The organism is Phaeodactylibacter sp. (assembly GCF_040219495.1).
In the GTDB taxonomy this organism is placed as follows: domain Bacteria; phylum Bacteroidota; class Bacteroidia; order Chitinophagales; family Saprospiraceae; genus Phaeodactylibacter.
Window position 1 is genome coordinate 1 of sequence record NZ_JAVJSK010000061.1, and the last position, 57,671, is coordinate 57,671.

The window sequence follows — 57,671 nt, forward strand, 5'->3', positions numbered from 1 at the left end:
GTTAGACGAGGCACGAAAACCGGAGTTTAGCCTTAGCTAAATGAGGATTTTCGGGACGAAGTGTAAGCAAAAAAGTGTAGTTTGCAGACCGATTACTAAAGTCCCAACACGCTCTCATTGAGGAAGTCAGAGCTTGCCCCGCATTTCTGCGGGGTTCATAAAGCGTTGATTTGCAATAGTAACGAGCTCCAAACATGCTCTACAGAGTTAAAATGGCTCTTTCCTTCCTACAGCACGGACCCGGTGCATCAAGGTCTAATAACTATGGTTTTCCAGAAGCACTTTTTTTTGGACGAATAACCGCCCATAAAAAAAGCCCTCAGCATAATACTGAAGGCTTTTACTGTGAACCCGCTGGGGCTTCCCGGTTGCACCGGGACAGGCTTCTCGCCCCATCGGGTATGCTCTTTTGTTCCATACTTTGGACCATAAAAAAAGCCCTCAGTGCGATACTGAAGGCTTTTACTGTGAACCCGCTGGGGCTCGAACCCAGGACCCCTTGATTAAAAGTCAAGTGCTCTAGCCAACTGAGCTACGGGTTCTTAAATTGGCTATGTTGCGGTGCCTTTTTCGTAAGGCGTTGCAAATATAGGACAGTTTAGCGGAAAAAACAAAGGACAATTTCTATTTTTTTCTGCACTCCTATCTCCAAATATTACAGACGCTTGAAAAACAGCAGCTTGGACAGAATAGTTTCCGGGAGTACTTATTTTTTAGGCGGGCGGGCGGCCTTGAGCGCAGCCTCAAAGGTGCCGTAGTTCGTATAATCCTGAATGACAGTTTCGGCACCCAACGACCACAAGGTATCCAAATCGCCCGCCCGGCGCACACCAACGAAGTCAATTTGCATATTGCGGGTCGTCGTTACATCCCACTCCGCATCGCCCAGGTAGACGACCCGCGATAAAGGACCGCCATTCAGTACTTCAGCCGCTGCGATCGTTTCTTCCAAAATGGCCTCCCGGGTGGGCTTGCCATCTCCTCCGCTAAACAGCCGGTCTTCAATCGTGATGCCAACATGTGACAACTTGATATGCGCCGGGATTTTCCAGCCGCCCGTCCCTATCCCGATCAGACAGTCTACCTCCTGCAACTGCTCGATGGCCTGCCTGGCACCTGGCACTTCCTGAAAATGCGCCGGCTCTTGCTCTCTGGCCTGCCGAAGGGCTTCCATATATACATCCTGAAAGGTTGTGGTCTCTTCTACAGATGGTGACCGCTGAAAGTGTTGCTGAATAACCGTACCAAAAATGATATTATCGGTCACATGAGGGAACAGCCGCCAGTCAATACTGGGGAAGGGCCTGCGGTATATGCGCTCGTAAGTGTCCGCAAAAGTTTGGCTGTCCCGCTTATCAGAATGCACCAGTGTGCCATCTACATCAAATATGATCAGTTCCATCCTTTTGATTTGCGTTGCCTGTTTTACCGGGGAAATCCAGCTCCAGCTGAATGCCTGTGCTTTCCTGCTCTTTGGAGAGATTGGACACAGAGATGCCGAGCAGGCGTACCTGCCCGATTTCCTCCAGGTGTTCGTAAAGCAACTCCCTGACCGTGCGCAACAGTTCCTCCTGCTGCCGGAGCTCCCGGTTGAAGGTGCGGCTGCGGGTCAGGATTTTAAAATCCGGTGTTTTGGCTTTTAACGTCACGGTGCGGCCAAAGTTGTCGGCTTTATCCATATACTGATAAACCACCTGACAGAGGTAGGCCAGCTTCTCTTCCATTTCTGCCACCTTGGTCAGGTTTTCTTTGAAGGTCCGCTCCGCCCCGATCGACTTCCGGATGCGGTTGGGGTTGACCGGACGGTTGTCCTCTGCCCGGACGATGCGATAGTAATGCCGCCCTACCTTTCCAAACCGTTGTACCATTTCGATTTCCGAAAGGGCTTTCAGATCTTTGCCGGTGAAGATACCCATGCGGCGCATTTTAGTGGCTGTCACTTTGCCAATGCCGTGGAAAGCCTCTATCTCGAGGGCTTCTAAAAACGACAGGGCTTCTTCCGGTGGGATCACCTTCATGCCATTGGGCTTATTGATGTCGCTGGCTACCTTGGCGAGGAATTTATTGAAGGAAATCCCTGCCGAAGCCGTCAGCCCGGTCTCTGCCTGAATGCGCTGGCAAATTTCCTGAGCAATCAGGGTGGCGGACCTGGGGCCACGCAATGGCTCGGTCACATCCAGATAGGCTTCGTCCAGAGACAAGGGCTCCACCAGGTCAGTATAGGTAGAAAAAATCTCACGTATTTGCGAAGAAACTGAACGGTACACATCAAAGCGGGATTTCACAAAAGTCAAGTCCGGGCAAAGGCGCTTAGCAGTGACGCTGGGCATGGCCGAACGCACCCCGTACTTACGGGCTTCATAGCTGGCAGAAGCCACTACGCCCCTCAGGCTCGAGCCCCCTACCGCAACCGGCCGGCCTTTCAGTTCCGGCCGGTCGCGCTGTTCCACGGATGCATAAAAGGCATCCATGTCAATATGAATGATTTTGCGGCTTGACTCCATGTGCTTGCAATAATTGCCCCCGACCAGGTTTGGCGACACTAATTTAGAAGAAAAACTTCAGATTGGGCACATCGGGCTTGCAGCCTGTCGGAGATGTGCTGATGCGGCGAGAGCGAGCCAATAGTATTTGCCGTTCGCAGACTATTGAGGGCCTCTCTGACAGGCTGCTTACCTTAACATAAAAACTCCCCGACACCAACAAGGGTGCGGGGAGCGCAAAAATTGCCTGCTTAAAGCTAATCTTTAGAACGTGTTGGGACTTTTGTCTTCTAGTCGAAAACTGACAATTTTTTGTTTAAACGAAGCACGAAAACCGGAGTTTAGTCTTAGCTAAATAGCCTGTCCAGCAGTTTGCGGGAAGGGTTTTCGGGACGAAGTATAAGCAAACCGATTACTAAAGTCCCAACACGCTCTTAAGGTATCACGATTTTTGCGGGTATCCGGTTCTTATCATGCTGTACCAATAGCTGGTAAAAGCCGGAAGGGACGTCAGGCAAAGGCCACTCCAGGGTTTGCCTGCCTTGGGCAAGCTGCGTTTGGTGCTGTGCGATCAGCTGACCGTTATTACTGAAGAGCAGGAGCGACACATTGCCTGACGCTTCCATATAAATAGATACTTGTAAAGGGGAATCTTTAGGTTTGGGATTGGGGTAGACTTGCAGAGCATAGCTTTCGCCTATACCATCAGGTACAGACTGAAGGCCTTGTATTTGCAGGTCCTCCTCTTCCTGTGTGCAATGGTGCCCGGGGTTGTATTTCCCGAGACGGCGTGCCCGATCAAAGTGTTCTGCCGGAAAACAGGCAAGGGCTGGTGGGTCATAAGCCCGGCTCCCCGTCATGGCATGTAGCCCGCCGGCGATATCATCTTCAAAGCCCAGCTCGTGGTGGGTTACACCAAAAGATGCCGCATAGTGCATCACACCGTCCGGGTTCACCACATGCTGCAGCTGCAGCGCATGCCCTAGTTCGTGCAGTACCACCGACTGGAAGTCGAGCTCATTGGCTGCCGGAGTACCATCAAAAGACCAGACTACGTCATCGTCCTCGTTAAATAGTGCCCCCCGCCGAATAACCATATCGACATCAGTCAACTCCCATTCAGAGTCGCCGCATTTGGCATAACGTGAAATAGTGGCCGCAAGCACTTGTTCACCGAGTTGCGCCCGGATATCCCACTGATCATGGTCGAAGCTGATAACGTTCTGCCCGTCATTGAGGCTTCCGTTTATACTTTCGGATATTGCAGGGCAGTCACTACCGATGTAAATCGGCAACCCGATCGAGTCTTGCCAGGCGCCAGCTGCAGCATTTAGTGCAGCTATGGCCGGTTCGAATGTGGTCAAAGGCACGCCGTTGTGGCTGCCGTTACTGCTCAGGCGGAACAGGTAACCCCCGTCATCGCGGCTCTTGTGGTCAATAAGTTTGGGCTCATAAAAGTTGCCAGAGCTCATCACGTTATTGTAGGCGTAGCTGATATTGATGGATACCGGGCTGAACCCAATACCTCCGGAGCTTGTCAAAATCAAAGGGGAACCGGTGCCGGCCTTATGCGGCACCTTTATGGCGATAGCCGTAGTAGTCCAGGATACAACATGCCATGGAAAAGTAGTAACATACCCAACGCCGCCCCGGTCCGCATTTGGGAAGAAGACCGTGCCCGTCCCTTCACCGAACCCCTGCCCGTGGATGGTCACGACCTCACCGACACCCGCCGCTACCAAAGATGGCGTAATGGAGTCAATTTGAGGCATTGCAACACGGTTAATACCAGCGCTTGGGAAATTTCTGATCCGGGTGGGTACTACGCCCGTTGCAGCAGCAATTTTTTGGTAAACAGCAGTCCGGGAAGCCATCTCACCGGTAAACAAGTAAGCTTCCTCAGCGGCAGGGTCGAAAGTAACGACGGCCCCCTGCGGAAGGACCGATTGCATGAATGAACTGAAGCCACGGGGAAGTGTATAAACGGCAGGCTTCAAGACGAAGATGCCAAGATCGCCAACCTGTAGCTCGGTAGAGGGGGCAACGATCATAGCCTCATCCCCTATCACACCACCGAGTGTCACAAGCTCTATGGTACTTCGAACATCACCTTTGAAAACTTGGTAAACTTCCAGTTGATAACGTGTATAGATCATTTCCTCTGCACTCCCCCGGAAAGAGGAGGCATTCCTGACTTTGGCTTCGACAACGGTGGTTCCAGACAGCAGTAGACCTCTCAGGTCTGTATTTACTTGTGAACACTGGGTATTGCCTGGGGTGGAAATCCCTAAGATAATAAGGAGTGTGATTAAGCAGGACAGCTTTTGCATTGTTTGGGTTTTTAATGACAAAAAAACTCTCCTTAGTGTTAGTTCTTGTGCTTTCTGTGACAGTTTAACCTGTCACAATTAGTGTCTTTACAGAAGCGTATAAGAATTTAAGCCCCTCATCTGTTGTATTGAGGTGGTCACAAACATTAATAAATTGAAATTTCGTTGATTTGGATTTAGTCTTCGTGCTACTGTAAAAGTAATGGTTATCGCAAATTATATTAACACTAATCTATATGTTTTGTGACATTGATAATACAAGCTATTAGTTGTAATTTTATCATATCTATTGTTTCCTCGTATGTATTGTCATCATAAAGAGCTCTTAAAACAATCAGTTTAAGTCCTTAAGCTGCAAACAGTGTGTTTCAAACTAGTTTTCCGTCACCTGCAGTCCATAATTAAAAGCTAATCTCCTGGCTTCAACACAGGACTAAAACCGAACAAATATAACCTTAAAAATAAATAACCGCCTGTATATCAGTATATTAAAAAATAACAAAACAATAATTTTTCGAACAATCTTTCATTTATGTAGTTTTTCCCCAAGTCAATTAGATTCATATTTGTAGCGTAAAGTCACACCAAAACACTTCATCCGATGCAAAAATCTAAAGACACCGCCGAGCTACTCCAAATGTTCCCTCTATTTGAAGGCATCGCCCCGGACGAGCTCGAGTACCTTGGCGCCCGTGCAGAGTTTATAAAATTCAAAAAGCACGAAAACGTATATCAGTCCGGCGAGCGCTCTGATTGCCTGCTCTTCCTGATAAAGGGAGTAGTCAAAATCGGCCGCTACTCAGCAGATGGCCGCGAGATCATCAAGCACGTCTTACACCCTATGAGCATGTTTGGTGAGCTTTGCCTGGCAGGTGAACTGAAGCGCAAAGATTTTGCCATGGCGATTAAGAAAGACACCCAAATCCTTAAAATACAGATGATACAGCTTCAGCAGGTGATGCGCAGGGATAGCAAGCTGTCGATGCGTGTTCTCAACTTTATCGGGAACCGGTTACAAAACGTGGAACAGCGGTTAGAGTCTTTGATTTTCAAGGATGCCCGCGAACGGATTATCGAGTTCCTGAAGGACGCTGCCCGGAAGCAAGGCAAGCGCGTTGGTTACGAAACCTTAATTAAGCACGCACTGACTCAGCAGGATATTGCCAATATTACCGGCACTTCCCGGCAGACCGTTACCTCTGTCATGAACGACCTGCGCAAGTCCAATCTGATCTATTTCAACCGCCGTACGATCTTAATCAGAGATCTGGGCAAGCTGGCCTAACCCGGCTAAGGATTTAGCATCAAAGGCACGATAAGGCCGTCCGATCCCAAAATGGTATTGGGGAAAATAGGAATTGCCTCCTGCAGCACGCGGTCCAGCACAGGGTACCGGGTAGAATAATGCCCCAGCACTAAGGTACGGACATCGGCGTTACGTGCCATCATCGCGGCTTCCTGTACCGTGGAGTGCCCTGTTTCCAACGCTTGCCCGTGATGCTTTTGCAGGAAGGTCGACTCGTGGTACAACAAGTCTACACCATATATATAGGACAAAAGGCTTTCCTCGTAAGCGGTATCTGAACAAAAAGCAAAGGAACGGGACCGGGGCGGAGGCAAGGTCAGTACTTCGTTAGGCACGTTGCCGTGATCGGGCGATAGAAAGTCCGCTCCTGCTTTGATATCAGGGATGGCCGTATAAGGGATATTATAACGTTCGATCTGCTCGCCCCGCATACTCCGGGGGCGTTCCTTTTCCCGGAACAGATAACCCGTAGCGGGCACACTATGCCGCAGTGGCAGGGTGTAAACTTCTAAAGCCTTATTCTCAAAAACCACTTTATGCAACGCCGGATCTACCTCGTGAAAATGCACTGGGAAAGACAAGTGCTTAGTAAAAGCGCAAGCCTGCTCAAGAAACTGCCCGACTTTAGGAGGGCCGAACACCAATAGCGGGGCGGTCCGATGATTCAACCCCATAGAGCTTAACAGCCCTGGAAGCCCCAGCACATGATCGCCGTGATGGTGAGAAATAAAAATATGGCTCAGCTTGCCCCACTTGACGTTGAAATCACTGAAGCGTATTTGCGCCCCTTCTCCACAATCAATCATATACAGCCGCTCCTGCACATTGAGCAATTGCATCGTCGGGAATCTGCCGTAGGCAGGTACGGCTCCACTGCAGCCTAGTATATTTAGGTCAAATCGCATAGCTATTACAAAAGAAGCACAGCCAAAATAGTTCAGCTGTGCCTCTTTTTGTTATCGAAAACGACGGTTCCGGGCCTACTCCTCGTCCCCTCCTCCATTGAGCTCCCGCTCGATGTCTTCCATAAAGATGTAATCAATAGCCTCAGATACCGTGGGCACCATCGTCAATATGGTATCAAGGCGGGAAATCTCCATCAGCTTCTTGACAGCAGGTTGCTCTGCGCCAGCCAGCACGAAAGACCCCATCTTTTTCCAAAGGCGGTCTGCGGTAAGAATAGCACTGAGGCCCGAAGAATCGACATATTTAACCTCAGAGAGGTCCATGACAAGATTCTTCACATCCTTGTCGGCAAGGAGGACCAGTTCTGATTTGACATCAGGTGCGATCAGGGAGTTGAAATTTTCTTCCTGAAGGGCGAAGACGGTATACCGTTCTTCTGTTTTTATCTTATACTCCATATAGTCTTATGGTTGTCATTTAGATTGTGGGCGAATGCAAAAATATCAATTAAGCGGCAGTCTACCTAGCTTGTTCCGTATATTTTCCGGGGCACGATAAGAAAGCACTCTGATTTTGCTTAAACACTGAGCCCGTTTTGAGTGTTTTGAACACAAACAAAGATAACAGGAACCTTCTGCCAGATTAGCGGTTTATTGACCAATATCGGAAATATTGGCAGCTTTTCAAGATTGGCATTATTTTTCCTGTACAGTTTAACAACTAAAACTACAGCTTCTTTTTAAAAACCGTTTCCCAAATCAATGAGAGACAAAAATCTATTTGCCCAAATTACATTTCTCTGAAATGTTAGTGCGTTGTTAAGCTCAGGAAACAGAAGAAACTAAAAAGAGGCTTCTTTTGTATTCTTGGATAATTAGTTTTAATATTGTTTGGGTAACCCAACTGGCTAAGAGAAGAAAGAAATATGAACAATAAACGTTTTTCTCCAAAAGTAAAGCAGGTCATTTCCAGAAGTCGGGACGCGGCGATACGGCTGGGCCATGATTTCATCGGAACCGAGCACCTGTTGCTGGGCATCATGGCTGAGCAGGAAAGCCTGGCTCTAAAAGTCCTGGACTCACTGGATGTTAATCCTTCTGAGCTTCAACAAAATGTGGAAGAATCTGTGCAACGTATCCCCAGCGGCCAAACCGCCCTGAACGTTGGCAACCTGCCACTAAATAAGCAGGCGGAGAAAGTCCTCAAAGTGACTTTCCTGGAAGCTAAAATGCTCAAGAGCGATGAAATCAGCCCCGAACATCTGCTGCTTTCCATCCTCAAACATAAGGATAACCCTGCTTCCAAAATATTGAACCAGTTTGATGTGGATTACGATATCTACAAAGCTGAACTGGAATATGTCCGGCAGGAACAAGACTTCACCAGCACTTCTGAACCTTTCGCTCAGGCGCCATCCGATCAGGATGACCCCTACGAAGATGATGAAGGGCAAGGTGGTGGCCGCTACCAACAGCGTAAAGGCACCTCCAAGTCCCGTACCCCGGTACTCGATAATTTCGGGCGTGATATCACCAAACTTGCAGAAGAAGACAAGCTTGATCCGATCATCGGCCGTGAAAATGAAATCGAGCGGGTATCGCAAATTCTGAGCCGCCGTAAAAAGAACAACCCGATCCTCATCGGTGAGCCGGGTGTCGGTAAAACGGCTATTGTGGAGGGCCTCGCGCTCCGCATTATTCAAAAGAAAGTCAGCCGCACCTTGTTCAACAAGCGGATCGTGATGCTTGACCTCGCTGCCCTCGTTGCCGGTACCAAATACCGCGGTCAGTTTGAGGAGCGCATGAAGGCCATCATGAATGAGCTGGAAAAATCACGCGACGTGATCCTGTTCATTGATGAGATACACACAATTGTAGGCGCAGGTGGCGCTACCGGCTCCCTTGATGCTTCCAATATATTTAAGCCTGCGCTCGCCCGGGGTGAGCTGCAGTGCATCGGTGCCTCCACCCTGGATGAGTACCGTCAGCATATCGAAAAGGACGGCGCACTCGACCGGCGGTTCCAGAAAGTGATGGTTGACCCGCCTTCAGCAGAGGAAGCGGTGAACATCCTGGATAACATCCGGCCCAAATACGAGGAATTCCACAATGTGAATTATTCCCGGGAGGCCATCGAAGCCTGCGTGAAGCTGAGCGACCGCTACATTAGCGACCGCTTCCTTCCGGATAAGGCGATTGATGTACTGGATGAAGTGGGCGCCCGCGTGCACCTCAAGAACATTCACGTTCCGGAGCATATCGAAGAGCTGGAAAAGAAAATTGAGGAGCTCAAAGAGCAGAAAAATCAAGCGGTAAAGAATCAGCAGTACGAGAAAGCAGCAGACCTCCGTGATAAGGAGTCCAAGCTGGTGCGTCAGCTGGAATTTGCCAAAATACAATGGGAAGAAGAAGTAAAAACCAAGCGGTACCCGGTAGAAGAAGAGGATATTGCGGAAGTGGTTTCTATGATGACCGGCATTCCGGTAAGCCGGGTTGCTCAGAGTGAAAGCAAGAAGCTGGTAGGTATGGATAGCGACCTGCAGGACGTTATCGTGGGTCAAAACGAAGCCATAACCAAAATTACCCGCGCTATTCAGCGTAACCGCGTTGGACTGAAAGACCCCACCAAGCCAATTGGGTCGTTCATCTTCCTCGGGCCTACCGGTGTGGGTAAAACAGAGCTGGCAAAGTCACTCGCCCGCTACATCTTCGATTCCGAAGACGCATTGGTGCGCCTTGATATGAGCGAGTACATGGAGAAATTCTCCGTCAGCCGGCTCATTGGTGCGCCTCCGGGCTACGTAGGTTATGAAGAAGGGGGACAACTTACAGAGAAAGTCCGCCGGAAGCCTTATTCGGTCATCCTGCTGGATGAAATCGAAAAGGCACACCCTGATGTCTATAACATTTTGCTTCAGGTGCTGGATGATGGCCAACTGACCGACGGTCTGGGCCGAAAGGTAGACTTCAAAAACTCCCTGATCATCATGACTTCCAACGTTGGCGTACGCCAGCTGAAGGATTTCGGTCAGGGCGTTGGTTTTGCAACTCAGGCACGGCAGAGTGCTGCGGACGATAACGCGAAAGGCGTGATTCAGAATGCACTGAAGCGGACCTTCTCTCCGGAATTTCTGAACCGGGTGGATGATGTAGTCATCTTCAATAGCCTGAATCAGGATGATATCTCTAAGATTATTGATATTGCCCTGAAGGATCTGCACAAACGGCTCGACAATATGGGTTATACCCTTACCCTTTCTGAGGAAGCCAAGATGTTCGTTGCCGAAAAAGGTTACGACCCTCAGTTTGGTGCCCGTCCGTTGCACCGGGCTATTCAAAAGTACATTGAAGACCCGCTTGCAGAGTTTATCCTCAACTCTAATCCGGAGACAGGGGCTACGCTTGAAGCGGTCATGAATGACGATAAAGACGGTTTAAAGATAACCTTAAGTAAAGAAGTGAACACAGACGCATAACCCTGTGAGATACCAAAAGCAGCCCTTTGATGCGATTCAAATGGGCTGCTTTTATGTTTATCCGGTGCGTTCAGCCGCAAATCTGAACTTCACTGAACTTTTTTTCGATTTTTTTAATTAAATTAGTAGTGCAGGTGCTGATATGTTTTCAGTACTCCAATTATTGTTTCACAAAAAAAGAAGCTATTGGCAAAGAGATCTGGTAGAAAAGGTTTTAATACCCGAAATTCCAATAAACCCGAGTTTAGAACTAACGAACACATCCGCGTACCTGAAATCCGACTGGTAGGCGAAAATGTAGAAGAAATCGGTGAAGCGATTGGTCAGAAGCTGGAAGCAGGAACGGTCTACCCTACCCGCTCAGCGAAAGACTGGGCTCGTAAGGTCGAGCTTGATCTGGTCGAAATTTCCCCCAACGCGAAACCACCGGTGGTCAAAATCATTGACTTCAACAAATTCCTCTACGAAAAGAAGAAGAAGGAGAAGGAAATCAAAGCCAAAGCGGCCAAGACAGTGGTCAAGGAAATCCGGTTCGGCCCTAATACGGACGATCACGATTTCGACTTCAAACTCCGCCACGCCAAAGGCTTCCTTGAAGAAGGAGCCAAAGTCAAAGCCTACGTCCACTTCCGTGGTCGGACCATCGTATTTAAAGAGCGGGGGGAACTCCTTTTGCTCCGCTTCCTCAAGGAGCTCGAAGAATTTGGCTCCGCAGAAGCTCTCCCCAAGATGGAAGGCCGCCGTATGATCGTAATGATTTCGCCGAAGAAGAAAAAGAAGAAATAGGCGGCTTCAAAGCAAGCTTAGCCTGTCTTTTCATGAGAACAAAACCCTATCGCTAAACTTTTTCACAATCAATTGAAATTTGTTTAGCGATAGGGTTTATTTTTGTTACCTTTGCATTCCCTTTTTCAGGGATATTATAAGATTAAAGCAACAGCAATGCCAAAGATGAAGACTCACTCCAGTGCCAAGAAGCGTTTCAAGCGTACTGGCTCTGGCAAGATCAAGCGCTATCAGGCAAAGACTTCGCACATGATGCGCAACAAGAGCAAGAAAGCGAAGCTGCGCCTGCGTGATTCCACGACCGTTCATGAGCACAACGAAGACCGCGTGAAGCGTCTGCTTTGTATTTAAATTTATTCTTAATTTTTTAACGAGAGCGCAGGCCGAAAGCGTCGCCCATTCTGGTAGATGGACCTCTGCGTTGTACTAAAAAATCAAACTATGCCACGTTCAGTAAATGCCGTTGCTTCCCGCAAACGGCGCAAGAAGATTTTAAAAATGGCGAAGGGCTACTTCGGTGCCCGCAGCAAAGTCTATACCGTCGCTAAAAACGCGGTAGAAAAAGGTCTTACTTACGCATACCGCGACCGTAAAGCCAAAAAACGTGCATTCCGCCGTCTTTGGATTGCCCGTATCAACGCTGCTGCCCGCCAAAACGGAATTTCTTATTCCCGTTTGATCCATCAGCTATCCGAAAGTAACGTCGAGCTCAACCGAAAGGTCCTCGCTGACTTGGCTATGAACCACCCCGATGCCTTCAAGGCAGTGGTTGACTCTGCTAAGAAATAAGTACTCCAAATATTGGAGTCATGAACAGGGAAGTAACCTAAAGGGTTGCTTCCCTTTCCTGATTTTAAGACCCTACGCTCAAAAGGTACCTTTATATGATCATGCGAACGTTCCCCAACCTTGTACTTTTGATGGTTCTCCTTTGGAGCTGTGCAGCAGAAAGCGGAAATACAGACGCTGCCGAAGCTCCCACCTCTACTACCGACACCGTAGTGGTAAATCAGGATACGCTTGCCCCACAAACGCTCAGTGCAGCGGTCGATATGGATACCGCCCACTTCGAGTATCAGGATGGTACACTGCGGCTCACCTGGAAAATGCTGGCCGACGTTATTTTTACGGATGAATACAGCGAAGAAGTACAGGCTTATGTCCCTTACCCCACATTCGGTGCACAACTGGAGGCCATAGAAGGCCGGGAAGTCCTCATTGAAGGCTATATCATCCCGCTGGAGGAAACAGGGGACGAAACCATCCTGGTCCTGAGCGCCTTACCCTACAGTAGCTGTTTTTTCTGCGGTGGTGCCGGGCCTGAATCCGTTATGGACATCAAACTCCGCCCGGGAGCCAAACGAAAATTCACCACAGATGACCGCCTCACTTTCAGGGGCAAACTTCGCCTGAACGATGATGATTTGTACTTCCTGAACTATATCCTGGAAGATGCGGTGGTGCACGATTGAATACGCCAAAATCGTACCCACGTAATACCAAACAGTCCGTCGGAAAGCGACCCTCCAATAATAGTCGGCAACAGCAAAATTTGCTCGTTCCCGCTACATCACCGCATCTCCGAAAATCTGCTGAAAATTTTACTGCCTGGAGGTAACTACATTTGCAATAGCGCGTTAAATCACGTAACTTTATTAGCGTTTATTACTGTAGATTTTGTACCAGGCATGAATTAGGATCTTTTACCAGATCAAGACCTGTCCCGCCAAATAGCGGAGAACGCCCGGAGCCTCAACTTCAGAAAGGGTCCCTTTAATTCCCTTTCTTCGTTTAGCTACGAAGGCGAGGACGTGATGAAGAGCTGGTAAAAAAGGCCATTCAGGGACATGCATAATTTGCGTTAATAAACTCTAATAATTATTCTTTTTGCCCCCCTTCGAGCATCTGCGTACGCGCAAGTTCTACCTATTTTCAATGACATGATGGTCTAAAGCTTTCAACTTATCAATATACAGCCAGCTATGCTATTCACTAAAATATACAAACCCCTTCTTTTTGCCACTGCTATCGCCTTGACTATTAGCTCTTGTAAGAAAGACAACCCTATCGAGGCCCCCGCTATCGATCAGGAACTCAATGAAGCATTGCAGGATCTATCTATGACCGGCGGATTGTCTTTCTTTCAGTTACCTTCCAATACGGATTATGACCAAATCCCGCAGGACCCCGCAAACCCTCTGACCGATGCCAAAGTAACGCTCGGTGAATTCCTGTACCATGAAACAGGCATTGCCCGGACCCCTCAGGATATAGCCGGGCTGGGTACTTATTCCTGCGCTTCCTGCCATTTTGCCTCAGCTGGCTTTCAGGCGGGCAGGCATCAGGGTATAGGTGAAGGTGGCCTGGGTTTTGGCCTGAATGGGGAAGGCCGTGACAATGACGAGAACTATAACGTGCTCAATGTCGATGTGCAGCCCGTGCGCAGCCCGACTACGCTCAACTCCGCGTACCAGATTGCAATGCTCTGGAATGGGCAGTTCGGTGCCAAAGGGGTCAATACAGGTACGGAGTACGCGTGGACCGCCGGCACCCCTAAGGAAACCAATCACCTGGGCTTCCATGGTGTCGAAACACAAGCAATTGCCGGCCTGTCGGTCCACAGGTTGCTGGAAGACACTTCAGATGTCTCAGACCTCGCTAATTATAAAGAACTTTTTGATGCGGCGTTTCCTGACCTGCCTGAGTCAGAACGTTACAGCCGCGTTCCCGCCGGTCTTGCCATAGCGGCCTACGAACGCACTTTGCTGGCCAATCAGGCCCCTTTCCAACGCTGGTTGCGGGGCGAAACCGAGGCTATGAACGCCCTCCAAAAAGAAGGAGCGCTTGTGTTTTTCGGCAAAGGGGAGTGTAGCAGCTGCCACACCGGCCCTGCCCTGAACAGCATGGAGTTCCACGCTATTGGGCTGGCAGACCTCATGGATTGCCCGGAAGAAGTCCTCCTGACTTCCGTAAATGCACCTGAGCACCTGGGCCGGGGTGGCTTTACCAACCGGGCGGAAGATATGTACAAATTCAAGGTGCCTCAACTGTATAACCTTAAAGACTCTCCCTTCTACGGGCACGGTGGCACCCTGCGCTCTGTCCGCGAAGTGGTCGAGTATAAAAACGAAGCTGTCCCTCAAAAAACGGATGTCCCGGCAGGACAGCTTTCTCATGAGTTTGTCCCGCTGGGGCTTACAGCTCAGGAGATTGATGCGTTGGTGGCCTTCATTGAAGATGCCCTTTACGACCCCAACCTGAGCCGCTACGTGCCGGAAACCCTGCCTTCAGGACAGTGCTTCCCGAATGCAGACTCTATGTCGCAGGATGATCTGGGATGTAACTAAGATAGCTTGTTGGGGTTTTACGGAACTAAGAGCGTGTTGGGACTTTTGTCTTCTAGTCGAAAACTAACAATTTTTTGGTTAGACGAGGCACGAAAACAGGAGTTTAGCCTTAGCTAAATGAGGATTTTCGGGACGAAGTATAAGCAAAAAAGTGTAGTTTGCAGGCCGATTACTAAAGTCCCAACACGCTCTAAAAAGCCCGATGGAATGCTCCATCGGGCTTTCTTGTAGTTTTCGGTCTCAGGGTTAATCAAATTTGATCCACCAGCCCTCCTTTTCTGTGGCTGCCCGCGTGTATGCTACCTGGTCAATCTGCTGCCCGCTCCCGTTTCTGAGGGTTATGGTTCCGCCCGCATTCAACAGTCGTACACGCCCCAGCCCAATCCGTACAACACTCCCGGCCTGTAGCGTATAAGTGGCCAGTTGGTCAGTATTCCCGTTTTGGTCCAGGATGGTCCAGCCTCCCAGTTCAACGGACTCATCCGACAGGTTAATCAGCATAAGTTTTTCGGCACCTGCTTCCGGCCCTTTGGGATTGACCAGGGCAGCGATAATTTGTATAGCACGCTCCCCCGGTTCGGGCTCATCAGGCTTCATATCCGCAGCAGGTTGTGCCTTTCGAACCGCTTTGGCAGCATTGATCCTTCCGTAGCCAAACCACTCAGAATACCCCTGTGCGTCGTAGCTCCCCTTTCGGAGCCCAAGGACCGGGTCCGGGCTTTCGTCCGTAATTTTATCCGTGGTGGCTTTTAGGATTTCAAGGATAGCTGCCGCGGAGCGCTGCGGATTGACGGACTTGATCAGGGCAGCCACTCCTGCGGCCAGAGGGCAGGCGCTGGAAGTCCCCCCAAAGTTGCCCGTAAACCGGCTGCCCGGAGCAAAGCCCAGCCCGGTATCTTCATTATCTGTAGTCCAAATCCCCCGGCCTGGTAAACGCTCCTGCTGATTGAGCGGGTTCCAGTTATCACTGGGTGCAGCAACCGTAATACCAGTTCCCCAATTGGAGTAGGCTGATTTGCGTGCCAGGCTCGTGGAGGCGGCTACTGCCACTACATCAGGGTGAGCAGCGTAGCCATTCAGTATAGGGCCCGTGGTGGTTTTCAGCCCCTGCGTGGGGTGCCGCCAGGTAAACCCGGTATTGTCCAAGTCTTTGATCGGCGCATTGTAGTTGCCTGCCGCAAAGAAAACCAGGCACCCGCGCCCATCGGGGCCGCCACTGCGGTGCAGGCGCTCCATCTGATTGCTCAGCAGCGAACTCAGAGGCGCATAGACCGGTACCGGGCCCCAACTACAGGAAATAACATGGGCATTCCGGCCCGCATAATCGAACAAATCAAACAACAGGTTATCATCCGCGCTCAGCGGGAAGCGGATGGGCAAAAAGCTGCAACCCGGTGCAGCGCCTACAATGCCCGTCCCGTTTTCTTCTCCAATGGCGACACCAGCACAGGGCGTACCATGAAAGTCACCACTTTCGCGCTCTGGCCCCGGGTAGCTGTCCCGGCCAGCATAGTCACGGGCACCCGTCACTTTTCCGGGCCCCGACAGGTCAGGGTGCGTAAGGTCAAATCCGTCATCAATAACGGCTACCGTTACGGCCCGGTCGCCGCGGCTTACCTTCCAGGCTTCTGTACAGTCCACCCCGGCTTCGGATACCAATTCCAGCCCGCTGCGCCGCTGCAGGTGCCATTGCTCCGCAAAAAGCGGGTCCGTAGGTTCATACTGAGGGGCAAAGCGATTGATCAAATTGGGCTCGGCGTACTCCAGCCGGCCATCTTCTACCAGGGCATTGCTCACCTTCAGCGGATTGCGGCCGGCGGCGTGCGTCACTTGTACCAGACAAACCTGCTGGTTTGGGTCAAAGCTTTTCAGATAGCGTAAGCCATGGCGATGCAGAATCTCCTCTTTTTCGCCGGTGCTAAGTTGGCTAGTAAACTTCAGAATGAGCTGATCAGTAAGGTAATAACGGGTCGCGGGGTCACCTGCAGGGCAGTAGGCATGGTGGCAAATCATGGGGCAGGTGCTGTGGTTGCGCATATCCGCCATGATTTCATCCCGTTGCCCGGCATCGGTTTCCACCTTGTAGACCTTGCCAAAAACATGACTAACCTGCCGGAAGCCGGGCTGTTGGGCCAGGGCTTCCCGGCTTGGAGTGTCTGGTAGTATGGCGGTAAAAAAATGGTCCGCACGTTCCAATTTTATACGCTCCGTGCCGCGGTACAGATAATAATCGAGGGCCATAGTGTGTTTTTATTAGAATGAATGCCCATAGGGCATATGCAATAATACGTTTTTTCACTGCAGCTGATCAAAAGGTTCCTATCAAATTCCCATTAAATGAAGCAGATCCTGTCTATACTAACCACTACCCTGTTCCTGAATTGCGCTATGCTGGTCACCCCGGCCGAGCCAGCTGCTTCCTCCGCCGATCCTATGCTAAAAGCAGTCAACGACCTGCGGGCCAGGGGCTGCCGCTGCGGGTCGGCGCAAATGCCGCCCGTGCCGCCACTAAGCTGGGACGACCGCCTTACAACAGCTGCTCAGCGGCACGCCGGAGATATGGCCCGGAGGGATTTCTTCAGCCATCAGGGGTCCGATGGCAGTACCTTTAGTAAGCGCGCCAGCGATGCCGGGTACCGGTGGCGGAACATCGGTGAGAATATTGCCTATAATTACCCTGATGCAGTGACGGTAGTACAAGGCTGGCAGGAAAGCCCCGCTCATTGCAAAAATATGATGTCAGCGGACTTCCGGCAGATGGGCGCTGCTGTTTACGGTGGTTATTGGGTACAGGTGCTGGGGCAGGAGTAACCCCTCTGCTTATCGGGGCAATTGAATGTAAAAAACCGTTCCTTTTCCTGGTTCGCTATCCACACGAATGGAGCCGCCGTGCTGCTCCACAATCCTATGGCAAATCGACAATCCGAGCCCTGACCCCTCTATATCTGCATGGTTGTGCAAACGAATAAAAGGTTTAAAGATTTTGGGTAGAAATGCCTGATCCATACCTATACCATTATCGGCGACACTGAACACCCAGGTGGCCTTCTCCTGCCGGGCCTCCACCCGAATCACTGGATCCTGACCGGAGCGGTACTTCAGGCTATTTTGGATGAAATTACTAAAGAGCTGATACAAGCGGCTGTAGTCTCCTTTGATAACAGGCAATTCGGAAAATATAACCCTGCCGTTGACGGCTGTAATTTCGCTGCGAAGCCCCCGTTCCACATCTTCAATCAGGCGCTGCGTATCAACATTCTGAAATATTGCAGGCCGCTCCCTGATACTGGCATCTGTAGACAGGTCTTTAATCAGTTGCTCCATTCTGCGAACAGCCTGTAATATAAAATCTACGTACTCCTCCTGAGATTCGGACAAAGGGTCAAGGCTTCTGAGGAGCAGCTGCATGAAGCTCATAATGTTGCGCAGAGGTGTTTTCAGGTCATGAGAAACAGCATGAGTATACTGCATTAGTTCCTGGTTCACTTTTCTCATTTCAGCCTGCTGTTCTTTGAGTTGGCGGGTCAGCCCGGTGACCTCCTCCAACGCAGCCCGTTGCGCCTTTAGCGAAAACAAAAGGTTCGAACTGTTATCATTAGAAGGAAAATCTGCGAGGCTGAGCTGTAGCTCATCCATATTTTCATCAGGGTTCAGCAGTAAACTTCCCATAAAGATGAGAGTTCGGTCATCTCCTCTAAAGGTGATAAACTCCCCTTTGAGCTGAGATTTTTTATCTTTAATATCAAATATGATTACCGCGCCAATTAAATCATAAAACGCCTCATGAGACAAATCCACCTCATATGGGAAACGTAACTGCAGTACATCACTTATAGGCAGGGGGGCACCATTCCAGTTGAGGACTTTAGCCAGGCTGTTGCCAATATTGACGAGAGTGTTGTGCTCATCCAATGCAAAGAAAAAAGGGAAAAAACGATTTAAAAACTTTATGCTTGCGACCATTTCACCTCAAAACCAGATTAACAACTCCTAAAAAATCTTCTCCACCCCCCCGTGCACCGGGACCATTCCACTCATTATAGCAAAACGTCGAAGTAGATGCTCTCCGGCGACATGATATAAACCTTTACTAATCATTTTCTTACACTTTAATGTCAATAATAAACTCTTCACAGATCGATTCTTTCTCACAGGGGCCTGTATGCCTTACTTCCAAAGGTGTATCAAAATATTGCCCCAGCCCTTGAAGCATGCCGGTGACAAAGGCCTCTAACCCTTGTCGTTCGCTTCGATAATACAGCTTGAGTTGATTGTCGCTTATACACTCACATCGGAAAGAAGGAGGCCGAAGCTCCGGGAAAATGTGGCTCATGCCGGCATGCATATGGTCCAGGTTAGACAGGAAGGTATACAGGTCTTTGCCCGCGAGTTTCAACATATCACCATATCCATGTACTGCGTTGTATTCTATCCAGTGGCGTCCAAATTCCATCAGCATATCAGGTATAGATTGCCCGGTGTAACTTGCTGCCTCAGCAACCATACGGTGGGTTAGCTCATCTGGGTAAGGCTCTAGATTGACGAAGATGTCATCTTCCAGTTTTATCCTTTTACAAATCGCCTGCCAGGCAGTTTCCCCGTAACGCTGAAAAATCGCATCCTTTATTACCTTGTTTACCAGTCCATACATACACATAAAAAAAGGTAAAATATATCAGAATGCCGAAACAATCAGCTACCCGATGGTGTAGCTCTGGCAGATTAATCAGATTGGCAGCTCTCCAATTTTTGCCACCAGCACCTTCGCATGAGCTTCCATCACCTCATGAGAAAGCCCTGCTGTATGGGGGGTGAGGATTACATTTGAAGCCTGCCGCAGATATTGAAAGGGAGCGGGCAGGGTGCTCAGCTCCAGAACATTGAAAGCCTGCTCTTCGTACTCCAGTACATCGAGCGCAGCGCCCAGCACTTTACCAGATTGCAACTGCCTGACCAGGGCTGCCGTATCCAGGATTAGCCCGCGGGCAGTGTTGAGCAGATAGTGTGGCTTGGCGAAACCCGTGAGCAGCTTTTCATCAATAAAGTAGTGGTTATCTACATCGTAGGGAATGTGCACGGTAACGATGTCAGCCTCTTTTTGTAACTCAGCCAGGCTGACTTCTTCCACCCCATCATTTCCGAATCCGCGCTTGAACTTATCATAAGCGATCACCCGGCAGCCGAAACCCGACAGGCGCTGAGCCACAGCCGATCCAATATTGCCATAACCAATAATGCCAACTGTACGATGCCGCAGCTCAAAGCTTTTATTGCTCTTGCGGTCCCAAATGCCCTGCTGTATTTCCTGGTGCGCTTTATTGATATGGTTGAGCAGCCCCAGCATCATACCCATGGTTTGTTCTGCAACGGTATCCCGGCTGCCCTCCGGTGAGTTTAGCACGGCAATGCCCCGACTTTCGGCGTAAGCCACATCCACGTGCTCCAGCCCGATGCCCATGCGGGCGATGAATCGCAGATTGGGGCAAGCCTCCAGAAAAGCGCGGTCCAGGGTAAATCGGCTTCGCAGGATGAGCCCCATTGCCTTCTGCAAATCTTCCCGCAGGCTTTCAAAGGATTCCGTATAAGCAGCACGCACTTCATAGCCCGCCTTGCTAAGCTGATCAGGTAAATAAGGGTGCGGTTTGTCCAAACAGATAATCAGACCGGTCGGCATTTGTAAAAAAAGCTTTAGATTGAGTGCAAACGAAAAACATGACAAAGGTATACTTTCTACTCGTACTGATATTAGGAATCAACGCTTGCACCATGAAAGAATCGTCTGATCAGTCCTCCGCTACTGAGGCCCCTTCTTCGGCCATGCTAATGATCGGCACCTACACTCAAAAGCTGGGGCACGTGAATGGCAAAGCAGCCGGGATTTACACCCTCGCTCCAGGCAGAGACAGCCTTTTTGCCCGTGCCCACACCACTACCGGTATTGAGAACCCTTCCTACCTCACCATGGATACGGCAGCCCGGCTGCTCTACGCCGTAAGCGAACTGGTGCCCGGTGGCTCCGACAGCAGTGGCTATGTTTACAGTTATAAAATAAGCCCGGAAGGCGCCCTGACCTTCCTGAACCGGCAACCCTCTTACGGCTTTGCGCCCTGCTACGTTAGCCTTAGCCCGGACGGGAAATACGTGATGGCTGCTAACTACGTGGGCGGGACCATAGCCGTTTATCCCCGAAAGGGGGATGGAAGCCTGGGCGAATCTTCTTACCAGCAAACCTTTACGGGTTCAGGCCCTCACCCCGAGCAGGAAGCTTCTCATCCGCATTGTATTGCCCCGGCGCCCAAAGCCCCCTGGGTCTACATCGCCGACAAGGGGACAGACCGGGTCATGGGCTTCCGGCTCACCACCGACGGGCAATTGCAGCCCACGGGGCAACAATTTATTCAGGTAGCGGCGGGGGCAGGGCCCCGGCACCTGGCCTTCCACCCCACCCTCCCGACGGTTTACCTCGTCAATGAGCTCAACGGCACCGTTGATGTCTTTTCCATGGATACCACAACCGGAGCGCTCTCTGCACTGCAAACACTGAGTACGCTTCCAGACGATTACGCGGGCTTCAATGCCTGTGCGGATATTCATGTCAGTCCGGATGGTCGGCACCTCTACGCTTCCAACCGCGGCCACAATAGCCTGGTCATCTATCGTATACAAACCCAAACCGGACAGCTCGAACGCCTGGGCTGGGAGCCTACTCAGGGCGATTTCCCCCGTAACTTTATGATTACAGAAGATGGCCGTCAGGTGTTGGTCGCCAATCAAAATACGGACAATATCATCTGCTTTGAGCGAAATGAAGAGCGTGGGCTCCTGAAAACAGCGGGTGTCATTCCGTGCCCCACACCAGTATGTATTAAAGCTATAAAACTATGAAAGGCAACGTTCCTTCGAAAAAGAAAGCCATGATTGGTGTAAAAGCCCCCTTACTGGCTTACCTGAGGAAGCACAACCGCACGGCTGTGCTCCCTATGCAATACCACGATTTGCTGCGTTACGAGTCTTCCATCCCGCTTCATGATCAGGCCGGGCATGATACCCTCTGGGAAACGGTCTACTATTCCCAATCTGATTTTGAGGATGTCAATCAGGCCATGAAGCTGATCTACGCATTGTTGAAGACAGACGGAGATGTGGAAGTACTCGACCACCTGACCGTAGCGCGCATCGATTATTGCACCTTTGGCAATACCAAACCGTTCCGGGTACGCATCATCAACCGGCTCAACGACAACTACGACCACTTCTACGTCAAAAAAGCAGATGCTTCCCGTATTTACGGCCTGGAGCTCGAGGGGCTGCTGTCTCCCAACCATGTGACTTACCTCATTGACGGGGGCACCCTCATTGAAGAGCATGTGGTGGGTATTCCGGGCGACGACTTCATGAAGCGCAATCTGGAAGAGACCACCTTCAACCAAATCCGTATCGCCAAAGAGTTCATCAAGTTTAATGAACGGTGCTTTGTACGCTTATTAGGCGATATGCGTGCGTACAATTATGTGATCGCCATTACGCCTGATATAGAAGGCTCGCAGTACCGCATGCGCCCTATTGATTTTGACCAGCAATCTTACGAAGGGCGTAAAGGCTTTTACCTGCCGCAGTACTTTCGGGAGAACGACCCTATCATCTATCTCGGCATGCAACACATGACGGCAGAGACCGTTAAGCAGTATCAGATGGAAGAGCGTAGCCTGATTGCAGGGCGGGTCAAGGCTTCTCAAAAGCACTTCAAAGCCCTGATGGATGTCATGGTCAGGGACGAAATCTCGACAACGGATAAGATCATGGAGCTGGCAGAAGGGCTGGCGCACCACCATAAGAACGCACGTTTTGAAGAATGCCGTACGATGGGCGAGGTTGTGCTGACCAACATTCAGTTGCTGCTGGAAAAGGACTTCAAGCAGAGTATCCTCTTGGGAAAAAAGCACTAAAAAACCTCCCTCCTGTGAATATCAGAGGAGAGAGGCTATCCCAAAAACCGATTATATATGTCAAAAATCAAAATTTATATTGAATAATAAAAATTTCTATCCGATTTTATCAGAATTTATTTCCACATCCACCAAATCTGAATGGGCATGGAAGGGCTGAACACGGCTGAAATCAAGCGCTACGCCCGGCATCTGGCAATACCTGGATTTGGGCCGGAAGGGCAAAGACGGCTGAAGCAGAGCCGGGTGCTGGTTATTGGTGCGGGCGGGCTGGGCAGCCCGGTTTTACTGTACCTGGCTGCTGCGGGTGTTGGGCACCTGCAGGTCGTTGATTTTGATATTGTGGAAGCAAGCAATCTGCAGCGGCAGGTGCTTTTCACCGAGGCAGACCTGGGCACTCCCAAAGCTGAAGCCGCTGCCCGCCATCTTACTGCGTTAAACCCGCACATCACAATCAGCCCGGTCCTCAAACCCTTCACCCGCGAAAATGCCCGGGCGCTGGTCCGGGGCGCCGACCTGGTCATAGATGGCACCGACAACTTCCCCACCCGCTACCTGAGCAATGATGCCTGTGTGCTGGAAAGCAAGCCGTTGGTCTATGGCAGTATTTATCGTTTCGAAGGGCAGGTTTCGGTCTTCAACCTGCTCCGGGAAGATGGCAGCCGTGGCCCCAATTACCGCGACCTGTTCCCCACTCCGCCTCCACCCGAGCTCGTACCCAACTGCGCTGAGGGGGGCGTGCTCGGTGTACTGCCCGGTATTATCGGTAGCCTACAGGCCAACGAAGCCATAAAAGTGCTGGCAAAAATCGGCGAACCTCTCGACGGAAAGCTATACCTGTTTGATGCGGCGACACTCTTTTCCCGTACCATCTCCATTGCCAAAAGCCCTGAACTGAAAATTGAAGGGCTAATAGACTACGAGCAGTTTTGTAACCCCGTACGCTCTGAGCCCATCCCCGTATTAACGGTACAAGAGCTGGATACATGGCGCCGAAATGGGCGAGCCCACCAACTGATTGATGTACGTGAGCCTTACGAATTCGAGATCGCTAACCTCGGCGGGCAACTGATCCCCTTATCGGTACTAGCCGGCCAAAAAGATGAATTGGCAAAAGACCGCCCGGTAGTCATTCACTGTCGTAGTGGGCAGCGGTCTGCCCGTGCGGTGCAGCAACTGCAAGAAGCAGGCCTTCATAATTTGTACAATCTGGAAGGTGGAATCCTAGCCTGGGCCGAGCAGATTGATCCGGCGCTTCCCACTTATTGATTAATCGTTGGTTTTAAGCTGATATTGTAGCCGTACCGCACCGTTGCCGTAAGACTGCACAGACTGAAGCGTAACTTCAGTCTCCGGGATACCGCCCGGGAACAAACGTATGCCTTCGCCCAGAAAAATCGGCATTACAAAAAGCGTGAACGTATCTACCAGCCGCTCCTGCATCAGAGCTTTGATGACCTGTGCACCGCCATCACAGTAAATGTCCTTTCCCGGTTGAGTTTTAAGTTGCCGGGCCAGCTCTACCACATCCCCCTTATGGAACGTGATGCCGGGTTGATCCGGCATGTCCCGGCGGGTAACTACATAGCAATACTTGTATTGCTCGGCTGCGGGAAAGTTACCGGCGATTTTCATCACGACATCGTAGGTTCGGCGCCCAACGAGGTAAGTATCAACGGAAGCAGAAAATTCGGCATGTCCAAAGTCCTCGCCTTCATAGCGGGACAGGAAACTCAGGTCGTCATCGGGCCCGGCGATGTAGCCGTCGAGACTCGTAGCTATGAATAGTTTTATTTTTCGCATGGTTTTTTCTTGTAAAGAAAAGCCGGAAGGCTAGACTTGAATTGTATAAATGTTACCTCAACTTAGAATTTTGTGACCTAAATTGACTGGGCGTATGCCCACTAAACTGTTTAAACGTCCGGATAAAGTGAGCCTGATCAAAAAAAACGATCTGAACCCTACTTCGGTTAGGGTCGCTTCAGGGTTTTGGTTTAAATGACGCGTCGCTAAGAGATACCAGGTACCCCTCCCGTTCTGCATTGTACACCCTTTGTCCTTCAATATCAAAAACTTCACCGAAGTTAAAAATGAGCTCCGGGTGAAGTAACGGTATTGAAGACTGGTGCAGGGCGAGCCCTTCTCCCTTTCCTATCCACAAACTACTGAGGTACAACCCTAATTCAGGGGGAAGGTGAATAACCTGATGTACCATTCGCTAATCCATTAATTCCCGAACAGCACCTTCCACCTCGAGAAGCAAGTCAGGGCCGTAAGCTTTGGCAGGGGTCTGAAAGCCTGGCTTTGCCTGGCCGTTGAGCACCCGCTCTGCAATCATCACGCTGGTGATGGCAGTAAGTGCGTAGCCTTCCGGCATAATAGAGCGGGCGGTACGCGTCTCTCCTTTATCGTTCGTCACCCGGCCCCAAACCAGGCTACGGCCACTCTTGCGCTGCGCTGCAGACGGGCCAGCGGGGCCGCTTAATACCCGCTTTTTGGCGCGTGCTTTTACAAAAGGCAGGCGGAGCAACCAGCCGAAGTACTTCTGTAGTTTTACGTAGCGGTAGGTACTGGGGTGCACTGCGGTATAGGTTTCAATATTAGGAATGCCGGATGAGTAGTAGGCGGTGGATACATCGCCCCAGGGTATAGTCATGACAAAGCGCTTGAAATCATCAGCAAACTCGACAGTCATGGATTTATGCCCGATGGGCACTTTAGTGATTTTACCGTTTTGGCGAACCGCACTGCTCTCCCCCAGGTTCTCCGCCATCGTCATAGCGGTGCCTCTGGAAAACCGGGTGCCCTGAGAAGCGAAAGCCAGCTGAAGGTGGGTGGCATCCGGCAGCTGACCCTTTAAAAAGACCGCCATGCAATCCGTGGGGACGACGTCGAAGCCGGTACCAGGCATGATCATAATTTCCGCTTTAGCTGCTTTTTCGCCTAAAGCCGCCCCTGTCTCGAAAACGGGTATTTCTCCGGTGATATCCAGGTAGTGGGTGCGGCTGCGCAGGCAGGCCTCCATCATCGGCCGGGCTGTATAAATGAAAGGACCAGCGGCATGCAGGACCAGCGTACAGTCTCCAATCTGTGCGGCAATGCTTTCTGCATCATCCAGTGAAAAAATCTGATAATCCAGTCCAAGTTCTTTAGCAAGAGGCTGCACTTTGGCTTCGGTACGGCCAGCAAGAATGGGGGTTAAACCCTGCTCTATGGCCCGACGGGCAATGAGTTCGCCGGTATAGCCATTGGCTCCGTAAATCATCCATTTCTTGTCCATCGGTCAGGGTTTGGTGAAGGGGAAAGATAGTGAATTCTACTCCAAATCTGCTACCATTAAATTGCAGCCGCGCACCTCGCTGGCGTCCAACCGACCCAAGACTTCAAAACGGCCATCCGCCTGAACGCGCCCGAGGTCTTCTGTAGCGACAAAACTGATCGTATCCAGATTGGCCAGATCGATGATATTGAGGGCACCGGTACGCCCGATGCCTACTTGCGCAAAGGGGTCGGTGATTTCCCGGGTGCGCACCTGCATCGTCGGAGCAGCCTGAAAGAGCCCGTTACCAGTGGAATAGGCCTGAGACAGCAGCTCCGTCATTCCATATTCGGAGTGGACCTGGCCAACCTGAAAAGCCTGCCGGAGGTGCTGATGCAGTTCCTCCCGGGTCAGCTCACGGCGGCGGCCCTTCATCCCTCCGGTTTCCATGATGGTAATACCGGACAGGTTAACAGGATGGGCTTCCGCCAGGTCCAAAAGCGCAAAACTCACCCCAATCAGTAAGGTCGGCTGCTGGCTTTTTTGGCACTTTTGCAAAATCTGAAGCAGCTCATCGGTGTTATATAAAAAGAACCCGCTGTCTGAATGCCCGGATTGGCGGATGAAATCCTCTACCATGAAAACCAAGGAAGAGCCCCTGCGTTCTAGATAAGAAGGCAAAAGTGCCAGTACACAATAACCATTCAGGCTGCCGTAGAAGTTTTCGAAGCCTCGGCGTGCGCTTTTTTGGTAAAAGGCTCTGCTGCGCAACCGGTGTTTACTAGCTACCGAACCGGTGGTCCCACTGCTGCTGAAGACCGCTTCCGGCTCCCAGGAGCCCGTCTGAATGGCATGGGTTTTAAACAGAGAGATGGGCAGGAAGGGAATATCCGACAGCTGCCGGATATTGTCCGGCAACAGCCCAAGCAGCTTCAGGTAGCGCTCATAGAGTGGGTTTTGCGCAGCCTGATACCGGAATACATCAAGCGCCAGCGGCTCAAAGCCAGCGGCATCAACGACCTCAATGCGTTCCTTAAGGGCGATGCGGGTTTTTCTAGGATTCAACAGATAAAAAATTTTCAGATGAAAACTACAGTATTGGTATTGCTACTTGGCCTTGGGCTCGCACTATTCAGTTGCGTACAACCACCAGACTACCCGATAGAACCCGAGCTTGAGTACATTGGTTTTAATACCCTGACTTTTCCCCAGGGCGGCGCGGGCACACCCAATGATACGCTGATCCTTACCTTTGCCTTTACCGACGGCGATGGCGATATCGGTTATTCAGACAATACGATTGATATTTTCCTTACTGACAGCCGCACTGGCTTTGAAGAAATCCGGAAACTACCGGTTATCCCGGAAGAAGGCGTGGGCAACGGCATTTCCGGTGAAATCACGCTCCGGTTCCCCAACCAGCCTTCACAAATCTGTTGCCTGTATCCGGACAGCAGCCAGGGATGCGCACCCAATCCGCAGTTCCCCACCGACACCTTTTCCTACACTGTACAAATTATGGATCAGGCCGGGAACCTAAGTAATATCATACGGACTGAAACAGTCACACTACTCTGTAACTGACAGCCAGTCGATGTCTTTTTTTAGCAGGCCCAGGGTTGCGGCTTCCGGGCTGCCCGCTTCCGGCTGATGGCTGTATTCCCAATTAGCGACCGGCGGCAAGCTCATCAGTATAGATTCTGTGCGCCCATCGGTATCGAGGCCAAACTTCGTGCCCTTGTCCCAGACCAGGTTAAATTCTACGTACCGGCCACGGCGCAACGCCTGCCACTTCAGCTCCCGTTCCCCATAAGGCTTGTCCTGATTCCGTGCGATCAACTCACTGTAAGCAGGAGCAAAAAGCTCCCCCACCTCTTTGACAAAGGCAAACACAGCCTCTTTTGACAGCCCTTCGTTTTCCTCATTAAGGCGGTCAAAGAAAATGCCCCCCACGCCCCGGGTTTCTTTACGGTGCTTCAGGTAGAAATAGTCGTCCGCCCACTTTTTGAACCGGGGATAAAATTCAGGATGATGCCGGTCACACACCACTTTTAGCTGTTCGTGGAAATACCGGGCATCTGTTTTTTCAATGTAATGCGGAGTCAGGTCAATGCCTCCTCCAAACCAGTACAGCCCGTTTTCCATCTCAAAGTACCGTACATTCATGTGGATGATGGGCACTATTGGGCTGACCGGATGCTGCACGATGCTCACCCCCGTGGCCAGAAAGCGGCCGGGCTCCACCCCCAATGCCCGGGTGATCCGCTCCGGCATCTCCCCGTGTACTGCTGAGAAGTTGACGCCCCCCTTGGCAATACGTTTTCCCTGAAGAATACGGGTGCGGCCACCGCCACCGCCGGGGCGTTCCCAGGCATCCTCCTGAAACTTGCCCCCGCCGTCTGCTGCTTCAAGCTGCTGACAGATACGATCCTGCAACGACTTGAAAAATGAAATGATCTCCTGTTTACCAATAACCATAATTGATTTTCGTATTTTGGTATTCAAATTTTAAACATTGCACAAAATACATCCTTTGTTCAAGGCGTACCTGTACCTATTGTCAAGGCATTGTCAAGGCCTGTTCGGGTTAGTATTCGCGGTGGCCATAGCGCTGCCTGTTTCCGGTCAGTCCGGCATGCCTTTGGATAGTCTGCTAATGCAGCTGAAGGGGGGAGCCGATACAGCCAACCGGGGCGTCCTCCTCAATAAAATCAGTCATGCTTACCATTCATACAAATTAGACTCTGCAATTTACTACGCAAAGTTAGCAGAACAAGAAGGAATAACGCACTCAGATACCACAGTTATCGCACGGGCCCTGACGCTGCAAGGGGCTGCCGCCGCTTCTTCCGGCAACCTTCTTGAGGCCATTCAAAAAACCGAACAATCCCTAAATCTCGCGCTTTCGATCAACGATAGCATAAATATTGCCAATGCCTCCAATAATCTTGCACTGATTGATATGGATGCCGGTAATACCCAACTGGCACTCAGGCGCTTTCAGCAATCATTGAACCACACCACTAAAGATACACTTGGGCGGATTTATACGCTAAAAAACATAGCCTTGCTTTACTCCCACAGCGGAAACGAGGCCGCTTCTGAAAAGTACATGAATCAAGCCATTCAGGAAGCTCAGGCCTCAAAGGACTCAAGAATTTTGCAGATTGTCTTCTACACTAAAGGCAAGTTGGCTATGGGAGACAGTACTAAACTAGACTCTGCACTGTTCTTCTTCGAAAAGACCGTATCCATCAGCCAAAAAAATAAGGATATCACTTTTGAAGTTCAAGGGTGGATCAATATTGGTTTAGTCCACCGTAATGCGGGGCGCCAGGAACTTAGCCGGGAAGCTTTCCAAAAAGTTGTCGCGCTTTCCGAAGAAATAAGTTACCCATTCGGGATATTTTACGGTCAGATGGGAATGGCTACCTCATACCTGGATGAAAAAGCATTTGAAAAAGCTCAGGAGGCAATTCAGCAAATCCCTAAAGATTACCCTTTTTCCCTTGGTGATAAGCTAGCTTACTACGAGCTTTTAGGGCAGTACTTTCGGGAGACCGGGCGCTTCCAGCAAGCACTGGCGGCACAAGATTCTGTCTTCTTTTATAAAGACAGCCTTGCAAGTACAAAAAGGCAACAGGAGCTGAACCGGCTGGAGATAAAATACGAGGTCGAACAAAAAAACCGGGAAAATGAGATACTTGCACTGGAAAAAGAACAGGCTGAACAGCGGGTACTCAATCAACAGCGACTGGGTTTCTTCTTTTTGTTTGTACTCCTGACTTTACTGGCTACCAGCTTGTATCTACTTTGGCAGAGGCGCCGTTTCAATGTTCGCCTGAAAGAACAGGTAGCCCTTCAGACAGAAAAACTCCGGCAGGCTAATAAAGAGTTAAAACGGTCCAATCTGGAGCTGGAACGGTTCACCTATATTGCCTCTCATGACATGAAGGAGCCACTTCGGAATATCATAAGCTTTTCCATGCTACTTGAACGTAAAAAAGAGCTATGGGAAGGCCATCAGGATGCAGTAGACTTTTTTGACCATATCAAACGCAGTGCCAAACAAATGCACGCCCTTATTCAGGATGTGCTGGCTTATGCACAGGTACGGGGCGGACGGGAAAATGATCAACTCGTCCCTGTTGACCTCAATGAAGTTTTTTCGCAGGTCAGGGAAGCCCTTGAGCCCCAACTGAAGGAAAAGAACGCCAAGCTGTACAACGAAAACCTGACCTTCATTAAAGGGACACCCCAACACTTCTTTATCATACTGAAAAACCTGGTGGAAAATGGGCTCAAATACAACGAAAGCAAGGAGCCAATGGTCATGGTCAGGCAGGAACTGAAAGCGAATACCACACGGTTACTGGTCATTGACAACGGTATTGGCATACCCGATGAGTTTAAGCCCAAGGTAATCGATATGTTCTACCGCCTCCACGGACGAACGAAGTATCAGGGCACCGGACTTGGATTGGCTATTGTAGACCGCCTGGCTCAAAGCCTTGAAGCAACTATCGAAATAAACGACCGCTCTGGTGGAGGCACTATCTTTTCCATTCAGTTTCCTAACTAATCCCTATCTTTTCTGCAGCAGCTTGAAAAATGAAATGATTTCCTGTTTATCGGTGTACATAATGATTTTTTGTATTTTAGTGGTCAGAACTCAACAGTTGCACAAAATACACCTCTTTGCTCCAGGCGCACCTATACATATTGTCAAGGCACTGTGAACGCCTTTTTAGGGTTTTTCTTTTGATATCGGTGACAATACCTGTTTTCAGCCAGTCTGATACGCCGGTTGACAGCCTTAAAAGCTTATTGTTTGCGGATTCTCCTCCCCTAAAACGCGGGGTGCTACTCAATGATATCAGCTATGCTTACAGTGTGTATCAGTTTGATTCGGCTTACCACTATGCCCGGTTAGCAGAAGCGGAGGGCACCGCACATAAAGATACCCCGGTCATTGCAAGAGCATACATCCTGCAGGGGTCCGTAGCTTCCGCTCAGGGCAATCTTGCTGAATCCATCCGAAAGACCGAACAGGCCTTAAACCTGGCTCTTGCGATCAATGATAGTACGAACCTTGCCAACGCCTACAACAACCTCGCGCTGGTAGATATGGATGCTGGCGATGCCCAGCAAGCACTCAGCCGGTTTCATAAATCACTGGATTATACCACGGATGATACGCTGGGGCGGGTTTATACCCTCAACAATATCGCCTTACTCTATTACAACAGTGGAGACGAAGCGGCTTCGGAGAAATACATGGCACAAGCCATAGCGGAAGCACAAGTGTCTGATGACCCGCTGGTTATCCTGGAAGCCTACTTCACAGAAGGCATGATCAAGATGAAGGATACCACGCAATTGGATTCCGCGCTGCTGCTCTTCAATAAAACTCTCGATATAAGCCGGGAATATAAAGACCTGACTACCGAAGTGCATACGCTCATCAATATCGCGATTATCCACCGCGACGCCAAACGTACTGAACATAGTGAAAGCGTATTGCAACAGGTCATTAGCCTCTGTGGTGAAAACAACTATCCACTTGGTGCCTACTACGCCATGCTGGAACTTGGTGACTTGTATCTGGACAATAAATTATACTCCAAAGCCTGGACAACACTTAAACGCATTCCAGCTGATAATGCGATGGCACTGGCTGACCAATTGCTCCTGCACGAACTAAAGGGCAGGTATTACCGGGAAACCGGCCAGTACCGGCAGGCCCTGGCAGAGCAGGACTCTGTCTTTTTCTTTAAAGACAGCCTGTCCAACACCCTCAAACACCAGGAGCTTACCCGGTTGGAAGTCAACTACGAAGTCGCTCAGAAAAACCGTGCCCATGAAATCCTTGCGCTGGAAAAAGAACAGGCTGAGCAAAAGGTCGTCAATCAACGGCGCCTGGCGCTGCTGGCTGTTTTTATACTGGTGCTCCTGCTTTTTACCAGCCTGTTTTTACTGTGGCAGCGCCGCCGTTTCAGCCAGCAACTGGAGCTACAGGTGGAACTGCAAACCCAGGAACTGCAAAAGGCTAATCAGGAACTGGAGCAGTCCAATCAGGAACTGGAAAGGTTTACCTACATTGCTTCGCACGATTTGAAGGAGCCACTTCGCAATATCATCAGCTTTACTACGCTGCTGGAGCGAAAAAAGGCACTCTGGGTGGATCATGAAGACGCCAGGGATTTTTTCAGCCATATCAAGCGCAGCGCCCGGCAGATGCATACCCTGATTCAGGACGTACTGGCTTATGCACAAGTGCGCGGAGGAAGGGATGAATCTGCTTTGACGAGAGTTGACCTCAACGAGATCATGGCGCAGATACAGGAAGCCCTACAGCCTCAACTCGAGGCTAAAAACGCCAAACTATACAGCGAAAACCTCACCTTCATTGAAGGGACGCCCCACCACTTCTATATCATCCTAAAAAACCTGGTCGAGAACGGGCTGAAGTACAACGAATACGAATCGCCCAGGATCATTGTACGCCAGGCGCTGAAAACCGAGAAGCCCCGCCTAATGGTCATCGACAACGGTATTGGTATTCCTGATGAGTTCAAGCCCAAAGTATTCGATATGTTTTACCGCCTGCACGACCGCGTGCAATACGAAGGTACAGGGTTGGGACTGGCTATCGTTCATCGGCTGGCGACCAGCCTCGATGCCACCCTCGAAATCAGTGACCGGCCCGGAGGCGGTACCATTTTCACCATTCAGTTCACAAGATAATCCCGGCTTTGGCAGCAGCCGCAGCAACTTCCTTCTTACTGTTGCCAATGAAAATCTCGTCGTCCACGATGACAACCGGCCGCTTCAGAAAGGTATATTCTTCCAGTATCAGCCGCTTGTAGTCTGCCTCTGCAAGGGCTTGCTCGTGCAGGTTCATAGCACGGTACTTCCGGGAACGCCGCGTAAACAAAGCTTCGTAGGAGCCCGCCATCTCGTACATCTCCTCCAATTGCGCTTCCGTTATTGGCTCCGTTTTGATATCTTGCAAGACAAAGCCCTCTGCGCCATTCAATTCCTTGATGATGCGCTGACAGGTTTTACAAGTTGACAAGTGATAGATTTTCTTCATCTTTTTTTAGCAAAGATAAATGATGCAACGCATTTCCCATGCCGAACTCATCCTGAATGCCGACGGAAGTATTTACCACCTCAACCTGCGCCCTGAGGATATTGCCAATACGATCATCACGGTAGGCGACCCGGGCCGTGTAGGCAGGGTATCCAAGTACTTTGATGAGGTGAGGGTCAAAAAAGAAAAGCGGGAATTTGTCTGCCATACGGGCCGTATTGGGCAACGGGAGGTCTCGGTACTTTCCACCGGCATCGGCCCCGACAATATCGATATTATAATCAATGAGCTCGACGCCCTGGTGAACATAGACTTCGGGACGCGGGCACCCACGGCCGAGCATACTGCACTGAACATCATTCGGATTGGCACCTCCGGCGCATTGCGGAGCGACCTGCCGGTAGACAGCTTTGTGGGTTCCGCTTACGGCATCGGGCTGGATAATATGCTGTCTTTTTACCAATACCAGCCCAATCTGCCCGAGGCAGAGCTAGAGGACGAGCTCAAAGCATTTCTACGGGAGAAAATGGACCTGCCTTTTTATGTTTGTGCCGGCAGCAACCTCCTTTTGGAAAGCATTGGAGCCAGCATGTACCACGGCATCACCCTCACTGCAGCTGGCTTTTACGGGCCTCAGGGACGGCAACTCCGGCTTCAGCCCCGCTTCAATACTGAGCGGATGGAGCAACTGGGGCATTTTACCTTCAGGAAGGTCCCTATCACCAACTTTGAGATGGAAACGGCTGCCATTTACGGGCTTTCCCGTATGCTGGGGCACCGGGCGCTATCCACTAATGTCATTTTGGCTAACCGGCCTGCCGGGCAATTCAGCAAAGACCCCAAAGCCTCAGTGGAAAAGCTTATTAAGCATGTCCTTGAGCAATTGTAAGAGCGTGTTGGGACTTTTGTCTTCTAGTCGAAAACTAATATTTTTTTGGTTAGACGACCTGCTTACCGAAGTGATCGACACGCAGGCAGGCAGGAAAGTGTCCCGTTTCAGGAAGCGGGACAGGCCGGTTACAAAAGTCCCACATACGCTCTAAAACACAGAAGGGACTGGTTTCCTGAGTAGCCAACCGAATGGAACCCGTACGTAGGGTATGAAAATACAAACTCCGGAATGCCGCACAGGCCGTTCCGGAGTTCGCTTTGCTTTCGGTAATGGTTACCCATTGCCTTTTTTATGATCCGCCAGGAATTTCTCCAGGCCAATGTCGGTCAACGGGTGCTTAAGCAGGCCCATCGCGGCATCAAGCGGGCAGGTGAATACATCAGCACCGGCACGGGCAGCATCCACGATATGCTTAGCGTTGCGGATAGAGGCTGCCAGGATTTCCGTCTCGTACCCCTGAATCGCATAGATCTCCGCAATTTGCTCAATCAAGCCGATGCCATCCCAGCTGATATCATCAATACGCCCGATGAATGGCGACAGGTAAGTCGCTCCGGCTTTCGCTGCCAGTATGGCTTGTCCGGCAGAAAAGACCAAGGTGCAGTTGGTACGGATACCGTTGTCCCGGAAATAGCTCAATGCTTTCACCCCGTCTCTAATCATAGGTACTTTGACCACGATATTGGGTGCGAGCTGGGACAGCGCCTCCCCTTCCTTAATGATACCCTCAAAATCAGTGGAAATGACTTCCGCGCTGACGTCGCCGTCCACAATTTCGCAGATTTTCTGGTAATGAGCGTAAATATTATCATGCCCGGTAATACCTTCTTTGGCCATAAGAGAGGGGTTGGTGGTTACACCGTCCAGAATACCAAAGTCTTTAGCTTCCTTAATCTGATCAAGGCTGGCTGTATCGATGAAAAACTTCATACGCTTGGGTTGGTTTTACAGTATTTTCAGATAGGTTTTCAGAAATAGAACCTGCGGTAAGCGCAATAGTTTGACCAGTGGCGGGCAATAAGGAAAAGGAAATAACTTTCCGTTCTTTCCGTCAAACTACTAAGGGTCAGATAAGGGGAAAAAATAAGGCGAGCAACACATCGCACCGCTCAACCTGCCTACCCTTGCTGCGTTTCCGCCCTGGGGGAGTTCAGCGGGAGCTAGTCGTGTGCGCTCGCCGGACGGCAAAGGTAAGGGCTTCAGTTGAAAATTCCAAGACTCAACCGCCCGGCTGCCCAATTATTTTTTATTCTCCTTGGGAAGAATCTCCGTCTTTTCCCCAAAGTACTGTACAAAGCGTTGCATATCAGCAGCTAACTCGGCATTCTGCGTGGCTTTGTAGTAGGTATCCGCCAGTGCCCTCAGGGTTTGGAACATGAAGCGGTCCATTTCGACCACCTGCATCTGCTTGGTCCACAAATCGATCCGAAGAGTATCCTTCGTCTCCCGGTCAAAAATAGATAACAGAAAGGCTTTTGCGGACTGCAGCTCCGGCCCGTCAGGTCCGTCTACCGATGCCCATTGTATATCGATGGGCATGTTTTCAGCATCCAGCCCTACATTGATTTTTATTTCTGACCACTTCTTAACTTCGTCTGCCATAATTCTTCGGTATTTTTTTGCTGACCAATTTCCAGGCATTGGTTTAGTACGCCCGGAGCGGGCCGAAATTACTAAATTTCAACCCGATATTCTACTGACGTGCCTGCCACCTGCCTGGTTCGCACCTTTGATGTTGTTTTTTGATCAGTACTGTAGTATCCTGTATCCCCTACCGGCTATTTTGGTAAAAAAGACCTGACTATGTCCCAAATCAATGTTCTCAAACGGATTGTTCTGCCCCTTTACTGCTGCATTATTCTCCCCTACTGTGTGTCGGCACAAAACGCGGTAACTTCCGGCCGTCTGTATGTAGAGCCCCCTACCCTGATCTGTCTGGGCTTTGAGTGGTACATAGGTGGAGATGACAACCGCAACGCTTCCGTGGAAGTTGCATACCGCAAAGCCGGAGACCCGGGCTGGAAAACAGGCATGCCTCTTATCCGGATTGGAGACGAGATGGCTGGTATTGCCGAGCTGACCTACAGGACGCCACGCCTTTTTGCTGGCAGCATCATTGATTTGGAGCCTGATACGGAGTACGAATGCCGCCTCACGCTCAGCGACCCTGATGGCGTGGAGCTTGGGCCGGCCGTACATATCCTACGCATCAAAACCCGTGCTGAGCCTCAGGCCAAAGCCAATGGCCGCATCCGGCATGTCTACCCTCCGGACTGGAAAGGCGAAAAGGAAACGCCTGCCTACGAAGGCCTGATGCATGCTTACTATGGCTTTCGGCGTTATGCTGACCACAATCAGACCGTTGACCCGGTACAGCCCGGAGATATGATTCTGCTGCATGCTGGTACTTACAAGGCTGATCGCTACAACTACCGTAATGAGCATGCGCTTACCTTCCACGGTACCTACAGCCTGACCCACGATGGCACCCCGGAGCGGCCCATTGTTATTAAAGCTGCCGGAGATGGAGAGGTCATATTCGATGGTGACGGGGCATACCGTTTGTTTGATCTTATGGCAGCCGACTACCACCATCTTGAGGGCCTGACCATAAGAAATGCCGACATTGGCATACTAGCCGGAGAGAAGAATGTACTTGGCTGTGAGGGGCTCGTGGTGAAAAACTGCCGGATAGAAAATGTAGGCATCGGCATCATGGCTCAGTACCGAGGCTGCCGCAATTTTTACCTGGCAGACAACCACATCACTGGCCGGGTCGATACCACCCGCTTGCTGCGCAAGGAAAGAGGGCCTGACGGCAAACTGCAACAAAGAGCTTATTCTTACTACGGCGTCAAAGTCTACGGGCAGGGGCATGTCATCTGCCACAACTATGTGGCCTACTTCTTCGATGGCATTGACATTTGCACCCACGGGGCTGCAGAACTTCAGGAGGATGAGCGTAGCGTAGCCATCGACGTGTACAACAACGATATTTTTCTGACCAACGACAACTTCTTCGAAGCCGATGGAGGCACCTACAACCTCAGGTTTCTTCGCAACCGGGGCTTCAACTCCGCTCAATCGGGCTTCACCAATCAGCCTGTCTTGGGCGGCCCCGTATACTGGATCCGAAATATCGGTTACAACATTCCGGAAAAGCCTGCTCTCAAGTATTGGGAGACCCGCCCCGGCGCTATTTTCGCCTACCATAATGTTTTTACGACCTACTCCGGGCGCAGCTGGAAAGGCATGAACAATGCTCAATTCCGCAACAACCTGTTCCTGCAGCCTGATGACGCGCCACAGCCTACGCTGGGCATGAAGACCTACACGAGCTACACTACAAGCGATTACAATGGCTACCGTTTCCACGATGGACAGGAGGCCCCCATTTCCTGGCATGCCCCAAAACCCGGTGTGCTCCGGGACTACGTACTCAGCCATGAGGCATCGACCTTCCAAACGCTGGAAGACCTCGCTGCCGCCACCGGGCAGGAACAACACGGCATTACTGTAGACTTTTCAGATTTTGTAAAGGTGCCGGTCCCGAATTTCAAAGCATGGCAGGCCGCTAACCCGGACCCCGATGCAGAAGCCTTCCCTATTTGGTACCCGGAAGGTATGGATTTTCACCTCCGCCCTGGTAGCAAAGCCATTGACGCAGGGGTGCGTATCCCTAATGTGAATGATGATTTCATGGGAGAAGCTCCCGATATGGGCGCACTGGAAGGCAATCGGCCCGCGCCCCACTATGGCCCCCGAAATTAGTGGTCAAAACAAGAATAGCACAATGGGTTCTATCTCAACAGTCTTGTGCCCGCATTGGCTAATTCGTGAATAGCTTCAGAATCGTAAATAATCTGCCCCGGTTGCAATCCCTGAGCAACAGCAATCATCGCTTTTGCCACATCCTCCGCTTCAACGGGCCGGTATTTGCCCATCACATTCCCACGGAAAAAGGGTGCGATACCACGCGTCAGGCGGACCGCCAACTGCTCGCCCAGGCGTTGCTCTTGCCTCGGGCCCAGTAGTAAGGAAGGCTCGAAGATGTGAATGCCCCAAAAGGGCAGCTCCCGAATGGCCGCTTCCAGTTCCCCTTTGACACGGGAATAAAAAAACAAGGAGTCGGGGTCAGCACCAACGGAAGAAACCAGCAGAAGTTGGTTCGCACCAGCCTCGGCCGCCGCTTTTGCTGTTTCGTAGGCATAGGTATAGTCCACTTTATAGAAAGCTGCTTTGCTGCCCGCTTTGGCCATCGTGGTGCCCAGGCAGGAAAACACATCCTGTCCCTGCATCAGGTGCTGATATTCGGCTGCTTCGTCGAAATTGATAATGTGCTGCTCCAGCCCTTCGCCTTCCACATCCAGCTTGCGCCGGCCGAAGCTAATGACCCGCTTGTAAGACGGATGGGCCAGAAGTTGACGGAGCACGAAACCCCCAACCAGTCCGGAGCCCCCGAATACCAGGGCGGTCTTTTGATGTTTACTGATTTCCATACCTGGCAAAAGTAACAACTTTTCTGGTTCTAGCGCGCTACGGGCAAGGTATAGTAAGAAGCTGAAATACCACCCCAGATACCCAGCCCACCTTCCACATTGGACTCAATCAGGGTGTAGCTGGAAAATGGACCCTGATTGGCCGTATTGAATTCCACTGTATTCCAAAAATCGAAGTGGGCTTTGTCCAGAGCCATCCACTTCACCGTGATGGTGTCGCCTACAGTGTAAAGCCCAAAGGTTTCCAGGTCAATCTCCACACTGCCCCGGGGTATCGGTTTCAGCAGCGGGAACTCCACGGCTTCCCCATCAAACAGGCGGTCATCAGATACAGAGGCGCCCGGACTGACGACCGGGCCTCCGTTCACCCCTACCTGATAGCGGTAGAAATTGGGCACTCCTGCCGGGTCCTGCAAGTATCCCAGCAACTGCGCCAGGGTATCAATTGGCTCTCCGGGCGGCTTCTGAAAGCGCAGAGAATCAATCGGTACATGTTCTGGTATGCGGGTCACCGCACGAACCTGCTGCCCCTCTGCCTCTACAAGCAGGGTGTAGGCCTTGCCTTCTTCACCGATCATAGAAAAACTCATATCTATATACACACAGAAATTGAACCCCAGGCTATCTACTGCCAGCCCGAAAGCCTCTGCAGCCAGCTGCCTTTCCAGTGGCGACAGCTCGTCGAGACAGACTTCTTCCAGCTGTACAGTATCCTGCCCGTCGGTGATGCGTACATCGGCACCACTGACAAAGTTCTCGTTGAAATCTTCAGCACTGAATTCTGAGAAGAAAGAGGTAGAACGAGTCAGAATAACAAAGGGCGGGCGTGGCTCAGCGCCGGCTTCGATGTAGCCTTCCACCACGATTTCCGGTGGCAGGTCAGCGGAAGCGGGCACAAATTCCTGCTCACAACTCAGCGCAAACAGGCTTAGCCCTAAAACAATAAGAAAAATACGGTTCATGTAGATCGGTTTCTGCAGGCAAAACAATGCGTATTGCAGTAAGTTTAGCGTGGTGCTAGGTCTTAATCCGCTTATACCGCAGGCGGATAGAATTACCAATCACCACCACATCAGAAAACGCCATGAATAGCGCGCCCCACATCGGGTTGAGGAAGCCCATAGCCGCAATAGGGATCGCTACAATATTGTACGCGAACGCCCAAAACAGGTTTTGCTTGATCGTCAGCACCGTATGCTCTGAAATCCCAAACGCCTTGCGCAAATAGGATAGCTTGCCGTTGAGCAAAATGATCTGCGCCGACTGAATGGCCACCTGTGAGGCATTGCTCAGCGAGACGCCAACGGTCGCCTTCGCCAAAGCAGGTGCATCGTTGATACCATCGCCCACCATAGCCGTTGGAGCCTGCTCAGACAGGGCTGTAATGCGCTCGAGCTTTTGTTCGGGCAATTGGCCCGCGTAGTACTCCCCGATGCCCAGCTCCCGGGCAACTTCCGCCACTTTGGCTTCCTGATCACCACTCAGCAATACTGCCGACTTCCCCTGTGCTTTCAGATAAGCTACCGTCTCAGCGGCATCGGGCTTGATCTCATCCGACAGTTCTATGGTAGCCAGTAGCGTATCATTCTCAACCAGGTAGAGCGCTCCTGCTTTGCCCGCCACCGTCTTGGGCAGCATCCGCTCTGAGCCCAGGCGGATGATGTGCCCATGCGCATCCCGTGCTTGCAGCCCCCGCCCCTTCAGCTCTTCCACCTCCTGTAGTTCCACCACCACGCCATTGACCCGGCTTTCCATCTCCCGCAGTAACGATTGTGCGATCGGGTGGGAAGAATGCTGCTCCAATTTGTAAATCAAGGCATTTGCCCGGGCTTCATCCGGCTGATGGTACTCGATGTGCTTAATGCGGAAATCGCCAGTCGTCAGTGTGCCTGTCTTGTCAAACACGACCTTCTGCACCTTAGAGAAAACCTCCAGGGTTTGCCCACCTTTGACCAGAATACCATTTTTGGCCAGCCGGCCCACGCCCACCATGACCGCCGTTGGTGTGGCCAGCCCCATCGCACAGGGACAGGAAATCACCAGTACAGCAATAGCATTCATCAGTGCCTGACCGAACGGCAGTCCGAAAGCAAAATGCCCCAGCAACAGCGCCAGCAACGCGATACTGAGCACCACAGGCACAAAGATGGCACTGATTTTATCTGCCAGCCGCTGAATGTCCGGCTTGTCTTGCTGTGCTGTTTTGACCAGCTCTATCATTTGGCTCAGTACGGTATCCCGGCCGGCAGCTGTGACCTTGACTTTCAAAGAACCCCCAACCACGACTGATGCACCGATGACCCGGTCGCCAGCCGACTTATTCACCGCCAGAGACTCGCCGGTCAGCATAGACTCATCGACAGCAGCTTCGCCTTCCAGTATTTGGCCATCAAGTGGCACCTTATCACCCTCATTGACCAGTAGCATATCCCCTACTTGTACCTCCTCCCGCTTCAGGGTTACCACCGTGCCCGAAGGCATCACCTTCCGGGCGGTTTCCACCTGCAGTTTCGTCAACTCACCAATGGCCGTTGTGGTCTGTTCCACCGCCCGTTTCTCCAGCCAGTTGCCCACCAGTACCAGAGTGACAATCGTCGCACTCGTTTCGTAAAAGATGTAGTTGGCTTCCCAAAGCAGCGTGCCCACCAGGCTGTAGACAAAAGCCGCGGTACTGCCCACAAAGATCAGTACATCCATATTCGGCACCCCTCCTTTAAGCGAGCCCAGTGCCGAACGCCCAAAGTGCAAAAACCCAATCACAAAGGGCGGCAGGCAAAGTACCATCTGAAACCAGTAGTTCTCCATAATTGCAATCTCCACACCTGCCATCATGAAGAAGTGGTACATCAGCAGAGGGAATGCGAAAATGGCACTGATCAGCAGCTTACGCTCCAGCGTCCACCAGTGGCTCTTCGCGTTGCTGTCCTCATCCACCACCGAAAAGCCCAGCTTGTGAATGCCCTGCCGGACTTTTTCCTGGTCAATGCCCCCCGCCGTTTCCCGGTAGCGCACCTCTTTGGTCTGAAAATTCACATAAACGTCCTCCAGCCCTTTACGCTCCAGAAATTTATTAAGGCTGGCTGCGCAATTATTGCACGTCATGCCCTCTACTTTGAGTTCTACTCTATCATTAGCCATAGTGATGGTCGCTTTTCTGTCTGAATACCAGTAAGGTTGCTGAACCTTGCCCGCTGTTTTACCTTTGTTAAAGGTGGGACGTAGTTGTTTCGTTCGGAACAACTACCTTCGTACTATTAAACACATCAATCCAAAATCAGATTAATAATGAGAACGCTAAGCCTGTTATTTGTACTTGCTTTGTTTTTTACCAGCTGCCAAAGCGGTGGAGATGCCACGGGTACCGACGGTGCCACCGCCGATAGCACCGCTGTGGAGGAAGCACCAGCCATGAAGTATACCCTTACGCCCTTCAGCCCGTCCGAGTCTTATCCCGATGCCGCCATTGAAGGGGTCACCTACGCAGATGGAAAGTTCAACTTTATGGTTGGCGGAGAGACCTACAAACTCGGTGTACAAACACCCGATGCAGACGCCAAAATGTGCGCCAACAGCGCTAAGGGGCAGCACATCCACCTGATCATCGATGATCAGCCTTATGCGGCGAAGTACGAAGCTGCATTTGACTACGAAATTGAAGACGGCGACCACTACATGCTTGCCTTTCTGTCGCGCTCCTACCACGAGAGCATCAAGACCAACGCTGCTCACGTCGCTAAGAAAGTCACCGTTAAAGATAATGGCTTCATGGCTGATGAAGATTTTGAAGAGCCTATCCTGTTTTACAGCCGCCCAAAAGGCACCTACACAGGTAAAGCACAAACCGAAAAGGTCATGCTCGACTTCTACCCGGTCAATGTCCCCGGCTTCGGTACAGACCACATGGTCAAAGCGACCATCAACGGTGAGGATCACATGATTGACACCTGGCAGCCGTACTATGTAGAAGGTCTTCCAATGGGCGAGAATACCATTACGCTTACCCTCGTTGATGCCGAAGGTAATAAAGTAGATACGCCGCTCAATCCGGTTACCCGTACCTTTACCCTGCAGGAGGACCCGGCAGAGTAAATATAGAGCGCATCGCTCACCTATCTAAAGCGAAATAATCACTATACAGGCAGTCCGCACCCGCGGGCTGCCTTTCTTGTTACCCCCTCAATACAAAAAGTGCTGCTCGCACACTGTGCGGCAGCACCCAAAAGCCAGTAAACCAGTAGCCCTTTGGCTACTAACAAACAAACATTCTTGACACTCCAAAGGGAAAAGTGCAGCCCGTGTAGCAGGTGATCTTGCCCCACACTGCTCTCCTTACCATTCTAAAGATGACGGATACGGGCTACACCTGTATAATCCCTTTCGAAGTTGGCTCTCCCACCGCAGGCGCAGCATTCTGCACCTATATTCCGGTGTTTTAGTATTTTGATGTAGTTTCGTTTTTCAAAGACATCTATTCAATACCAACAACCGTGCCAAAAATGAAAAACCACTTTTTTCTACTGTTTTCTTTAGTGTTGCTGTGGAGCTGTAATGGCGCTGAAACCGAGTCCCCTCCCTACACGGCGCAAAAAACCGCCTTGTCCAATGAAGCCGCCGTAGTCTCCCCACACCCATTGACGACGCAGGTCGGTATCGATATCCTCAAAAAAGGGGGGAATGCTGTAGATGCTGCCATCGCGGTACAGTTTGCCATGGCTGTGGCTTACCCCCGGGCGGGCAACCTGGGCGGGGGCGGCTTTATGGTCCTACGGCAACCCGATGGTACCACCGATGCCCTCGACTACCGGGAACGGGCACCCCTAGCGGCCGGGCGTGACTTGTACCTCGACAGCACGGGGCAAGTCATTGAAGGACTGAGCCGCAACGATGCGCTGGCGGCCGGCATCCCGGGCACCGTTGCGGGTATGGAAGCTATTTTTAAAAAGTACAGTGCGCTGGAAGACTGGAGCGCCCTGCTTGAACCAGCCATCCGCCTGGCAGAAGAAGGCTACCCCCTCTCCCCTGCTGAAGCTGAGCGCCTCAATCGCTTTCAGGAAGCCTTCCGTACCTATAACGAAGGGCCTAACCCCTTCATCCGCGACACCTTTGAGGCATGGTACGTGCTCAAACAGCCCGTCCTCGCCCGTACCCTCCGCAAGATTCAGCAGCTTGGCGCCAAAGGCTTTTACCAGGGCCCGGTTGCCGAAGCGATGGTACAGGAGTCGCAATCGCGCAACGGTATTTTCACCCTGGAAGACCTCCAACAATACGAGCCCGCCTGGCGTACGCCCACCCGTGCCAATTACCGGGGCTATACCGTCATCAGTATGCCCCCGGCTTCCAGCGGTGGGGTGGCACTTTCCCAAATGCTGAATATGGTTGAGCCTTTCGACTTGCAAGAAAAGCCATTCCACAGTGCCGCTGCCGTCCACCTTATGGCTGAAGCCGAACGCCGTGCCTTTGCCGACCGCGCCGCTCATCTGGGCGACACCGACTTCTACGATGTACCGATGGATTCCCTCATGAGCCGCGCCTACCTCGACCAGCAGATGGCCGACTTCAACCCCAATCTGGCGACCCCCAGCGAAAACATCATCGCCGGGGAATTCCAACTGCTAAAGGAAAGCTTTGAAACCACGCATACCTCCGTGGTAGATGCCGAAGGGCAGGCTGTATCCATCACCACCACCCTCAATTCCAACTTTGGCTCCAAGGTCTGGGTAAGGGGTGGCGGCTTCTTTCTCAACAACGAGATGGACGATTTTAGTGCCAAACCCGGTGTGCCCAATCAGTTTGGGCTCATCGGTGCAGAAGCTAATGCCATTGAGCCGCAAAAACGCATGCTCAGCTCTATGACGCCTACCATCTTGGAGCGGGACGGGCAGCTCTATATGGTACTCGGTGCACCGGGCGGGTCTACCATTATTACAGCGGTTTTCCAGGTAATCCTCAACGTGATTGATTTTGGGATGCCTTTGGAGGAAGCCGTCAACGCCGACCGTTTCCACCACCAATGGCTGCCTGATGAAATCTTGGTGGAGCGCGGTGCCCTGCCCGATAGCACGATGGCACAGCTCAAAGCTATGGGCCACTCTTTCCGGGAAATCGAGCGCATGGCGGTCATCAAAGCTATACTAAAGGATAAAGATGGCGCCCTACATGCCGTAGGTGATTTCCGAAATCCGGATGATGATGCGCGGGGTTATTAAGGCCCGTACAAAGTGTGAACAACAAAAAAATACCCAAGACCTCTTTAAATTCAGGGCTTGGGCATTTTTCACTCTTATAAAAAAAGCTTTACAGCTTCCCTGGGAAACGACCAGGACTCACCTCATGCATCATACGGTAGATGCGCTCGAAAACATCCTCAGGGCTGGGCTTGGTGTAGTAATCACCATTGGAGCCGTAGGGCGGGCGGTGGGCACGGGCGGTGAGCGTTACCGGGTCAGAATCGAGGTGGCGGTAGCCGCCTTGCACTTCCAGTACCTCCCGCATCATAAAGGCGGTGGCCCCGCCTGGTACATCTTCATCCATAAAGACGATACGGTTGGTCTTCTTCAAAGACTCCAGGATGATGTGCTCCAGATCAAAAGGCAGCAGGGTCTGCGCGTCGATCAGCTCAACGGAGATGCCTTGTTGCTCCAACAGTTGGACACCAACCTGTGCTACGCGCACACAAGACCCGTAAGTCACTAAAGTCACATCATGACCTTCCCGCAGTACTTCGGGCACGCCTAATGGAATGGTGTAATCACCAAGGTTGTCTGGCGTCCGCTCTTTGAGGCGGTAACCGTTGAGGCACTCCACAATTAGTGCGGGGTCATCGGATTGCAGGATCGTATTGTAAAACCCGGCGGCCTGTACCATATCGCGGGGCACGATCACATATATACCCCGGAGGGCATTCAAAATCATGCCCATAGGTGAGCCGGCGTGCCAGATACCTTCCAGGCGGTGGCCACGGGTCCGGATGATCGCCGGGGCTTTCTGCTGACCATTACTACGCCAGCGAACGGTTGACAGGTCATCCATGAGTGGCTCTAGGCCGTAAATCAAATAGTCGAGGTACTGAATCTCGGCAATTGGGCGCAGCCCCCGCATGGCCATGCCAATCGCCTGCCCCATGATGGTCCACTCCCGGATGCCGGTATCGAAGACCCGGCCCTTGCCATACTTCTGCTGCAAACCAGCGAAGCCCTGATTCACGTCGCCGATATCTCCCACGTCTTCTCCGAAAGCACACAACTCCGGATACTGCGCCAGTTTTTTATCGAAAAAAGCATTGAGTACTTCGTAGCCGTTTTTGACTTCAGAATCTTCAGAAAAGGTTTTATGTACCACCGGAACGTTCAGCGCCGCCTGTGGGGAGTCGCTGTGCAAATGGGCATGATAGTGCTTATGTGCTAATTGGTAGGATTGATCAATCCAGTCGCGGAGGCCGGACTCGATACCCAGTCCGGCGCCCATAATCTGATAGAGCATACGGCGGGCAACTTGCGTCACTTCGCCATCTACCGGGTGCATCAGGCGGTCGAGTTCCTGCCTGAGTTCATCACAGGGGCCATCATCGGCAGGAATTTGCTCGAAGACCGCTTTAAGGTCCCTGATTCGTCTTTTAGTCGGTGCATTGGCAGCTTTCCAGGCTTTATCGCGGCACTCTTTGACGTAAGCCTTCGCGTCTTTGCGGATTCTTTTCGCTTCATCCGCTGTAAAAAGCCCCTCCCTGATCATCCACTGTTCCATCAGCAGAATGGGGTCGTGGTCTTTTTCCCACTGCAGGCGCTCTTTAGATTTGTAACGCTCATGCGATCCGGAAGTCGAGTGCCCCTGTGGCTGCGTTACCTCGATAATATGGAACAAAGCCGGACGGTGGGTATCCCGCATTTTGGCAATCCCCTTCGCATAGGTTTCCACCAGATCGGGGTAATTGCCTGCTTTGACGACGTAGATGTCCAGTCCGGTATCGTCACCTTCGGTTTGGAACCCCTGTAAGGCCTTGGAGATACTAGCTTTAGCGGTTTGGTACTCAATCGGGACGGAAATGCCATAGCCATCGTCCCAAACAGATACCGCGAGTGGCACCTGTTGTACGGCAGCAGCATTAATGGTTTCCCAAAAAACGCCTTCAGAAGTAGAAGCGTCACCGATCGTCACAAAGCTAATCTCTTTACCATCCTGAGAAAAGTCGCCACCTCTTAACACCTCTGCATTCACACGGTAGTGCTTAGAAGCCAGCGCCAGGCCCAGGGAACGCGCCATCTGGCCCGCTGTACTGGAGATATCGGCGCTTACATTGTATTGGTTGAGGAGGTCGAGCCATTCGCCTTCGTGGTCAATCGCAGCCGTAGCGAAGTGGCCGTTCATTTGCCGCCCCCCGGAGAAAGGGTCGTTTTCGGGGTCGGCATAGAGCTGGGCGAAGAAATCTTCAACCGTAGCCAGACCAAGGGCAAACATAAAGGTCTGATCGCGGTAGTACCCGCTGCGCCAGTCCCCTTTTCGGAATGCTTTTGCCATAGCTACCTGAGGCACTTCCTTACCGTCGCCGGTAATACCAAATTTGGCTTTTCCGGTCAGTACCTCTTTACGGGCAAGCAAGCTGGCCTCCCGGCTGATACAACAAATTTCAAAATCTTTGATAATGGATGCTCTGGATGGCCCGTCCCCTGAATTAGCAGACTCGCGGGTTATAGAATGGTCTAGCATACTTTTATCAGTTGTGCTGGTTATAATTTGGTTCACTTTGCGCTTTTGCAAAATTTAATTTCAAAGGGCTTAAATATAGCCGTGCTAATATACAAAAAATTTGGCTCGTACACGCTCCAAAAAGACAAAGATAGGCCGGAATTGTTCGCTTTTCCGGTCGATGCGGCAAACCTTCAAATCCTGGATTAACAACTCATTAACCATAAAGTAAAGCCTTCAGCTTTTATATTGTTATCAATAACTGTATTTTTGGGTCGCATCCAATTTATTTGTGATCTATCAAAAAAAAATAACGTGATGAAGAAAGTATTTTCCGTATTAGCGCTGCTGGCCCTGGTAGCAACTGTAAGCTTTGGTCAAAACGACGCTGCTGCCACACCGGTTGCAGCAGAAGAGGCTAAGGAAGGTCCTCAGATGGCTTTTGAGACAGAAACTGTTGACTATGGTACGATTGAGCAGGGTTCTGACCCCTACCGTGTATTCAAGTTTACTAACACGGGCACAGAGCCCCTGATCATCACGCACGCCAAGGGTAGCTGTGGCTGTACAGTACCTACATATCCTAAAGAGCCTATCGCTCCGGGTGAAACCAACGAAATCAAGGTGCGCTACGACACGAACCGTCTCGGTAAGTTCACCAAGCGCGTAACCCTGACCACCAACGCTGGTGATGAGAAGCAGATGCTGACCATTAAAGGTGAAGTGACGAAGAAGCCGGAAGAACCTGCAGGCCTGCCTGCAAACGAAGGCAACATGTTCAACAATCAGTAATGAAGGTTGTCATCAGATAACCTTTCTTACCGGTAACTGAAAAGCCCCGGAGTAGCGTGCTACTCCGGGGCTTTTCTCTTTGGTCAAACCTTTTTCCTGCCTCAGGGTTATTTCATTTACGGGCATTGGCCCGGGAAGGAACCATAAAAAAAACCCTTACTTGCAATGAAGTAAGGGCCTCTAACCCAAACAAATAAACACAAAAACTACTTCTTAAGTGTGACACAAACATAGGATGATTTATAATAATACTCAAATTAATATATTTGGTTTTGTGACATCCTACATAATGCTTATTTGCCACAATATATAAAAAATAAAGGTTTCACAGGTACTTTTTCGTGACGAATTTGCACTGGGATAACCCCACTTTATCTTGTCACATTTTTTTTATTTTAACGCTTAGAGCCCTAAAGCACCAAAACCGGAACAAAAACATACCATTTCGTGACATCAATAAATCTCAATATGCTCTTACTACTTTCACCCGCTAAGACGCTGGATTATTCAGAGCCTGCAACAGCCCTCCATGATCAGCCACGCCTGCTGAGTGACAGTCAGCCGCTGATTGACCTGCTTAAAGACAAGTCGGAGCCGGAACTGATGAAGCTCATGAAAATCAGTGAAGACCTCGCCACCATTAACCGGGAGCGCTATCAGGACTTTGAGACCCCTTTCGACCTGAATAATGCCAAGCAGTCCATTCTGGCTTTCAAAGGCGATGTCTACGTCGGCCTTGGAGCAGAAGACTTCTCTGAAGAAGACCTGCAGTTTGCACAGGAGCAAATCCGCATTTTGTCTGGCCTGTACGGAGTGCTGCGGCCCTTGGACCTCATGCAGCCCTACCGCCTGGAAATGGGGACAAGACTACAGAATGAACGGGGCAAAAACCTCTACGAATATTGGGGTGCCCGCATTACCGAGCTGCTCAACGCTGACCTAAGTGCCGATGGTCAGGACAAAAGTGTGGTCAACCTGGCATCCAAAGAGTATTTCTCCGCTGTAAAGCCCAAAGAGCTGCAGGGGAAGCTGTACCAGATCGACTTCAAAGAACATCGGGACGGGAAATACAAGATCATTGCCTTCTATGCCAAAAAAGCACGGGGCATGATGGCACGCTATGCGGTCAAAAACCGCATCACCTCTCCGGAAGGCCTGAAAGCCTTTGATGTGGATGGCTACACCTTCAATGAGTCGCTATCTGAAGCACAGCACTTTATATTTACGCGGGAGTCTTAGAGCCTGTTTTAATCCTTATCGGTAAGCTTGAGGTAATCCTGAACGGTCGTCAGAAAATAAGCCCGTTCATCACCATCATCAAAGATAGGGGCGAAGGTAGAATCCGCCGCTGCCACATACCATCCTTCGCCCCGCTTCAGGCTTTCGTAGAGCTGCATACCCAAGGCATACTGTTCCCCGGGCGTGGGGGGCTGTAGCTGTAGAATTGGGGCGGACCAAGCTGTATCCTGTGACAGCGTCAAAGGCGACAGGAAGCCATCTGCCCAGTCGTTGGGCTGTAAAAAGAGGTAGGCTTCGTCTTCCAGCCAGTTGTTGGCAATGAGCGGATAGAGGACCGGGCGCTGCCGCACCTCCTCATACTTATTCAACCGGTAGAGCTCAATGCGGCTTTTGGGCTGCTCTTCCACGGTGTACTGTATGCTCCGCATGTTTTTAAAATAAAGCAGGGAAGGGGGCGTAGTGCGGAAGCGACGATCGCCTGTACCCTTTTGACGCTCAGTGGAATTGGGGCTACAAGCCGCAAAAATCAAAAAAAGGCCGACAACAGCCCAGGAAGTTTTCATATCTTTCTTCTTTAAGAGCGTGTTGGGACTTTAGTAATCGGTCTGGCCCGGTGCACCGGGCCAGACCGATTACTAAAGTCCCAACAAAATCCAAACCGACCTAATTAACAACATGCGACACATAAGGTTTTTACTCGCCCTCGTGCTTACAGCCGGCCTGACTGTACTCGCCAGCCTGCACCAGCCCATGGGCAGCCCGCTGCCGGCGCTTGGGCAGTTTCTGAGCCCTTTTACCGGTTTTTGGCAAAATGCAGATCCGGCACATCAATTCAAAGACGCCACTTTAGCCTTCCCTCAGCTTTCCGCTGAGCACGAAGTGGTGTTTGACGAGCGGGGCGTGCCTCATATTTTTGCGCAAAGCGCTGAGGATGCCTCCTTTATACAGGGGTACATTCATGCCCGCGACCGGCTCTGGCAAATGGATATTTCGGTACGCGCCACCATTGGCCGGCTCTCCGAAGTAATGGGTGAACGCACCCTGGAACGCGACCGCCTGCAAAGGCGCAAAGGTTTACTATGGGGAGCCGAAAATGCTTTAAAAAAATGGATGTCTTCTCCGGAGGAAGTGACGATCATCAACGCCTACTGCGAAGGGGTCAATGCGTACATTAGTAGCCTGAAACCTGCCGATTACCCTCTTGAATTTAAATTGCTAGGCTATGCCCCGGAGCCCTGGACGCCCCTGCATATTGCAGCATTCTACAAATCGATGTCTGAAGCACTTTGCAGTCGGCACTATGACATTCCTGCCACCCATGCCCGTACCCTACTGGGCGACAGTCTCTTTCAAGTGCTTTATCCGGAATACAACCCTGCACAGTCGCCTGTCATCCCGGAGACTGTAGAGTGGAATTTCGAGCAGTTGCCACTGCAACAGCCTACTACCGGAGATAGCATGCTAAGCATCGGTGCACCCCGTACGCCCTTTGATTTACCTTCGCCTTTTATTGGCAGTAACAACTGGGCGGTCCGTGCTGAGAAAACCGCTAACGGCGCCCCAATATTATGCAATGACCCGCACCTGAAGCTGCGCCTGCCTGCAGTCTGGTACGAGCTGCAAATGCAAACACCGGAATACAACGCTTATGGTGTTTCTTTCCCTGGTGTACCGGGCATCATTATTGGTTTCAACAATAAAATGGCCTGGGGCGTCACCAACGTTGGGCATGATGTACTCGACTGGTACCGCATTGACTGGGCCAACCCGGAAAAGACGGCCTACCTGATAAACGGTCAGGAACAACCGGTAAGGGAAATCGTAGAGGTCATTCAGGTGAAGGGGCGGCAAGCCCCCGTAAGGGATACGGTACGCTACACAGCCTGGGGGCCGGTCACCTACAATGACCCCGAGCACCCCAACCACGATATGGCGATGCGCTGGCTGGCCCACGATGAGCCCGCCGAAAAACCCTTCTACGCCCTGGGGGCTTTCACCCGCCTTATGGGCGGCCAGGGGCTGGCAGATTACCAAACGGCACTGCGGGGCTGGGAGAGCCCTGCCCAAAATTTTATCTTCGCCAGTCAGGACAACGACATCGCCATCACCGTTAATGGCAAGTTGCCACTGAAAGCCGATCAGCAAGGCCGCTTTGTGCAGGACGGCAGCCGCTCCGCTTCCGGTTGGAAAGGCTTCATCCCGCACGAGCACCTGCCCCGGGTCGTCAATCCGGAGCGTGGCTTTGTATCTTCTGCTAATCAGCGATCTACTGGGCCAGACTATCCTTACTACTATAATGGCGGTTTTGATGACTACCGGGGCCGGTACATCAACCGCCGCCTTGCGGAAATGGAAGGCATTACAGTAGAGGACATGAAAGCCCTGCAACTGGACAGCCGGAGCCTGAAGCCGGAAGAGGTGATGCCCGTATTGCTGCGGCTGCTCGATCAGACGGCCTCCGAACTGCGCAACCATGAGCGCGTGACTGCTTTGCGCAGTTGGGATTATAACTTCACCAAGGATGCCGAAGCACCGAGCCTGTTTGAAGACTGGTTCAAAGCAGCCTACGCTCAAACCTTTGACGAGCTCACGGTTTGGGAGGATTCCCTGGAAGTGTTGAAACCCGAAGAATGGCGATTCGTAGAGCTTCTGACGACACAGCCCGGGCACGCGATATTTGACCATCAGGTCACCACAGCAGTGGAGACGGCGCAGGATATTGCCCTGCGCGGGTTGGAGGAAGCCCTGCAACAGCCCCCGATATCCTGGGCCGCCTATCAATCAACGGACATCGGGCACATGGCCATGATCCCTGCTTTTTCCCGCCTTGACCTGGACGTAGGCGGCTACGAAGACGCCCCCAATGCCATCAAGCCTGAACACGGGCCTTCCTGGCGCATGGTAGTGGAACTGGGGGAAAAGCCCAACGCATGGGGCATCTTCCCGGGCGGCCCCTCCGGAAACCCGGGCAGTGTCTTTTATGACCCTATGGTCACGCCCTGGGTGGAGGGGCAGTACAACCGCCTGCACCTCATGGACAACCCGGACGATGCCTCGGTGCAGCCCATTTATCGACTCACCTTCAAAACTGCTGAATAATCATGCAAAAAATAATATCTGCTGCATTAGCGATTCTGGTTGGGGGTGCCGTAGGCCAAAGCCTGCTGGCTTGGTGGAGCCTTCCTGTTCTTGCCGCCCTGATTGCCCTGATCTTCCGTATGCGCCCGCGCCCCGCCCTGATAGGTGGTTTCCTCGGCGGGCTATTGCTCTGGGGTGGCTATGCGGCTATCCTGAATGTCCAAAATGATGGTATACTCAGTGCCCGCATCGGGGCGCTTTTCGGTGGCGTGAGTGGTATATTGCTGGTGTTTATCACCGGTTTTTTTGGAGCTGTTTTTGCCGCCCTCGGTGCCTGGACCGGAAGCCTGGTAAGGGAGAAAGAGTAGACTTGATGGCAGGTCAGTGCAGTGGGGAAAAAGAGCTGTTTTCAACCACGTGTCCCGGTAATTACCTGTATTTCAGGAGCTTATCCTGAGCTAATTGACTAAAAAAGGCATCCCGGTTCTACCGGGATGGGAAAAGGCAGCGCTATTCTAACCCTGTAATGATCCCCGACGCATCAAGTCTGGTGAACGGGAAGCCGGAAAGCCGCCGTACGCCCAGCGGCTGGCAGCCTGATCTTATCAACTTCTGCAAATCCAGCCCCTTCAAACTCTGTTTTGTCGAATAATCTTGACCTGCACAGAAGAGACTGTTACATTGAATACTAAATGCTAAAAACCTGATATGAAAGATCATAGATTCGAAGAAGCCCGTAAGCGTGTAACTAAGAAAAAGAAGTTTTATAAGCACCTGGGCTCCTTTATCATCGTCAATGTCTTTTTATTTCTGCTGAATATTTTCACCTCCCCCAGTCATTTTTGGTTTATCTATCCTATGTTGGGCTGGGGCATGGGCCTGATGGGGCATTACTATGAAGCCTTTGGGTTTCCGGGTATGCGGGGAGAAGAAGCAGATTGGGAGCAACGGGAAATAGAAAAGGAAATGCACCGGCTAAACGGAGGCGACTCCGAAGAGGATCAATTGGAACTCCGGGAGCTGGAAAAAAGACCACAGAAAAAGTGGCGGGACGAGGACCTTGTGTAACACTACCCCTTACACACCACCGGGTGTGGGCTCTGCTTGCGGTTGCTCCATACTCTTGTAATAGACTCTTGAGCCCGGGGCAACGCTTCGCGTGATCCACACATTACCACCGACGATGCTATCCCGGCCTATCACCGTTTCTCCGCCCAGAATAGTCGCCCCGGAGTAAATCACTACGTTATCTTCAATGGTCGGATGCCGTTTCGTCTTGGCATATTCCTTTCGCACACTGAGCGCTCCCAGAGTAACCCCCTGATAGACCTTGACATTATTCCCGATCTCAACCGTTTCGCCAATGACCACGCCCGTACCATGATCAATGCAAAAGCGCTCGCCTATCGTTGCGCCCGGGTGGATGTCAATACCAGTAACGCTATGAACATGCTCTGTAAGGATCCGTGGAATCAGGGGAACGCCCAACCGATGAAAAGTATTGGCCAGGCGGAATACAGCAATAGCCCGGAACCCGGGATAGGAACGGATGACCTCTGTACGGCTCACCGCTGCCGGGTCGCCCGCCATAATCGCATCGGCATCCATTTGTAAGCGCTCATAGTTCCGTGGCAGTTCTTCCAAAAAGGCCGCTTCCAGCTCCTCCGCCCTTGCGGGCAACATATCTTCAATTTTCTCCAACAGCGTGAACAGCTCCAGCTTCAATTGCTGGTAGTGCTGTCCCAATTCACGCTCACTGCGGTAGCGGCGGTTCGCCAGTTCCGGGAACATGACGGTCAGTAAGCCGTCCAGCCAACTACAGACTTCGCTGGGCGAAGGGATTTTGCGGGAATCGCGGTGGGCGCGAAACAATTGGGCGACAAACTGTTGTTCTTTCATGTTGAAATTTTCATATGCTCTAATCATAAAGGCTGAACACCGAAAAAGTTTTACCCGGGCTTGCGTATTTCCGCCCAGGCCGCTTTTGTGCGGGACTGCAAGGTGGTTTTGATGGAACTTTCCAGAGTGTCGAAATCATCGTGCTCGAAAGTCCGTAGAATTTGGCCTGCACTAAGGTAGCTTACCCGGCTGCAAACCTGACGCACTGTAGCGAGTATATGAGAGCTCAACAATATGCATAGCCCGTAGCTTTTTAGCTGCTCCAATATTTCAAAAAGCACTTCCGTACTTTCGAGGTCCAGCCCGCTGAAAGGCTCATCTAAAAGCAAAACCTTGTAGCGCCCTGCCAAAACGCCTAATAGAGCCAGCTTTTTTCGCATCCCCGTAGAATACGTCTCCGTCAAATCCTTTAGCGGCAGCTGAAAAAGCCCGTTCCACTTTTCAATTGGGAAGCCCGGGTTGCGATGTCTGCACAATTCCAGGTATTCCTGCCCGGTCTGATAGGGGTAGAAATAGGGCGTGGCAGGCAGGTAACCAATATCTGTAGGGGACAAGGGCTCCCCCTGCCAGGTGACTGCCCCGGAAAAGGAAGGCCCTAACCGGCACAGGGCTTTAAAAAAGGTCGTTTTCCCTGCCCCGTTGATTCCCAAAACACCATGCACTTCGCCCGCTGCAGCCTCAAGGTGGATGTTATTCAGAATAAGCGTTTTGCCATACCCGGCAGCGAGACTACTAATTTCAAGCATCGTAAGCCATTTTGAAATGATGCCGCGCTCTTTTTACAAACCGCAGCAAATAGAAGCCCACTACCGGTAATAGCAGCGGAAAGAAAAGGCTGAAGTAAGCCAGGGTGACCGGCAGGCTCTGCACCACCCGCTGCCGCCCGGGCTGCCAGGTCGCATATTTGTAGGCCATGGCAAAAGCCAGCATCAAAGCAATAAAGCTCAGCCCGATCAATGCCAGGTACCAGTATGCCGGGTGAAAAACCAGATGTAATAGCAACCCAGGTGTAAAAACCATCAACTGCAGCCAGAAATGACGGAGCCAGTGCCGGAATAGCCCTCCTCCTTTCACTACGACTGCTATCGTCAACTCCCGGGGCTCCTGATATTCAAACACCGAAGGAATAAGGCTTGCCCAGAGCAACATCACAATCAGTAAGACCGCCAGTCCATAGGAAGCAGCCAGGCTAAACAACCAAAGCATGCTAAACAAGGCACCATAGCGCCTCAGCGCGCTCCGCCATTCAAAAAGCGTACCAGGCAACCCCCACCCCATAACGGGCAGGAATAAATTTTGTCGTACTGACCACTCTGGCAGGAAACCACAAACAAAAGCACCGGCAGCGGCCACCGGCAACATCCCCCAGTTGGCGGTGTAGGCGATAAGCGGCAGCGCTGCACAACTCGCCACTACAGCATATTCTATCCCAAAAATCCAGCCCACCGCAAATCCCGTGCGCTTGAGGAAGCCGCTGTCCTTTCGCCTGAAGTGCCAGTTGAGGATAAAAAACGATGTTAGAAGCGGGATAACCCACCCTGGGACCTTTGCCATCGCTTCGAGGCCCTGCAGCACAAAGATTAGCAGCAGTGGCAGTGCTATCACCCCCGGTATGCCTGCTGAATACAGTATACGACCGAGCTGCCGTACTCTGAAACGCAGATAGACCCCAAAGCTGTTGACTTTTAAATCCATACCTTATTAATCTGTCCTGCCTAATTTAATCCAATCTCCTGGTTTTTCTAGTACAATTCTGCCGGCGCTGTCTTATCCGGGATGAAGAGCTCAGTATATTCCACGATTAGTGCGTTTTGTGTATCAATTGCTGTACATTAACGGCAGTCCAAAATTTCGACGAATGATAAAGAAGTTGCGGGGCATTGCGCCACAGTCCACCGCAGACGGTGCTTATGCCCCTTCCAAACTGTCCTTAAAGCTGGCCGCCAGTCCGGATGCCGCCCACGCCTTTGGGCAACTAGCTACTCAAAAAATGGTGGAGTCCCTGAATGCCCCGGGCCGTTCATAAATATAGCCATCAGAAGACCGTAAAAATTCAAAGTATGATCAAGACCCAGGGCCTGACCCGACGCTTCGGCGACTTCACTGCTGTGAGGGACGTATCCTTCGAATTGCAGAAAGGCGAGACCCTTGCGCTAATTGGTCCCAGTGGATGCGGTAAAACCACCACGCTCAAAATGCTCAACCGCCTCATTACGCCTTCCGCCGGTCAGGTATGGGTGAATGGGCAGGAGATCAGTCAGCAACCAGTAGTGCAACTGCGCCGGAAGATGGGCTATGTTATCCAGGATATGGGGCTGTTCCCCCATTATACCGTAGCAGAAAACATCGCTGTGGTACCCAGGCTATTGGGGTGGGAAAAGCCAAAAATACAAGCCCGCACCGGGGCATTGCTCGAACAGCTTGGCCTGGGTACCGGCGCTTTCGCCCAAAAGTACCCGCACGAGCTCAGTGGCGGGCAACAGCAGCGGGTCGGTATTGCCCGGGCATTGGCGGCCAACCCGCCCATCGTGCTCATGGACGAGCCCTTCGGCGCACTCGACCCACTGACCCGGCAACAAATCCGGCGGGACTTCATGGAACTGGAAGAACTGCGCTCGAAGACCACCATTATGGTCACCCATGATATTGAAGAAGCCTTTGAAATGGGCAGCCTGATCTGCCTGCTCAATCAGGGAGCAGTGCAGCAACTGGGGCCGCCGGAAGCTTTATTGCAGGCCCCTGCCAATGATTTTGTCGCCGACTTTGTATCGGAAAAAGCCGCCGAACTGGAACTGCGGTCGGCTAAACTACAGGATATCTTCAACCAACTCCCCCAACAGTCACCCGCTGAGGGAGGGGCGCTGCCGCTTGCCCCTACGCTGCCGCTGCTGCGCGCTATCTACCAGTTGGCCAAAGCAAAGGGGCAACATCCCCTGGGCTCCACCACACAAGACGGTCAAAAACGCTACTTCACACTCTCTATCCTTATCGAAGCTTTCAAAAACAACTTGCAGTCATGGGCGAACTGATAACCTTTTTGGGCGACAACCGCGCCAAGCTGCTCGAGCAAATCCTGGAGCACCTTGGCCTCACCTTTATTTCCCTGCTCCTTGCTGCAGCTATTGCGGTACCCCTTGGCATCTTCATCACCCGCCGCCCAAAGCTTTCCGGCAGCGTACTGGCTTTTACCGGCATTTTGCAGACCATCCCTAGCATTGCACTGCTGGGGTTTCTGATCCCTGTATTGGGGATCGGGATCAAACCGGCGGTGTTTGCACTATTTTTGTATGCGCTGCTGCCCATTCTACGGAATACCTACACGGGCATCAGCGAGGTAGACACGGCTGTGAAGGAAGCAGCGCTGGGCATTGGGCTGTCTAAAGGGCAGCTGCTGCGGCAAGTCGAGCTGCCACTGGCGCTACCGGTCATCTTCGCCGGATTGCGAACAGCCACCGTCATCAATGTGGGCGTTGCTACCCTGGCTGCCTATATCGGTGCCGGCGGGTTGGGAGAGTTCATCTTTGGCGGCATTGCCCTCAATAATGCGACTATGATCCTGGCAGGGGCACTGCCTGCCGCCCTGCTCGCCATTATATTTGATCAGTCGCTGGCCCTGCTGCAAAACTCCAGCGCCCGGAAACTAACCCAACTCGGCAAAC

At 51.4% G+C, this 57,671-nt stretch carries 50 protein-coding genes, 1 tRNA gene and 1 other RNA gene (1 of these 52 running past the window's edge); 26 read left to right on the forward strand and 26 right to left on the reverse strand.

Translation table 11 applies throughout. The features are described 5' to 3' along the window. Nucleotides 1-468 precede the first annotated feature (468 nt). From RIC19_RS08935 to RIC19_RS08950, 4 genes are all read right to left on the reverse strand, one after another. Nucleotides 469-542, reverse strand: a tRNA-Lys gene (locus tag RIC19_RS08935). Nucleotides 543-706: 164 nt separating this feature from the next. Next, on the reverse strand, nt 707-1,402 hold the full coding sequence (locus tag RIC19_RS08940) for an HAD family hydrolase (protein WP_350177961.1): 696 nt from the start codon (nt 1,400-1,402) through the stop codon (nt 707-709). After that, nucleotides 1,383-2,504: a DNA polymerase IV gene (gene dinB / locus RIC19_RS08945; RefSeq protein ID WP_350177962.1), complete on the reverse strand. Its 1,122-nt coding sequence runs from the start codon at nt 2,502-2,504 to the stop codon at nt 1,383-1,385. The genes RIC19_RS08940 and dinB overlap by 20 nt, the downstream gene beginning before the upstream one ends. A gap of 413 nt (nt 2,505-2,917) precedes the next feature. Beyond that, nucleotides 2,918-4,813 carry a matrixin family metalloprotease gene (locus tag RIC19_RS08950; protein ID WP_350177963.1) on the reverse strand — a complete coding sequence of 632 codons (1,896 nt, stop codon included), beginning with the start codon at nt 4,811-4,813 and terminating at the stop codon, nt 2,918-2,920. Between the two features lie 601 nt (nt 4,814-5,414). On the opposite strand from RIC19_RS08950, the gene RIC19_RS08955 reads away from it, so the two are divergent. Then, entirely contained in the window at nt 5,415-6,098 is a 684-nt protein-coding gene (locus RIC19_RS08955) for a Crp/Fnr family transcriptional regulator (RefSeq protein ID WP_350177964.1), read from the forward strand. Between the two features lie 5 nt (nt 6,099-6,103). Here RIC19_RS08955 and RIC19_RS08960 read toward each other — a convergent pair whose 3' ends face one another. Together RIC19_RS08960 and RIC19_RS08965 are read right to left on the reverse strand one after the other, a co-directional pair. Beyond that, a complete protein-coding gene (locus RIC19_RS08960; RefSeq protein WP_350177965.1) occupies nt 6,104-7,024 on the reverse strand; it encodes a ribonuclease Z in 921 nt (306 codons plus the stop codon). Nucleotides 7,025-7,099: 75 nt separating this feature from the next. Beyond that, on the reverse strand, nt 7,100-7,483 hold the full coding sequence (locus RIC19_RS08965; protein ID WP_350177966.1) for an STAS domain-containing protein: 384 nt from the start codon (nt 7,481-7,483) through the stop codon (nt 7,100-7,102). Between the two features lie 467 nt (nt 7,484-7,950). Here RIC19_RS08965 and RIC19_RS08970 point away from each other — a divergent pair, with 467 nt between their 5' ends. The 6 genes from RIC19_RS08970 to RIC19_RS08995 all read left to right on the forward strand — a co-directional run bounded on the left by RIC19_RS08970 (nt 7,951) and on the right by RIC19_RS08995 (nt 14,633). Next, complete coding sequence (locus RIC19_RS08970; RefSeq protein ID WP_350177967.1) at nt 7,951-10,500, forward strand: ATP-dependent Clp protease ATP-binding subunit; 2,550 nt, start codon at nt 7,951-7,953, stop codon at nt 10,498-10,500. A gap of 186 nt (nt 10,501-10,686) precedes the next feature. Continuing rightward, on the forward strand, nt 10,687-11,286 hold the full coding sequence (gene infC, locus RIC19_RS08975) for a translation initiation factor IF-3 (RefSeq protein ID WP_350177968.1): 600 nt from the start codon (nt 10,687-10,689) through the stop codon (nt 11,284-11,286). 156 nt (nt 11,287-11,442) lie between these two features. After that, entirely contained in the window at nt 11,443-11,637 is a 195-nt protein-coding gene (gene rpmI / locus RIC19_RS08980) for a 50S ribosomal protein L35 (RefSeq protein ID WP_350177969.1), read from the forward strand. A 90-nt stretch (nt 11,638-11,727) separates the two neighbouring features. Continuing rightward, on the forward strand, nt 11,728-12,075 hold the full coding sequence (gene rplT, locus RIC19_RS08985) for a 50S ribosomal protein L20 (RefSeq protein WP_350177970.1): 348 nt from the start codon (nt 11,728-11,730) through the stop codon (nt 12,073-12,075). Nucleotides 12,076-12,170: 95 nt separating this feature from the next. Next, nucleotides 12,171-12,758 (forward strand): DUF3299 domain-containing protein, encoded by a 588-nt coding sequence (locus tag RIC19_RS08990; protein WP_350177971.1) that lies wholly within the window; start codon nt 12,171-12,173, stop codon nt 12,756-12,758. Nucleotides 12,759-13,268: 510 nt separating this feature from the next. Then, complete coding sequence (locus tag RIC19_RS08995; RefSeq protein WP_350177972.1) at nt 13,269-14,633, forward strand: cytochrome-c peroxidase; 1,365 nt, start codon at nt 13,269-13,271, stop codon at nt 14,631-14,633. 246 nt (nt 14,634-14,879) lie between these two features. On the opposite strand, the gene RIC19_RS09000 is transcribed toward RIC19_RS08995, so the two are convergent. Further along, nucleotides 14,880-16,874: a S8 family serine peptidase gene (locus RIC19_RS09000; protein WP_350177973.1), complete on the reverse strand. Its 1,995-nt coding sequence runs from the start codon at nt 16,872-16,874 to the stop codon at nt 14,880-14,882. Nucleotides 16,875-16,970: 96 nt separating this feature from the next. Here RIC19_RS09000 and RIC19_RS09005 point away from each other — a divergent pair, with 96 nt between their 5' ends. Beyond that, a complete protein-coding gene (locus RIC19_RS09005; RefSeq protein ID WP_350177974.1) occupies nt 16,971-17,444 on the forward strand; it encodes a CAP domain-containing protein in 474 nt (157 codons plus the stop codon). A gap of 9 nt (nt 17,445-17,453) precedes the next feature. Here RIC19_RS09005 and RIC19_RS09010 read toward each other — a convergent pair whose 3' ends face one another. The 3 genes from RIC19_RS09010 to RIC19_RS09020 form a co-directional block, all read right to left on the reverse strand. Next, nucleotides 17,454-18,596: a sensor histidine kinase gene (locus RIC19_RS09010; RefSeq protein WP_350177975.1), complete on the reverse strand. Its 1,143-nt coding sequence runs from the start codon at nt 18,594-18,596 to the stop codon at nt 17,454-17,456. Between the two features lie 139 nt (nt 18,597-18,735). After that, the gene (locus RIC19_RS09015) at nt 18,736-19,284 is read right to left on the reverse strand and encodes a heme NO-binding domain-containing protein (protein ID WP_350177976.1); all 549 of its coding nucleotides are present in this window, start codon (nt 19,282-19,284) and stop codon (nt 18,736-18,738) included. A gap of 75 nt (nt 19,285-19,359) precedes the next feature. Continuing rightward, nucleotides 19,360-20,307, reverse strand: coding sequence for an NAD(P)-dependent oxidoreductase (locus RIC19_RS09020; protein ID WP_350177977.1), 948 nt, complete (start codon nt 20,305-20,307; stop codon nt 19,360-19,362). A gap of 38 nt (nt 20,308-20,345) precedes the next feature. Between RIC19_RS09020 and RIC19_RS09025 the strand changes: the two genes are divergently transcribed. The 3 genes from RIC19_RS09025 (at nt 20,346) to moeB (ending at nt 23,848) form a co-directional block, all read left to right on the forward strand. Next, nucleotides 20,346-21,518, forward strand: coding sequence for a lactonase family protein (locus tag RIC19_RS09025; RefSeq protein WP_350177978.1), 1,173 nt, complete (start codon nt 20,346-20,348; stop codon nt 21,516-21,518). Beyond that, nucleotides 21,515-22,579, forward strand: a complete 1,065-nt coding sequence (locus RIC19_RS09030) for a hypothetical protein (protein ID WP_350177979.1) — start codon at nt 21,515-21,517, stop codon at nt 22,577-22,579. Before RIC19_RS09025 ends, RIC19_RS09030 begins: the two co-directional genes overlap by 4 nt. Nucleotides 22,580-22,726: 147 nt before the next feature. Further along, nucleotides 22,727-23,848, forward strand: a complete 1,122-nt coding sequence (gene moeB, locus RIC19_RS09035; protein ID WP_350177980.1) for a molybdopterin-synthase adenylyltransferase MoeB — start codon at nt 22,727-22,729, stop codon at nt 23,846-23,848. Here the strand turns inward: moeB and RIC19_RS09040 are convergent, their stop codons facing one another. The 3 genes from RIC19_RS09040 to RIC19_RS09050 form a co-directional block, all read right to left on the reverse strand. Then, a complete protein-coding gene (locus tag RIC19_RS09040; RefSeq protein ID WP_350177981.1) occupies nt 23,849-24,382 on the reverse strand; it encodes a dihydrofolate reductase family protein in 534 nt (177 codons plus the stop codon). It lies immediately after the preceding gene. Between the two features lie 415 nt (nt 24,383-24,797). Then, a complete protein-coding gene (locus RIC19_RS09045) occupies nt 24,798-25,859 on the reverse strand; it encodes a saccharopine dehydrogenase family protein (RefSeq protein ID WP_350177982.1) in 1,062 nt (353 codons plus the stop codon). 36 nt (nt 25,860-25,895) lie between these two features. After that, complete coding sequence (locus RIC19_RS09050) at nt 25,896-26,903, reverse strand: LuxE/PaaK family acyltransferase (RefSeq protein WP_350177983.1); 1,008 nt, start codon at nt 26,901-26,903, stop codon at nt 25,896-25,898. Nucleotides 26,904-26,921: 18 nt separating this feature from the next. Here RIC19_RS09050 and RIC19_RS09055 point away from each other — a divergent pair, with 18 nt between their 5' ends. Next, nucleotides 26,922-27,422 (forward strand): hypothetical protein, encoded by a 501-nt coding sequence (locus RIC19_RS09055; protein ID WP_350177984.1) that lies wholly within the window; start codon nt 26,922-26,924, stop codon nt 27,420-27,422. On the opposite strand, the gene hemF is transcribed toward RIC19_RS09055, so the two are convergent. After that, entirely contained in the window at nt 27,408-28,316 is a 909-nt protein-coding gene (gene hemF / locus RIC19_RS09060; RefSeq protein WP_350177985.1) for an oxygen-dependent coproporphyrinogen oxidase, read from the reverse strand. The genes RIC19_RS09055 and hemF overlap by 15 nt on opposite strands. Before the next feature lie 55 nt (nt 28,317-28,371). On the opposite strand from hemF, the gene RIC19_RS09065 reads away from it, so the two are divergent. Then, a complete protein-coding gene (locus RIC19_RS09065; RefSeq protein WP_350177986.1) occupies nt 28,372-30,420 on the forward strand; it encodes an ATP-binding protein in 2,049 nt (682 codons plus the stop codon). A 278-nt stretch (nt 30,421-30,698) separates the two neighbouring features. After that, nucleotides 30,699-32,585 (forward strand): ATP-binding protein, encoded by a 1,887-nt coding sequence (locus RIC19_RS09070; RefSeq protein WP_350177987.1) that lies wholly within the window; start codon nt 30,699-30,701, stop codon nt 32,583-32,585. On the opposite strand, the gene RIC19_RS09075 is transcribed toward RIC19_RS09070, so the two are convergent. Continuing rightward, entirely contained in the window at nt 32,575-32,934 is a 360-nt protein-coding gene (locus RIC19_RS09075; RefSeq protein WP_350177988.1) for an arsenate reductase family protein, read from the reverse strand. The two genes, RIC19_RS09070 and RIC19_RS09075, sit on opposite strands and share 11 nt — an antisense overlap. A 22-nt stretch (nt 32,935-32,956) precedes the next feature. Here RIC19_RS09075 and RIC19_RS09080 point away from each other — a divergent pair, with 22 nt between their 5' ends. Continuing rightward, on the forward strand, nt 32,957-33,823 hold the full coding sequence (locus tag RIC19_RS09080) for a nucleoside phosphorylase (protein WP_350178012.1): 867 nt from the start codon (nt 32,957-32,959) through the stop codon (nt 33,821-33,823). Between the two features lie 276 nt (nt 33,824-34,099). On the opposite strand, the gene fsa is transcribed toward RIC19_RS09080, so the two are convergent. The 3 genes from fsa to gldC all read right to left on the reverse strand — a co-directional run bounded on the left by fsa (nt 34,100) and on the right by gldC (nt 35,428). After that, nucleotides 34,100-34,756, reverse strand: coding sequence for a fructose-6-phosphate aldolase (gene fsa / locus RIC19_RS09085; protein WP_350177989.1), 657 nt, complete (start codon nt 34,754-34,756; stop codon nt 34,100-34,102). 154 nt (nt 34,757-34,910) lie between these two features. Next, nucleotides 34,911-35,005, reverse strand: an RNA gene (ffs, locus tag RIC19_RS09090) — signal recognition particle sRNA small type. Nucleotides 35,006-35,065: 60 nt separating this feature from the next. Continuing rightward, nucleotides 35,066-35,428: a gliding motility protein GldC gene (gldC, locus tag RIC19_RS09095; RefSeq protein WP_350177990.1), complete on the reverse strand. Its 363-nt coding sequence runs from the start codon at nt 35,426-35,428 to the stop codon at nt 35,066-35,068. Nucleotides 35,429-35,629: 201 nt separating this feature from the next. Between gldC and RIC19_RS09100 the strand changes: the two genes are divergently transcribed. Continuing rightward, nucleotides 35,630-37,597: a right-handed parallel beta-helix repeat-containing protein gene (locus RIC19_RS09100; protein WP_350177991.1), complete on the forward strand. Its 1,968-nt coding sequence runs from the start codon at nt 35,630-35,632 to the stop codon at nt 37,595-37,597. Between the two features lie 29 nt (nt 37,598-37,626). Here RIC19_RS09100 and RIC19_RS09105 read toward each other — a convergent pair whose 3' ends face one another. Genes RIC19_RS09105 through RIC19_RS09115 form a run of 3 tightly spaced genes read right to left on the reverse strand, consistent with a single transcriptional unit; the run spans nt 37,627 to nt 41,463 of the window. After that, nucleotides 37,627-38,325 carry an NAD(P)H-binding protein gene (locus tag RIC19_RS09105; RefSeq protein ID WP_350177992.1) on the reverse strand — a complete coding sequence of 233 codons (699 nt, stop codon included), beginning with the start codon at nt 38,323-38,325 and terminating at the stop codon, nt 37,627-37,629. A 29-nt stretch (nt 38,326-38,354) separates the two neighbouring features. Then, nucleotides 38,355-39,287 carry a DUF4249 domain-containing protein gene (locus RIC19_RS09110; protein WP_350177993.1) on the reverse strand — a complete coding sequence of 311 codons (933 nt, stop codon included), beginning with the start codon at nt 39,285-39,287 and terminating at the stop codon, nt 38,355-38,357. A 55-nt stretch (nt 39,288-39,342) separates the two neighbouring features. Continuing rightward, complete coding sequence (locus RIC19_RS09115; protein WP_350177994.1) at nt 39,343-41,463, reverse strand: heavy metal translocating P-type ATPase; 2,121 nt, start codon at nt 41,461-41,463, stop codon at nt 39,343-39,345. A 147-nt stretch (nt 41,464-41,610) separates the two neighbouring features. Here RIC19_RS09115 and RIC19_RS09120 point away from each other — a divergent pair, with 147 nt between their 5' ends. Together RIC19_RS09120 and ggt are read left to right on the forward strand one after the other, a co-directional pair. Then, nucleotides 41,611-42,414, forward strand: coding sequence for a phosphopeptide-binding protein (locus tag RIC19_RS09120; protein ID WP_350177995.1), 804 nt, complete (start codon nt 41,611-41,613; stop codon nt 42,412-42,414). 407 nt (nt 42,415-42,821) lie between these two features. Beyond that, a complete protein-coding gene (ggt, locus tag RIC19_RS09125; protein WP_350177996.1) occupies nt 42,822-44,531 on the forward strand; it encodes a gamma-glutamyltransferase in 1,710 nt (569 codons plus the stop codon). Nucleotides 44,532-44,619: 88 nt separating this feature from the next. On the opposite strand, the gene RIC19_RS09130 is transcribed toward ggt, so the two are convergent. Continuing rightward, nucleotides 44,620-47,025: an alpha-ketoacid dehydrogenase subunit alpha/beta gene (locus tag RIC19_RS09130; protein WP_350177997.1), complete on the reverse strand. Its 2,406-nt coding sequence runs from the start codon at nt 47,023-47,025 to the stop codon at nt 44,620-44,622. A gap of 297 nt (nt 47,026-47,322) precedes the next feature. Here RIC19_RS09130 and RIC19_RS09135 point away from each other — a divergent pair, with 297 nt between their 5' ends. Beyond that, nucleotides 47,323-47,796: a DUF1573 domain-containing protein gene (locus RIC19_RS09135; protein WP_350177998.1), complete on the forward strand. Its 474-nt coding sequence runs from the start codon at nt 47,323-47,325 to the stop codon at nt 47,794-47,796. A 468-nt stretch (nt 47,797-48,264) separates the two neighbouring features. Then, a complete protein-coding gene (gene yaaA / locus RIC19_RS09140; protein WP_350177999.1) occupies nt 48,265-49,035 on the forward strand; it encodes a peroxide stress protein YaaA in 771 nt (256 codons plus the stop codon). 8 nt (nt 49,036-49,043) lie between these two features. Here the strand turns inward: yaaA and RIC19_RS09145 are convergent, their stop codons facing one another. Continuing rightward, entirely contained in the window at nt 49,044-49,598 is a 555-nt protein-coding gene (locus tag RIC19_RS09145; protein WP_350178000.1) for a hypothetical protein, read from the reverse strand. 112 nt (nt 49,599-49,710) lie between these two features. Between RIC19_RS09145 and RIC19_RS09150 the strand changes: the two genes are divergently transcribed. From RIC19_RS09150 to RIC19_RS09160, 3 genes are all read left to right on the forward strand, one after another. After that, nucleotides 49,711-52,134: a penicillin acylase family protein gene (locus RIC19_RS09150; RefSeq protein ID WP_350178001.1), complete on the forward strand. Its 2,424-nt coding sequence runs from the start codon at nt 49,711-49,713 to the stop codon at nt 52,132-52,134. Nucleotides 52,135-52,136: 2 nt separating this feature from the next. Continuing rightward, nucleotides 52,137-52,481 (forward strand): hypothetical protein, encoded by a 345-nt coding sequence (locus RIC19_RS09155; RefSeq protein WP_350178002.1) that lies wholly within the window; start codon nt 52,137-52,139, stop codon nt 52,479-52,481. 340 nt (nt 52,482-52,821) lie between these two features. Next, entirely contained in the window at nt 52,822-53,181 is a 360-nt protein-coding gene (locus RIC19_RS09160) for a 2TM domain-containing protein (RefSeq protein ID WP_350178003.1), read from the forward strand. A 9-nt stretch (nt 53,182-53,190) separates the two neighbouring features. Here the strand turns inward: RIC19_RS09160 and RIC19_RS09165 are convergent, their stop codons facing one another. Genes RIC19_RS09165 through RIC19_RS09175 form a run of 3 tightly spaced genes read right to left on the reverse strand, consistent with a single transcriptional unit; the run spans nt 53,191 to nt 55,707 of the window. Next, nucleotides 53,191-54,012 carry a serine O-acetyltransferase gene (locus RIC19_RS09165; protein WP_350178004.1) on the reverse strand — a complete coding sequence of 274 codons (822 nt, stop codon included), beginning with the start codon at nt 54,010-54,012 and terminating at the stop codon, nt 53,191-53,193. A 50-nt stretch (nt 54,013-54,062) separates the two neighbouring features. After that, the gene (locus tag RIC19_RS09170) at nt 54,063-54,758 is read right to left on the reverse strand and encodes an ATP-binding cassette domain-containing protein (protein ID WP_350178005.1); all 696 of its coding nucleotides are present in this window, start codon (nt 54,756-54,758) and stop codon (nt 54,063-54,065) included. Continuing rightward, entirely contained in the window at nt 54,751-55,707 is a 957-nt protein-coding gene (locus tag RIC19_RS09175) for a hypothetical protein (protein ID WP_350178006.1), read from the reverse strand. The genes RIC19_RS09170 and RIC19_RS09175 overlap by 8 nt, the downstream gene beginning before the upstream one ends. A 163-nt stretch (nt 55,708-55,870) precedes the next feature. Here RIC19_RS09175 and RIC19_RS09180 point away from each other — a divergent pair, with 163 nt between their 5' ends. The 3 genes in view from RIC19_RS09180 to RIC19_RS09190 are tightly spaced (at most 34 nt apart) and all read left to right on the forward strand, a layout consistent with a single transcriptional unit that may run on beyond the window. Further along, nucleotides 55,871-56,038, forward strand: a complete 168-nt coding sequence (locus tag RIC19_RS09180) for a hypothetical protein (RefSeq protein WP_350178007.1) — start codon at nt 55,871-55,873, stop codon at nt 56,036-56,038. Between the two features lie 34 nt (nt 56,039-56,072). After that, nucleotides 56,073-57,041: an ABC transporter ATP-binding protein gene (locus RIC19_RS09185; protein ID WP_350178008.1), complete on the forward strand. Its 969-nt coding sequence runs from the start codon at nt 56,073-56,075 to the stop codon at nt 57,039-57,041. Further along, nucleotides 57,029-57,671, forward strand: the start of a protein-coding gene (locus RIC19_RS09190; RefSeq protein WP_350178009.1) for an ABC transporter permease/substrate-binding protein. The gene runs 908 nt beyond the window's last position; the window shows 643 of its 1,551 coding nt (coding positions 1-643); its start codon is at nt 57,029-57,031; the stop codon falls past the right edge of the window. The genes RIC19_RS09185 and RIC19_RS09190 overlap by 13 nt, the downstream gene beginning before the upstream one ends.

What these genes read in the sequence shown, in the direction of transcription:
- dinB (WP_350177962.1), bottom strand. Translation starts at nt 2,504, where the DNA reads ATGGAGTCAAGCCGCAAAATCATTCATATTGACATGGATGCCTTTTAT.
- RIC19_RS09160 (WP_350178003.1), top strand. Translation starts at nt 52,822, where the DNA reads ATGAAAGATCATAGATTCGAAGAAGCCCGTAAGCGTGTAACTAAGAAA.
- RIC19_RS08960 (WP_350177965.1), bottom strand. Translation starts at nt 7,024, where the DNA reads ATGCGATTTGACCTAAATATACTAGGCTGCAGTGGAGCCGTACCTGCC.
- RIC19_RS09020 (WP_350177977.1), bottom strand. Translation starts at nt 20,307, where the DNA reads ATGCCGACCGGTCTGATTATCTGTTTGGACAAACCGCACCCTTATTTA.
- RIC19_RS09185 (WP_350178008.1), top strand. Translation starts at nt 56,073, where the DNA reads ATGATCAAGACCCAGGGCCTGACCCGACGCTTCGGCGACTTCACTGCT.
- RIC19_RS08950 (WP_350177963.1), bottom strand. Translation starts at nt 4,813, where the DNA reads ATGCAAAAGCTGTCCTGCTTAATCACACTCCTTATTATCTTAGGGATT.
- RIC19_RS09105 (WP_350177992.1), bottom strand. Translation starts at nt 38,325, where the DNA reads ATGGAAATCAGTAAACATCAAAAGACCGCCCTGGTATTCGGGGGCTCC.
- RIC19_RS09120 (WP_350177995.1), top strand. Translation starts at nt 41,611, where the DNA reads ATGAGAACGCTAAGCCTGTTATTTGTACTTGCTTTGTTTTTTACCAGC.
- RIC19_RS09000 (WP_350177973.1), bottom strand. Translation starts at nt 16,874, where the DNA reads ATGGCCCTCGATTATTATCTGTACCGCGGCACGGAGCGTATAAAATTG.
- RIC19_RS08940 (WP_350177961.1), bottom strand. Translation starts at nt 1,402, where the DNA reads ATGGAACTGATCATATTTGATGTAGATGGCACACTGGTGCATTCTGAT.
- RIC19_RS08965 (WP_350177966.1), bottom strand. Translation starts at nt 7,483, where the DNA reads ATGGAGTATAAGATAAAAACAGAAGAACGGTATACCGTCTTCGCCCTT.
- RIC19_RS09010 (WP_350177975.1), bottom strand. Translation starts at nt 18,596, where the DNA reads ATGGTCGCAAGCATAAAGTTTTTAAATCGTTTTTTCCCTTTTTTCTTT.
- RIC19_RS08970 (WP_350177967.1), top strand. Translation starts at nt 7,951, where the DNA reads ATGAACAATAAACGTTTTTCTCCAAAAGTAAAGCAGGTCATTTCCAGA.
- RIC19_RS09030 (WP_350177979.1), top strand. Translation starts at nt 21,515, where the DNA reads ATGAAAGGCAACGTTCCTTCGAAAAAGAAAGCCATGATTGGTGTAAAA.
- gldC (WP_350177990.1), bottom strand. Translation starts at nt 35,428, where the DNA reads ATGGCAGACGAAGTTAAGAAGTGGTCAGAAATAAAAATCAATGTAGGG.
- RIC19_RS09045 (WP_350177982.1), bottom strand. Translation starts at nt 25,859, where the DNA reads ATGGACAAGAAATGGATGATTTACGGAGCCAATGGCTATACCGGCGAA.
- RIC19_RS08955 (WP_350177964.1), top strand. Translation starts at nt 5,415, where the DNA reads ATGCAAAAATCTAAAGACACCGCCGAGCTACTCCAAATGTTCCCTCTA.
- fsa (WP_350177989.1), bottom strand. Translation starts at nt 34,756, where the DNA reads ATGAAGTTTTTCATCGATACAGCCAGCCTTGATCAGATTAAGGAAGCT.
- RIC19_RS09075 (WP_350177988.1), bottom strand. Translation starts at nt 32,934, where the DNA reads ATGAAGAAAATCTATCACTTGTCAACTTGTAAAACCTGTCAGCGCATC.
- RIC19_RS09165 (WP_350178004.1), bottom strand. Translation starts at nt 54,012, where the DNA reads ATGAAAGAACAACAGTTTGTCGCCCAATTGTTTCGCGCCCACCGCGAT.
- RIC19_RS09145 (WP_350178000.1), bottom strand. Translation starts at nt 49,598, where the DNA reads ATGAAAACTTCCTGGGCTGTTGTCGGCCTTTTTTTGATTTTTGCGGCT.
- RIC19_RS09175 (WP_350178006.1), bottom strand. Translation starts at nt 55,707, where the DNA reads ATGGATTTAAAAGTCAACAGCTTTGGGGTCTATCTGCGTTTCAGAGTA.
- RIC19_RS09150 (WP_350178001.1), top strand. Translation starts at nt 49,711, where the DNA reads ATGCGACACATAAGGTTTTTACTCGCCCTCGTGCTTACAGCCGGCCTG.
- RIC19_RS08990 (WP_350177971.1), top strand. Translation starts at nt 12,171, where the DNA reads ATGATCATGCGAACGTTCCCCAACCTTGTACTTTTGATGGTTCTCCTT.
- RIC19_RS09155 (WP_350178002.1), top strand. Translation starts at nt 52,137, where the DNA reads ATGCAAAAAATAATATCTGCTGCATTAGCGATTCTGGTTGGGGGTGCC.
- RIC19_RS09180 (WP_350178007.1), top strand. Translation starts at nt 55,871, where the DNA reads ATGATAAAGAAGTTGCGGGGCATTGCGCCACAGTCCACCGCAGACGGT.
- RIC19_RS09170 (WP_350178005.1), bottom strand. Translation starts at nt 54,758, where the DNA reads ATGCTTGAAATTAGTAGTCTCGCTGCCGGGTATGGCAAAACGCTTATT.
- RIC19_RS09080 (WP_350178012.1), top strand. Translation starts at nt 32,957, where the DNA reads ATGCAACGCATTTCCCATGCCGAACTCATCCTGAATGCCGACGGAAGT.
- RIC19_RS09130 (WP_350177997.1), bottom strand. Translation starts at nt 47,025, where the DNA reads ATGCTAGACCATTCTATAACCCGCGAGTCTGCTAATTCAGGGGACGGG.
- RIC19_RS09025 (WP_350177978.1), top strand. Translation starts at nt 20,346, where the DNA reads ATGACAAAGGTATACTTTCTACTCGTACTGATATTAGGAATCAACGCT.
- yaaA (WP_350177999.1), top strand. Translation starts at nt 48,265, where the DNA reads ATGCTCTTACTACTTTCACCCGCTAAGACGCTGGATTATTCAGAGCCT.
- rplT (WP_350177970.1), top strand. Translation starts at nt 11,728, where the DNA reads ATGCCACGTTCAGTAAATGCCGTTGCTTCCCGCAAACGGCGCAAGAAG.
- RIC19_RS09040 (WP_350177981.1), bottom strand. Translation starts at nt 24,382, where the DNA reads ATGCGAAAAATAAAACTATTCATAGCTACGAGTCTCGACGGCTACATC.
- RIC19_RS09110 (WP_350177993.1), bottom strand. Translation starts at nt 39,287, where the DNA reads ATGAACCGTATTTTTCTTATTGTTTTAGGGCTAAGCCTGTTTGCGCTG.
- RIC19_RS09005 (WP_350177974.1), top strand. Translation starts at nt 16,971, where the DNA reads ATGAAGCAGATCCTGTCTATACTAACCACTACCCTGTTCCTGAATTGC.
- RIC19_RS09100 (WP_350177991.1), top strand. Translation starts at nt 35,630, where the DNA reads ATGTCCCAAATCAATGTTCTCAAACGGATTGTTCTGCCCCTTTACTGC.
- RIC19_RS08995 (WP_350177972.1), top strand. Translation starts at nt 13,269, where the DNA reads ATGCTATTCACTAAAATATACAAACCCCTTCTTTTTGCCACTGCTATC.
- RIC19_RS09135 (WP_350177998.1), top strand. Translation starts at nt 47,323, where the DNA reads ATGAAGAAAGTATTTTCCGTATTAGCGCTGCTGGCCCTGGTAGCAACT.
- moeB (WP_350177980.1), top strand. Translation starts at nt 22,727, where the DNA reads ATGGAAGGGCTGAACACGGCTGAAATCAAGCGCTACGCCCGGCATCTG.
- rpmI (WP_350177969.1), top strand. Translation starts at nt 11,443, where the DNA reads ATGCCAAAGATGAAGACTCACTCCAGTGCCAAGAAGCGTTTCAAGCGT.
- RIC19_RS09115 (WP_350177994.1), bottom strand. Translation starts at nt 41,463, where the DNA reads ATGGCTAATGATAGAGTAGAACTCAAAGTAGAGGGCATGACGTGCAAT.
- ggt (WP_350177996.1), top strand. Translation starts at nt 42,822, where the DNA reads ATGAAAAACCACTTTTTTCTACTGTTTTCTTTAGTGTTGCTGTGGAGC.
- RIC19_RS09015 (WP_350177976.1), bottom strand. Translation starts at nt 19,284, where the DNA reads ATGTATGGACTGGTAAACAAGGTAATAAAGGATGCGATTTTTCAGCGT.
- hemF (WP_350177985.1), bottom strand. Translation starts at nt 28,316, where the DNA reads ATGGTTATTGGTAAACAGGAGATCATTTCATTTTTCAAGTCGTTGCAG.
- RIC19_RS09055 (WP_350177984.1), top strand. Translation starts at nt 26,922, where the DNA reads ATGAAAACTACAGTATTGGTATTGCTACTTGGCCTTGGGCTCGCACTA.